This window comes from Bacillus sp. RC51 (assembly GCF_044908115.1).
GTDB classification, from domain to species: domain Bacteria; phylum Bacillota; class Bacilli; order Bacillales; family Bacillaceae_G; genus Bacillus_A; species Bacillus_A mycoides.
In genome coordinates this window covers 1-57671 of record NZ_JBIYCW010000009.1, presented here as the reverse complement: position 1 = coordinate 57671, position 57671 = coordinate 1, and the positions used below count along the sequence as shown (strand labels likewise).

The 57671-nt window shown below is 35.7% G+C and carries 58 protein-coding genes (1 of these 58 running past the window's edge); 39 read left to right on the top strand and 19 right to left on the bottom strand.

Annotated elements, in window-relative coordinates; genetic code table 11:
- Both cax and ABH959_RS18245 read left to right on the top strand, forming a co-directional pair.
- Positions 1-507 carry the 3' portion of a calcium/proton exchanger gene (gene cax, locus ABH959_RS18250; RefSeq protein WP_113937971.1) on the top strand. 549 nt of this gene lie to the left of the window's left edge, so only the last 507 of its 1056 coding nucleotides appear in the window; the start codon falls outside the window, past its left edge; it ends in the stop codon at positions 505-507.
- Between the two features lie 81 nt (positions 508-588).
- The gene (locus ABH959_RS18245; protein ID WP_002091172.1) at positions 589-1386 is read left to right on the top strand and encodes a YfkD famly protein; all 798 of its coding nucleotides are present in this window, start codon (positions 589-591) and stop codon (positions 1384-1386) included.
- A 37-nt stretch (positions 1387-1423) separates the two neighbouring features.
- Here the strand turns inward: ABH959_RS18245 and yfkAB are convergent, their stop codons facing one another.
- A complete protein-coding gene (gene yfkAB, locus ABH959_RS18240) occupies positions 1424-2551 on the bottom strand; it encodes a radical SAM/CxCxxxxC motif protein YfkAB (protein WP_002125019.1) in 1128 nt (375 codons plus the stop codon).
- Positions 2552-2764: 213 nt separating this feature from the next.
- On the opposite strand from yfkAB, the gene ABH959_RS18235 reads away from it, so the two are divergent.
- The 6 genes from ABH959_RS18235 to truA all read left to right on the top strand — a co-directional run bounded on the left by ABH959_RS18235 (position 2765) and on the right by truA (position 8870).
- Positions 2765-2947, top strand: coding sequence for an SE1561 family protein (locus ABH959_RS18235; RefSeq protein WP_002010264.1), 183 nt, complete (start codon positions 2765-2767; stop codon positions 2945-2947).
- Between the two features lie 356 nt (positions 2948-3303).
- Positions 3304-4827 (top strand): class I fumarate hydratase, encoded by a 1524-nt coding sequence (fumA, locus tag ABH959_RS18230; RefSeq protein ID WP_195743495.1) that lies wholly within the window; start codon positions 3304-3306, stop codon positions 4825-4827.
- A 126-nt stretch (positions 4828-4953) separates the two neighbouring features.
- The gene (gene pdaA, locus ABH959_RS18225; RefSeq protein ID WP_404493019.1) at positions 4954-5736 is read left to right on the top strand and encodes a delta-lactam-biosynthetic de-N-acetylase; all 783 of its coding nucleotides are present in this window, start codon (positions 4954-4956) and stop codon (positions 5734-5736) included.
- A gap of 59 nt (positions 5737-5795) precedes the next feature.
- Positions 5796-6659, top strand: coding sequence for a DNA-3-methyladenine glycosylase family protein (locus tag ABH959_RS18220; protein WP_085308942.1), 864 nt, complete (start codon positions 5796-5798; stop codon positions 6657-6659).
- Positions 6660-6669: 10 nt separating this feature from the next.
- Entirely contained in the window at positions 6670-8049 is a 1380-nt protein-coding gene (gene rlmD / locus ABH959_RS18215; protein ID WP_219300347.1) for a 23S rRNA (uracil(1939)-C(5))-methyltransferase RlmD, read from the top strand.
- An 83-nt stretch (positions 8050-8132) separates the two neighbouring features.
- On the top strand, positions 8133-8870 hold the full coding sequence (gene truA / locus ABH959_RS18210) for a tRNA pseudouridine(38-40) synthase TruA (protein ID WP_404449287.1): 738 nt from the start codon (positions 8133-8135) through the stop codon (positions 8868-8870).
- Positions 8871-8916: 46 nt separating this feature from the next.
- On the opposite strand, the gene ABH959_RS18205 is transcribed toward truA, so the two are convergent.
- The 3 genes from ABH959_RS18205 to ABH959_RS18195 form a co-directional block, all read right to left on the bottom strand.
- Positions 8917-9261: a DUF4064 domain-containing protein gene (locus tag ABH959_RS18205; protein ID WP_002091161.1), complete on the bottom strand. Its 345-nt coding sequence runs from the start codon at positions 9259-9261 to the stop codon at positions 8917-8919.
- A gap of 326 nt (positions 9262-9587) precedes the next feature.
- Positions 9588-9791 (bottom strand): hypothetical protein, encoded by a 204-nt coding sequence (locus tag ABH959_RS18200; RefSeq protein WP_002091158.1) that lies wholly within the window; start codon positions 9789-9791, stop codon positions 9588-9590.
- 84 nt (positions 9792-9875) lie between these two features.
- Positions 9876-11279, bottom strand: a complete 1404-nt coding sequence (locus ABH959_RS18195) for a sigma-54 interaction domain-containing protein (RefSeq protein ID WP_404493018.1) — start codon at positions 11277-11279, stop codon at positions 9876-9878.
- 301 nt (positions 11280-11580) lie between these two features.
- Here ABH959_RS18195 and ABH959_RS18190 point away from each other — a divergent pair, with 301 nt between their 5' ends.
- From ABH959_RS18190 to ABH959_RS18180, 3 genes are all read left to right on the top strand, one after another.
- Positions 11581-11835, top strand: coding sequence for a biotin/lipoyl attachment domain-containing protein (locus ABH959_RS18190; RefSeq protein ID WP_002010281.1), 255 nt, complete (start codon positions 11581-11583; stop codon positions 11833-11835).
- Between the two features lie 105 nt (positions 11836-11940).
- A complete protein-coding gene (locus ABH959_RS18185; protein ID WP_404457931.1) occupies positions 11941-13362 on the top strand; it encodes an amino acid permease in 1422 nt (473 codons plus the stop codon).
- A gap of 113 nt (positions 13363-13475) precedes the next feature.
- Positions 13476-14750, top strand: a complete 1275-nt coding sequence (locus ABH959_RS18180) for an acetylornithine deacetylase (protein ID WP_404493017.1) — start codon at positions 13476-13478, stop codon at positions 14748-14750.
- 97 nt (positions 14751-14847) lie between these two features.
- On the opposite strand, the gene ABH959_RS18175 is transcribed toward ABH959_RS18180, so the two are convergent.
- Complete coding sequence (locus tag ABH959_RS18175) at positions 14848-15501, bottom strand: helix-turn-helix domain-containing protein (protein ID WP_002091151.1); 654 nt, start codon at positions 15499-15501, stop codon at positions 14848-14850.
- Between the two features lie 137 nt (positions 15502-15638).
- Between ABH959_RS18175 and ytaF the strand changes: the two genes are divergently transcribed.
- Entirely contained in the window at positions 15639-16250 is a 612-nt protein-coding gene (gene ytaF / locus ABH959_RS18170; protein ID WP_002091150.1) for a sporulation membrane protein YtaF, read from the top strand.
- Positions 16251-16413: 163 nt separating this feature from the next.
- On the opposite strand, the gene ABH959_RS18165 is transcribed toward ytaF, so the two are convergent.
- Positions 16414-16758, bottom strand: coding sequence for a DUF3969 family protein (locus ABH959_RS18165; protein ID WP_002091149.1), 345 nt, complete (start codon positions 16756-16758; stop codon positions 16414-16416).
- Between the two features lie 172 nt (positions 16759-16930).
- Positions 16931-17860, bottom strand: coding sequence for a glutaminase A (gene glsA, locus ABH959_RS18160; RefSeq protein ID WP_002151698.1), 930 nt, complete (start codon positions 17858-17860; stop codon positions 16931-16933).
- A 324-nt stretch (positions 17861-18184) separates the two neighbouring features.
- Here glsA and nagE point away from each other — a divergent pair, with 324 nt between their 5' ends.
- The 13 genes from nagE (at position 18185) to ABH959_RS18095 (ending at position 33142) form a co-directional block, all read left to right on the top strand.
- Complete coding sequence (gene nagE / locus ABH959_RS18155) at positions 18185-19678, top strand: N-acetylglucosamine-specific PTS transporter subunit IIBC (RefSeq protein ID WP_061674657.1); 1494 nt, start codon at positions 18185-18187, stop codon at positions 19676-19678.
- Between the two features lie 264 nt (positions 19679-19942).
- Positions 19943-21193 carry a serine hydrolase domain-containing protein gene (locus ABH959_RS18150; protein ID WP_404493016.1) on the top strand — a complete coding sequence of 417 codons (1251 nt, stop codon included), beginning with the start codon at positions 19943-19945 and terminating at the stop codon, positions 21191-21193.
- Between the two features lie 86 nt (positions 21194-21279).
- Positions 21280-22095 carry a hypothetical protein gene (locus ABH959_RS18145; protein ID WP_002029609.1) on the top strand — a complete coding sequence of 272 codons (816 nt, stop codon included), beginning with the start codon at positions 21280-21282 and terminating at the stop codon, positions 22093-22095.
- Between the two features lie 169 nt (positions 22096-22264).
- On the top strand, positions 22265-22666 hold the full coding sequence (locus ABH959_RS18140; protein WP_002166989.1) for an LSm family protein: 402 nt from the start codon (positions 22265-22267) through the stop codon (positions 22664-22666).
- A gap of 16 nt (positions 22667-22682) precedes the next feature.
- Complete coding sequence (locus ABH959_RS18135; RefSeq protein ID WP_002139544.1) at positions 22683-22877, top strand: LSm family protein; 195 nt, start codon at positions 22683-22685, stop codon at positions 22875-22877.
- A 13-nt stretch (positions 22878-22890) separates the two neighbouring features.
- Positions 22891-24438, top strand: a complete 1548-nt coding sequence (locus ABH959_RS18130; RefSeq protein ID WP_404493015.1) for a glycosyltransferase family 2 protein — start codon at positions 22891-22893, stop codon at positions 24436-24438.
- The gene (locus ABH959_RS18125) at positions 24428-25672 is read left to right on the top strand and encodes a nucleotide sugar dehydrogenase (protein ID WP_113937961.1); all 1245 of its coding nucleotides are present in this window, start codon (positions 24428-24430) and stop codon (positions 25670-25672) included. The genes ABH959_RS18130 and ABH959_RS18125 overlap by 11 nt, the downstream gene beginning before the upstream one ends.
- Positions 25669-26634, top strand: coding sequence for an NAD-dependent epimerase/dehydratase family protein (locus tag ABH959_RS18120; RefSeq protein WP_113937960.1), 966 nt, complete (start codon positions 25669-25671; stop codon positions 26632-26634). Before ABH959_RS18125 ends, ABH959_RS18120 begins: the two co-directional genes overlap by 4 nt.
- Complete coding sequence (locus ABH959_RS18115) at positions 26627-28171, top strand: glycosyltransferase family 2 protein (protein ID WP_404493056.1); 1545 nt, start codon at positions 26627-26629, stop codon at positions 28169-28171. The genes ABH959_RS18120 and ABH959_RS18115 overlap by 8 nt, the downstream gene beginning before the upstream one ends.
- Positions 28143-28361 (top strand): hypothetical protein, encoded by a 219-nt coding sequence (locus tag ABH959_RS18110; protein ID WP_002125049.1) that lies wholly within the window; start codon positions 28143-28145, stop codon positions 28359-28361. The genes ABH959_RS18115 and ABH959_RS18110 overlap by 29 nt, the downstream gene beginning before the upstream one ends.
- A gap of 152 nt (positions 28362-28513) precedes the next feature.
- Positions 28514-30763 (top strand): formate C-acetyltransferase, encoded by a 2250-nt coding sequence (gene pflB, locus ABH959_RS18105; RefSeq protein ID WP_404449270.1) that lies wholly within the window; start codon positions 28514-28516, stop codon positions 30761-30763.
- 69 nt (positions 30764-30832) lie between these two features.
- Entirely contained in the window at positions 30833-31564 is a 732-nt protein-coding gene (gene pflA / locus ABH959_RS18100; protein ID WP_002010313.1) for a pyruvate formate-lyase-activating protein, read from the top strand.
- Positions 31565-31975: 411 nt separating this feature from the next.
- Complete coding sequence (locus ABH959_RS18095; protein ID WP_404457945.1) at positions 31976-33142, top strand: diglucosyl diacylglycerol synthase; 1167 nt, start codon at positions 31976-31978, stop codon at positions 33140-33142.
- Positions 33143-33667: 525 nt separating this feature from the next.
- Here ABH959_RS18095 and ABH959_RS18090 read toward each other — a convergent pair.
- From ABH959_RS18090 to ABH959_RS18075, 4 genes are all read right to left on the bottom strand, one after another.
- Positions 33668-33787 (bottom strand): YfhE family protein, encoded by a 120-nt coding sequence (locus ABH959_RS18090; RefSeq protein WP_078178179.1) that lies wholly within the window; start codon positions 33785-33787, stop codon positions 33668-33670.
- A 110-nt stretch (positions 33788-33897) separates the two neighbouring features.
- The gene (locus ABH959_RS18085) at positions 33898-34455 is read right to left on the bottom strand and encodes a GNAT family N-acetyltransferase (protein ID WP_002091129.1); all 558 of its coding nucleotides are present in this window, start codon (positions 34453-34455) and stop codon (positions 33898-33900) included.
- Positions 34456-34695: 240 nt separating this feature from the next.
- Positions 34696-35826 (bottom strand): amidohydrolase, encoded by a 1131-nt coding sequence (locus ABH959_RS18080; RefSeq protein WP_002010318.1) that lies wholly within the window; start codon positions 35824-35826, stop codon positions 34696-34698.
- A 147-nt stretch (positions 35827-35973) separates the two neighbouring features.
- Positions 35974-36879, bottom strand: a complete 906-nt coding sequence (locus tag ABH959_RS18075; RefSeq protein WP_002140287.1) for a TIGR01777 family oxidoreductase — start codon at positions 36877-36879, stop codon at positions 35974-35976.
- 81 nt (positions 36880-36960) lie between these two features.
- Here ABH959_RS18075 and recX point away from each other — a divergent pair, with 81 nt between their 5' ends.
- Together recX and ABH959_RS18065 are read left to right on the top strand one after the other, a co-directional pair.
- Positions 36961-37773, top strand: a complete 813-nt coding sequence (recX, locus tag ABH959_RS18070; RefSeq protein WP_002125056.1) for a recombination regulator RecX — start codon at positions 36961-36963, stop codon at positions 37771-37773.
- Between the two features lie 9 nt (positions 37774-37782).
- Entirely contained in the window at positions 37783-38100 is a 318-nt protein-coding gene (locus ABH959_RS18065) for a YfhH family protein (protein ID WP_002010323.1), read from the top strand.
- A 62-nt stretch (positions 38101-38162) separates the two neighbouring features.
- Here the strand turns inward: ABH959_RS18065 and ABH959_RS18060 are convergent, their stop codons facing one another.
- Together ABH959_RS18060 and ABH959_RS18055 are read right to left on the bottom strand one after the other, a co-directional pair.
- Positions 38163-38315 carry a YpzG family protein gene (locus ABH959_RS18060; protein WP_002010325.1) on the bottom strand — a complete coding sequence of 51 codons (153 nt, stop codon included), beginning with the start codon at positions 38313-38315 and terminating at the stop codon, positions 38163-38165.
- 32 nt (positions 38316-38347) lie between these two features.
- Positions 38348-38506 carry a small, acid-soluble spore protein K gene (locus tag ABH959_RS18055; RefSeq protein ID WP_002125059.1) on the bottom strand — a complete coding sequence of 53 codons (159 nt, stop codon included), beginning with the start codon at positions 38504-38506 and terminating at the stop codon, positions 38348-38350.
- A gap of 122 nt (positions 38507-38628) precedes the next feature.
- On the opposite strand from ABH959_RS18055, the gene ABH959_RS18050 reads away from it, so the two are divergent.
- Positions 38629-38895: a YfhJ family protein gene (locus tag ABH959_RS18050; RefSeq protein WP_002010328.1), complete on the top strand. Its 267-nt coding sequence runs from the start codon at positions 38629-38631 to the stop codon at positions 38893-38895.
- 24 nt (positions 38896-38919) lie between these two features.
- Here the strand turns inward: ABH959_RS18050 and ABH959_RS18045 are convergent, their stop codons facing one another.
- Positions 38920-39900 carry a metal-dependent hydrolase gene (locus tag ABH959_RS18045; RefSeq protein WP_002125060.1) on the bottom strand — a complete coding sequence of 327 codons (981 nt, stop codon included), beginning with the start codon at positions 39898-39900 and terminating at the stop codon, positions 38920-38922.
- 149 nt (positions 39901-40049) lie between these two features.
- On the opposite strand from ABH959_RS18045, the gene mutY reads away from it, so the two are divergent.
- Complete coding sequence (gene mutY / locus ABH959_RS18040) at positions 40050-41147, top strand: A/G-specific adenine glycosylase (RefSeq protein ID WP_002091125.1); 1098 nt, start codon at positions 40050-40052, stop codon at positions 41145-41147.
- 239 nt (positions 41148-41386) lie between these two features.
- Here the strand turns inward: mutY and ABH959_RS18035 are convergent, their stop codons facing one another.
- Positions 41387-41563: a hypothetical protein gene (locus ABH959_RS18035; protein ID WP_002091123.1), complete on the bottom strand. Its 177-nt coding sequence runs from the start codon at positions 41561-41563 to the stop codon at positions 41387-41389.
- Between the two features lie 125 nt (positions 41564-41688).
- Here ABH959_RS18035 and ABH959_RS18030 point away from each other — a divergent pair, with 125 nt between their 5' ends.
- From ABH959_RS18030 to ABH959_RS18015, 4 genes are all read left to right on the top strand, one after another.
- Positions 41689-41970 carry a gamma-type small acid-soluble spore protein gene (locus tag ABH959_RS18030; RefSeq protein WP_002125062.1) on the top strand — a complete coding sequence of 94 codons (282 nt, stop codon included), beginning with the start codon at positions 41689-41691 and terminating at the stop codon, positions 41968-41970.
- Between the two features lie 188 nt (positions 41971-42158).
- Positions 42159-42413, top strand: a complete 255-nt coding sequence (locus ABH959_RS18025) for a YgaB family protein (protein WP_002010338.1) — start codon at positions 42159-42161, stop codon at positions 42411-42413.
- Positions 42414-42732: 319 nt separating this feature from the next.
- The gene (gene ntdP / locus ABH959_RS18020; protein ID WP_000506630.1) at positions 42733-43263 is read left to right on the top strand and encodes a nucleoside tri-diphosphate phosphatase; all 531 of its coding nucleotides are present in this window, start codon (positions 42733-42735) and stop codon (positions 43261-43263) included.
- Positions 43264-43317: 54 nt separating this feature from the next.
- Complete coding sequence (locus ABH959_RS18015) at positions 43318-45078, top strand: ABC transporter ATP-binding protein (RefSeq protein WP_002169212.1); 1761 nt, start codon at positions 43318-43320, stop codon at positions 45076-45078.
- Positions 45079-45092: 14 nt separating this feature from the next.
- Here the strand turns inward: ABH959_RS18015 and ABH959_RS18010 are convergent, their stop codons facing one another.
- The 3 genes from ABH959_RS18010 to hemL form a co-directional block, all read right to left on the bottom strand.
- A complete protein-coding gene (locus tag ABH959_RS18010) occupies positions 45093-46181 on the bottom strand; it encodes an aromatic acid exporter family protein (protein ID WP_002063696.1) in 1089 nt (362 codons plus the stop codon).
- Between the two features lie 269 nt (positions 46182-46450).
- The gene (locus ABH959_RS18005; RefSeq protein ID WP_404493014.1) at positions 46451-50887 is read right to left on the bottom strand and encodes a glutamate synthase-related protein; all 4437 of its coding nucleotides are present in this window, start codon (positions 50885-50887) and stop codon (positions 46451-46453) included.
- Between the two features lie 203 nt (positions 50888-51090).
- Complete coding sequence (gene hemL / locus ABH959_RS18000; RefSeq protein WP_002010346.1) at positions 51091-52389, bottom strand: glutamate-1-semialdehyde-2,1-aminomutase; 1299 nt, start codon at positions 52387-52389, stop codon at positions 51091-51093.
- 127 nt (positions 52390-52516) lie between these two features.
- Here hemL and ABH959_RS17995 point away from each other — a divergent pair, with 127 nt between their 5' ends.
- From ABH959_RS17995 to perR, 6 genes are all read left to right on the top strand, one after another.
- Positions 52517-53530 (top strand): ABC transporter ATP-binding protein, encoded by a 1014-nt coding sequence (locus ABH959_RS17995; RefSeq protein ID WP_113937950.1) that lies wholly within the window; start codon positions 52517-52519, stop codon positions 53528-53530.
- Positions 53523-54314, top strand: a complete 792-nt coding sequence (locus tag ABH959_RS17990) for an ABC transporter permease (protein WP_113937949.1) — start codon at positions 53523-53525, stop codon at positions 54312-54314. Before ABH959_RS17995 ends, ABH959_RS17990 begins: the two co-directional genes overlap by 8 nt.
- Before the next feature lie 4 nt (positions 54315-54318).
- Complete coding sequence (locus ABH959_RS17985; protein ID WP_113937948.1) at positions 54319-55104, top strand: ABC transporter permease; 786 nt, start codon at positions 54319-54321, stop codon at positions 55102-55104.
- A gap of 72 nt (positions 55105-55176) precedes the next feature.
- Positions 55177-55581, top strand: a complete 405-nt coding sequence (locus ABH959_RS17980) for a potassium channel family protein (protein ID WP_002091112.1) — start codon at positions 55177-55179, stop codon at positions 55579-55581.
- A gap of 44 nt (positions 55582-55625) precedes the next feature.
- Positions 55626-56081: a thioredoxin-dependent thiol peroxidase gene (gene bcp, locus ABH959_RS17975; protein ID WP_113937947.1), complete on the top strand. Its 456-nt coding sequence runs from the start codon at positions 55626-55628 to the stop codon at positions 56079-56081.
- A gap of 300 nt (positions 56082-56381) precedes the next feature.
- On the top strand, positions 56382-56810 hold the full coding sequence (gene perR / locus ABH959_RS17970; protein WP_165762387.1) for a peroxide-responsive transcriptional repressor PerR: 429 nt from the start codon (positions 56382-56384) through the stop codon (positions 56808-56810).
- An 86-nt stretch (positions 56811-56896) separates the two neighbouring features.
- Here the strand turns inward: perR and ABH959_RS17965 are convergent, their stop codons facing one another.
- Positions 56897-57253, bottom strand: coding sequence for a YgzB family protein (locus tag ABH959_RS17965; protein WP_002063699.1), 357 nt, complete (start codon positions 57251-57253; stop codon positions 56897-56899).
- Between the last annotated feature and the right edge of the window lie 418 nt (positions 57254-57671).

Sequence of the window (57671 nt, the reverse complement as noted above, 5' to 3'; positions counted from 1 at the left end):
GGTGTATATCAACATAAGAGCGATGAAGAAGTACATGAGGAGGAGCCTGAGTGGTCGAAAGGTAAAGCGCTACTCGTTTTAGCGATAGCAACAATTGCGGTAGCTTATGTTTCAGAGGCACTCGTACATACTTTTGAAACGGTTGCAAAGTCATTTGGCTGGTCAGAGTTATTTATAGGGGTTATCATCGTTGCGATTGTTGGTAATGCAGCAGAACATGCATCTGCAATTATTATGGCGTATAAAAATAAAGTGAATATCGCCGTTGAAATTGCAGTAGGTTCTACATTACAAATCGCCATGTTTGTTGCTCCTGTGTTAGTACTTCTTTCGATGTTTTTTGCACAAAAGATGCCGTTAGTATTTACAATACCAGAGCTTGTTTCCATGATTACAGCTGTTTTCTTAACTATTGCTATTTCAAATGATGGGGATACAAACTGGTTTGAAGGAGGCACTTTATTAGCTGCGTATGTCATTATGGGAATTGGTTTTTATTTATTATGAAAAATAGGGATAACAATGTGTTTGAGGGAAAACAATAAATACAGTAATTTATATACCTTTACGTAGGAAGGAGCCTGACAGGTGAAACGAGTGTACAGCATATGTCTTTCAACTATGGTCTCGTTTATTTTATTATTTCCTAACAGTAGTTTTGCAAAGACGACAGTAGAAGTAAAAATGCCTTCATCTGTTTTAAATATTTCAAAAGATAATACATTTCCAAATGATGCACAAGATTTACCACGTTTACAGCCGAGTAAGTTTGCTCAAGAATTATTGAAAACAACAAATATTAAAATTGAAAACCCAGATTTAATTCGAATGTTTAATGAAACGACAATTTCGAATGCACCGCTTGCAGTAGGGTACCGAGCGAAAATTTATTTAGGGCAATGGGCATTAAATTATGAGTCAATAGACACATCGATTAATTGGGAATATAAGCAAGTAAATCGAAATGTATATGATAATCGCGGAGGGGATCGCTTATACCCACTTCGCTATAAGCAAGAAACCCAAAAGACAATCGAAGGTGATTTAACAGCAGATATGAAAGATACTACAGATGTGAAAAAAATGATGCTTCTAAAAGCGCTTGAAAAAGTACAATTGCCACTTTCATTTAAAACAACCATTGGTTATGGTACCGGACATGAGCGTGTTTATAATATTAGTCCAAGTCAACTTGGATATTTATATGCGTATACACCAGCAGTAAATGAAAAAGGAAAAGTAACATTTGGAGAAGTCTACCTTGTGTTAAAAGGGAATCAAAAAAAGCTTGTCGTGAAAAATATTACATCTCAAGGAATCGGAGCTGCAATTCCAATTCATGATCATTTATTTTTTAAATTTGTTTCTTCATCGCATGCACAATGAAATAAAAAACGTCAGCCTATAAGCTGACGTTTTTTATTTATAACATAATGTTTGATGTTTTTGATAAGAAATCTTCTTTTGGATAGTAGCTATTTTTTACAAGAACATTCGGTCCAAGGCATTTCACAGCAGGACAATGGCAACTTAATGATTTTGCTGTTTTTGAGTCACACCATTTGTCGTAAGCTTCTTGTAGTGTATTTGTTTGTACATTACCTAGAAGCGGGACATCACCGAAGTCGGTCACGATAATATTTCCATCGAAAATATTTACGTTCAAACGAGAACGACCATCTGGATCATTGCGGACAGTTACATTTTTACTTTCATGTAATTTCTTTAGTGTAGCTAAATCGTGTTCATTATCACTACATGCATAGAAAGGTAATGTTCCGAATAACATCCACACATTTTCATCACGGATCTCTAATAAATGTTCAACTGCATTTCGAATTTCTTCTTTTGTTAAAATTTCAAGTGTGCTAGCGAAGTCACTCGGATACATCGGGTGCACTTCATGACGTTTACAGCCCATTTCTTCAACGATTTGACGGTGAATATGTTCAATATGTGGTAGAGTTCGTTTGTTTAACATAGTTTCGGCTGATACGAGTACACCTGCCTCTGATAGAGCTTTACTATTTGTAATCATTCTTTCAAATAATTTAGCGCGCTGTTCATAAGTAGGCTTACGCTCCATCATTGCAAATCCGCCTTCAACGAAGTCATCGATTGTTCCCCAATTATGTGAAATGTGCAATACATCTAAGTAGGGAATAATTTGTTCGTAACGTGCTAAATCTATAGTTAAGTTTGAGTTGATTTGAGTGCGAACGCCTCGTTCATGGGCGTATTTTAAGAGTGGTGTTACATAGTTGTCGACGGATTTTTTTGAAAGCATAGGTTCTCCGCCTGTAATACTTAAAGAACGTAAATGAGGAATCTCATCTAATCGTTTTAATAAAAGCTCCATCGGAAGCGGGTTTGGATCTTTCGGCTGTAATGTGTAACCAACAGCGCAATGCTCGCAACGCATATTGCATAACGTCGTCGTTGTAAACTCAACGTTTGTTAATAGTAGTTTGCCGTACTCTTCAAGGTCCATATACGCTTCCCATGGATCGTAAGAAGGAGTAATCGGCTTCATTATTTGTGATATCGTCATATGAAATACTCCTTTGACTATTGAAATAACAATTTGTCCATTCTCTATAATAGAAGAATATGTGCTTTTTATAAAGTGAAACTTTTTTGTGAAAAAAGAGAGAGGGCTTACATTATAATGAATTACTGCGACAAAATTGATGAAATTACATGCCCATAGCAATCATTTTTGCGGTATAATAAAAGCAACTCGAATTAAAAGGAGAGTGCCTTCATGGGAAAAGCAATTCAAGGTAAAGATTCACAACTAGTATATTTGAAAGAACGTTTAAATATGTTCATTGAAGTAATTGATACGATTGAACCAGAAGAGGTAGAATTAGAAGATGTAGATCGTCTTCTTGCAATGTTAGATGAATTAGAACTGAAATGTGAGCAATTTAAAAAAGACGAATAATATATTAAAAAGGCTGCCACTACAAAATTGGCAGCCTTTTTCTGTACGGATAATAGAAGGAATATAGAAAAAAAGGTATAATCAAGTTGTGAAAAATTTCATTTAACCTTTAATGGCGTGAAATAAAGTGAAACTTTACTCAGTGGGGAGTTCATTCCCCACTGAGTATTAGCCTTCACCAATCGGGCGTTTACGGGCAGTTGATCTCCAACCTAACTTCTTTGCTCCACCTGAATTTTGAGGTGGGAGTCTTACTGCCCGCAAATAGCGGGATAAATAAACAGCTGAAGAGTATAACAATGGAATTTTCATTTCATAACGTTTTGGTAGCGTTCACAATTGAGGGGGAAGTAACAATGGAAAAGCTTCAAGAAAGCATGTATCAACTAATTGTTGAAACGTCAACGAACTTACCGAAAGATGTTCGTCGCGCAATTCAACAAGCGAAAGAACGAGAAAATGCAGGGACTCGTTCAGCGATGGCACTTGGCACAATTACAAATAACATTAAAATGGCAGATGATAATATCTCGCCAATTTGCCAAGATACAGGGATGCCAACGTTTAAAATTTATACACCAGTTGGTGTGAATCAATTAAAACTGAAGGAAGCTATCTATAGTGCGCTTGAGCGGGCGACAAAAGATGGTAAACTTCGTCCAAACTCTGTTGATTCTCTTTTTGGAGACAATAGCGGAAACAATTTAGGACCAGGTACACCTGTTATTAAGTTTGAACAATGGGAAAAAGATTACATTGATGCACGTTTAATTTTAAAGGGCGGCGGTTGTGAAAATAAAAATATTCAATATAGCCTGCCTTGTGAAATAGAAGGACTTGGACGAGCTGGGCGTGATTTAGAAGGAATTCGTAAATGCCTTCTTCATGCAGTATATCAAGCGCAAGGTCAAGGGTGTAGCGCAGGAGTAATCGGCGTCGGTATCGGGGGAGACCGCACATCAGGTTACGAATTAGCAAAAAATCAATTATTCCGTACATTAGATGATGTAAATCCAGTTCCAGAATTACACAAGCTTGAAGAGTATGTATTAGAGAATGCAAATAAGCTTGGCATTGGTACGATGGGATTTGGCGGAGAAACAACTTTATTAGGTTGCAAAGTTGGAGTATATAATCGTTTGCCAGCAAGCTTCTACGTATCTGTTGCGTATAATTGTTGGGCATATCGTCGTCTTGGCGTAACAATTCATCCTGAAACAGGTGAAATTATGGATTGGTTATACCAAGAAGGTGAAGATACACTTCAACAAGACGCTGCGCAAGAACAAACAGAGCAGCGTGAAATCGTATTACAAGCTCCAATTACAGAAGAGCAAATTCGTGAACTTCGTGTTGGTGATGTTGTTACAATTAACGGCATGATGTATACAGGACGTGATGCGATTCATAAACATTTAATGGATAACGATTGTCCAGTAGATTTAAAGGGACAAATTATTTATCATTGTGGTCCAGTTGTAGTGAAAGATGAAAATGATAATTGGCAAATTAAAGCGGCAGGTCCAACGACAAGTATTCGTGAAGAGCCATATCAAGGCGATATTATGAAAAAGTTCGGTATTCGTGCTGTAATTGGTAAAGGCGGTATGGGTGCTAAAACATTAGCAGCTTTAGAAGAACACGGTGGTGTGTACTTAAATGCAATTGGTGGTGCAGCGCAATATTATGCTGAATGTATTAAAGAAGTGAAAGATGTTGATTTCTTACAATTCGGTATCCCAGAAGCAATGTGGCATTTACGTATCGATGGTTTTAAAGCAGTTGTAACGATGGATTCTCATGGGAAAAGCCTACATGCTGATGTTGATAAAACATCACTTGAAAAATTGGCGAGCTTTAAAGAACCTGTATTTAAGTAAAGAGAAATACACCTCGAATCATTCGAGGTGTATTTTTTTGGTATATATAGAAAAACATGTTCAGCATGAAAGAAAGAGTGAAAACAGAAACTACAGGTACGATTATATATGGAAAGGAGACTATTTATGAAATATAAATGGTTATATATAGGTCTCATTTTTTCAATTATGATGGCACTTGTTCCAGTTTCAACATTTGCTTATACGAATACACCACATAACTGGGGGATCCCACGCCCTAAAAATGAAACGGTGCCAGATGCAGGGAAATTATATACAGAATTACTACAAAAAAATGGTGGATTTTACTTAGGTGATACGAAGAAAAAAGACATTTATTTAACATTCGATAATGGATACGAAAATGGATATACAGGAAAGATTTTAGATGTACTGAAGGAGAAAAAAGTACCTGCAACTTTCTTTGTGACGGGGCACTATATAAAAACACAAAAAGATTTATTATTAAGAATGAAAAATGAAGGACATATTATTGGTAATCATTCTTGGAGTCACCCTGATTTTACAGCAGTAAACGATGCAAAGCTTCGTGAAGAATTAACAAGTGTAACGGAAGAAATTAAAAAAGTGACAGGACAAAAAGAAGTGAAATATGTACGTCCTCCGCGAGGCGTGTTTAGTGAACGAACGCTAGCTCTTACGAAAGAAATGGGATACTATAATGTGTTTTGGTCGCTTGCATTTCTTGATTGGAAAGTAGATCAGCAAAGAGGATGGCAATACGCTCATAATAATGTAATGACTATGATTCATCCAGGATCTGTTTTGTTACTTCATGCAATATCAAAAGATAATGCAGAAGCACTTGCGAAAATCATTGATGATTTGCGCGAGAAAGGGTATCATTTTAAAAGCCTAGATGATTTAGTAAAAAGCAATCAACCGTAAGCATGTATGCTTGCGGTTTTCTCATGCTATAATGATGTGTAAAAAGGATGGGGAAACGTATGTGGAGCGAACATGTTACGTTAGAATATCCGTACCATTTTGAGGAAGTACTAAAGCGTTTATCTTTCGACCCGTTAAACGTCATTCAATTAGACGAGAAAGTAATTTATGTCCCGCTTTTTATAGACGAAGAACAGATTGTTGTTCGTTTGCAAGGGATTGGTACTGTTCAAAATCCACAGTTTTGGATCTCTAGTCAGGCAGGAGATCAAGAGAAAGTAATGAAACGAATGAGGTCCATTTTTCACTGGAATGAACCGTTTCAAAATATACAAAATCATTTTTTAAACACATCATTACGTCCACTATTTGAAACATATGCTTATACTCCAATTATTTTAGAATTCGATTATTTCGCTTGTCTTCTTCGCTGTATTATTCATCAACAAATAAATTTGAAATTTGCTACTGTGCTAACAGATCAATTTGTAAAGCGATATGGGACAGAGAAGAACGGCGTTTTCTTTTTCCCAACACCAGAAAGAGTAGCGAACATTTCAATAGAAGAATTGAGAGAGCAGAAGTTTAGTCAGCGAAAAGCCGAATATATAGTAGGATTAGCAAAACATATTGTAGGCGGTAAATTAGATTTAGCAAGGATAGAAAACGAAACAGAAGAAGAAGTATCGGCACAATTGTTACCAATAAGGGGTATTGGGGCATGGACAGTGCAAAACTTTTTAATGTTTGGGCTTGGTCGGAAAAATATGTTTCCAAAAGCAGACATTGGAATTCAGCGCGCAGTGCAAGGTGTATTTCAATTAGATGATAAGCCTGATGATGCATTTTTAGAAAAAGTGAAACAAGAGTGTGAACCATATTGCAGTTATGCAGCGTTATATTTATGGAAAAGTATAGAGTAGAGGTGTAATAATGATACAAAAGCAACAAGAGAGTAAGTTGGAAGTTGGTCAAACGTTTCCTGTGACAATTAAACGTCTTGGGATTAACGGAGAAGGCGTTGGTTATTTTAAGAGACAAGTTGTTTTCATTCCAGGGGCATTGCCAGGAGAAGAAGTTGTTGCTGAAGCAACGAAAATTCAGCGTGGCTTCGCTGAAGCGAAAGTGAAAAAAGTTCGTAAATCATCACCACATCGTGTGAAAGCACCATGTTCAGTATATGAGGAGTGTGGTGGCTGTCAATTACAGCATCTAGATTATAAAGAACAATTAAATCAAAAGCGTGATATCGTTGTACAAGCATTCGAGAAGTATATGAATGACAGTCTAGAAGAGAAAATTCGCCCGACGCTTGGTATGGAAAATCCATGGCATTATCGTAATAAAAGTCAATTGCAAGTGGGGCGTAAAGACGAAAAGGTTATTACAGGGTTATATAAGCAAAACTCACATCAGTTAATTGATATTTCTCATTGCATGATTCAACATAAAGCAACGAATGAAGCGACAAAAGTTGTAAGACGTATATTAGAAAAATTAAATGTTTCTATTTACAATGAGAAAAAACAAAAAGGTTTAGTACGCACAATTGTGACACGTACTGCAGTTCAAACAGGGGAAGTGCAAGTCACACTTATTACAACAAAAGAAGAATTACCAAATAAAGATCAATTTATCGCAGAAGTACAAAAACAAATGCCAAGTGTTAAATCAATTATGCAAAACGTAAACTGGCGTAAAACATCTGTTATTTTCGGTGATAAAACATTTAAATTAGCTGGAAAAGAAGTAATTCAAGAAACACTAGGTGATTTATCATTTGAATTATCAGCACGAGCATTCTTCCAATTAAATCCAGAACAAACTGTTGTTTTATACGATGAAGCGAAAAAAGCAGCTGCTTTAACAGGAAACGAGAAGATTGTGGATGCGTATTGCGGTGTCGGTACAATTGGACTTTGGCTTGCGAATGATGCAGCGGAAGTACGTGGTATGGATGTAATTCCAGAAGCGATTGAAGATGCAAAGAAAAATGCAAAACGCCACGGATTCACAAATGCAAAGTATGAAGCTGGTAAAGCGGAACAATGGTTACCAAAATGGGTGAAAGAAGGCTGGAGTCCAGATGTCATTGTTGTCGATCCACCGCGTACAGGTTGCGATGATAAATTACTTGAAACGATTTTAAAAGTGAAACCGAAACAAGTTGTTTACGTGTCTTGTAATCCATCCTCATTAGCACGTGATGTGCAAACATTAATGAAGAGTTATGAAGTGGAGTATGTGCAACCAGTTGATATGTTCCCGCATACCGCTCATGTAGAAAATGTAGTGAAACTTGTTAGAAAGTAACATTCAATAAGGATATGTCCCTCACAAAGCAGGAGCTATGTGAGGGTATATTTTATTTAGCGAATGGAAGTAAGGAGAATACGATGAACAATTATAAATTGACGATTCAATATGACGGTGCGCGTTATAAAGGGTGGCAACGTCTTGGGAATAATGACAATACGATTCAAGGGAAAATCGAAAGTATAATATCTGAAATGGTCGGAAAAGAAACTGAAATTATCGGCTGTAGTAGAACGGATGCTGGTGTACACGCTTTGAACCAAGTAGCTAACTTTCAAAGTGATGAGAAGTTAGTAGAAAATAAAGTGAAAAAGTATTTAAATCAATATTTACCAAATGATATTAGTATTACGAGTGTAGAAGAAGTACCAGATCGTTTCCATGCTCGTTACAATTCTAAAGCAAAAACATATCTTTATAAAATTTGGAATGAAGAGCATACGAACCCATTTATGCGTAAATACAGCATGCACGTGAATAAACAATTAAATGTGAAAAGCATGAAAGAAGCTGCGAAACATTTAATTGGTTCACATGACTTCACTGCTTTTTCAAATGCAAAGTCTAAGAAAAAATCTATGGTTCGAGAAGTGTATACACTTGATGTTTCCGAAGAATCAGGATTTGTACAAATTAGAGTAAGTGGTAACGGATTCCTTCATAACATGGTGCGGAAAATTGTTGGAGCATTAATTGAAGTTGGATTAGGACAATTAGAGGCGGACGCAATTCCAAACATTTTAGAGGAAAAACAACGTAATCAAATTAATTGTCTTGCTGAGGCGAGTGGATTGTACTTGGAGAAGATTGAGTTTTAGAAAAGATATGAATAAGAAAAAAGCACTCATTTGAGTGCTTCTTCTTTTATGCTGATGCAGTAGTCTTATCTTTTCGGAAAATCCCCATTAATCCGCCGATTAATAATAAAACACCTGGTAATAAGTAAACAATAGAAATACAAATAAATCCACCAATGGCAGCGATAGTCATCATAATGCCACCTACTTTAGCTTTGCTCTTAACCATAACACATCCAACAATCCCCAATATTGAAAGAGCTACAGCAGCCCAGCCTAATCCAATAATTTGATTAGCTCCGTCAGCTTCAACTGCTGCTCCTATGCCTCCGATAAATAAAGCAATGAATGCACATAAAATCCCGAATATACCACCAATTAATCCTAATACAAATTCTGCTGTTCTTTTCATAGTAACCACCTTTTAGAAAATATTTATTAGCTTTTTCATCCAACTCACAATTTGTTAGTTCAACAAAATGAACTACATGTTATTAACATAAGTGAAGTTTATATAAACAATCTTCAAAGATGTTGAAATGTCAGATTTAGAACTTACATGATAACAAATATAATGAAAACAAAATGTCGAAATTTGTCGATTTTACTAAAGTACATTTTTTCAGTATATAACTAATTTTGAGTTAAATTTCAAATCATTGAGATAAAGAGAGTAGAATGAAAAAACACGAGAGCGGTAACCGTCTCGTGTTTTTTATGATAATTAACTTTGTTCGTTTAAGAAGATTTTTCTCTTTTCATACGTAGCTTCAAATTCCAAAAAGCAGCAAGCATAATAGCTGCAAAGGAGCCGCTAATTGTGGCTAATAGCTTTGCATAAGGAAAGCTGTTCATATCAATATTAATGAATAACATCATACATAGAACGGCAGGAAGAAGGTATAAGTATTGTAATAACTTTAATTTTTTATCATTACTCATATATATCGCCCCTTTCTATCATGTCACATGTAAATTATAACATATTTTTCCAAATGGTTACTTGTACTTGGAGAAAGATTCATTTCATATGTGTAAGTGCAATTTTTTAATTCGATATTGTAAGTTTTGTCTACTCAATCCTAAAAATTTTGCGGCTTGTGAGATATTACCTTTATTTTCTTTAAGAATTTGATGGATATATTTCTTTTCCATTTCTTCGATTATACGTTTTAAAGTTTGTGGCGTATCAGTATTGTGACTAGTTAGCGGAGTCTGCATATTCAGTTCCTTTTTTGCTAGTTCGCGAAAGTGCGTTGGCATATGGAACGCTGTAATGATATCTTTATCTTCTATTAAGTTCATGGAGCCTTCAATTATATGTTCTAGTTCTCTCACATTACCAGGCCAATCGTATTTATAGAAGAAGTTATTTACGTTTAAATCTACATCTTTTACGCTAAGATCAAATTGGATATTGTATTTTTCAATAAAGTGTTGAACAAGATATGTAATATCTTCTTTTCGTTCCCGTAAAGGTGGAAGACATAAAGTAACAACGCTTAATCGGTAATATAAGTCTTGTCTTAATCGATTGTGTGCTATGGCTTCAAGAGGATCTTCATTAATAGTTGCTATAATACGAACATCAATTTCTTTTTCTTGCGCCCCCCCAATTCTTCGTATTGTTTTCTCTTGTATAGCACGCAATAATTTAGCTTGAAGTGCTGGGCTTAATGAGTTGATTTCATCTAATAACAAAGTTCCCCCATTTGCCTCTTCAAATAAACCAGGTTTATCTATTGCTCCTGTAAAAGCACCTCGATTTGTACCAAATAGTAAACTTTCCATTAAGGTTTCTGGTATAGCGGCACAGTTTTGCGAAATAAATGGTTTTGTTGAACGCTGGCTTTCATTATGGATGCTTTGCGCAAATAGCTCTTTACCGGTCCCTGTTTCCCCGATGATAAGTATGGAGGATGGCGTACGTATTACTCTCTTTGCTTCTGTAATGACCGATTGAATAGCTCTAGAATCACCAATTATGTGATCAAAGGTAAACTTAGTATTTTGTTTTCGAGAAAGGTTCGTTTTCATTGTTTGCTTTAAATGACTAATCTCTTTTGAAATTTCAATAGCGCCTTTAATTTTTCCATTTTCTATTATAGGAAAAGTATCGTTAATCGTCGTAATCTCTTGTCCTTTATTGTTAAAATACGTTTGTTTTATATTTTTGTTTGTTTTTCCAAGTTTTAAAGCCTCTATAAGAGTACTATTTTTATTTTCTTCAAATGCAAATACTTCTAAAGGATTTTTATCTAGCACATCTAAGCGATCCATTGATTCAATTTCCATCATTTTACGGTTATAGATAATCGTTTTACTTTCCTCATTAATAATATGGATCCCAATATCTAGTTCATTGAGTAAAGTTTCGTATAGCACATTCATTTCAATAATCTTTTTAAAATTGATTTCTTCTGTATGCATGTATTATCTTCTCCTCGTTATACCCTATGAAGACTGACTTTTTATAATTTTATTAAAATTCTTATAAAATCGCAAAATTTTTTTGCTATTTTCTCTTAAAAATTTTCAAATGATAGAAAAATTTTGCGGTTATGCAGATTTTTTTCGTAAGAAATCCTAATTTTACATAGGTATTAAGGTTGGTACGTATTTTGCATGAATAGTAGTTAAGATCTCTAAATTTAAAGAGTAGGGGGATTATGAATCTTTATAGTGTATGCAACGTTTCAGTTTCAATTAATAAGAGGGAGGAATTTATAAAGTGAAGACGGTTATAGAAGGCGTATATAGTCCTTGTTACGGGAAAGTAGAGAAATTATTTGTTACTGAAAGTTCTTACGTATATGAGTGGGAAAAATTAGCGTTAATTGAAACAATAGATAAGCAGCAGGTGGAAATTAAAGTGGGAATCAGTGGTTATATCGAATCATTAGAAGTGGTAGAAGGACAAGCTATCGCTGATCAAAAACTATTAATAACAGTGAGGGATGACCTTTTAATAACAGGTAGTGATTAATAGTAGTAATATGTATTTTGCTCTTTTAAATAATTATTTTTACTATGAAGAATTTTAAAAACGCTTACATTAAATGGGTTTGCAAAGTGAAAAGGGGGGATTTATATGATGGATCAAAACCAGGGATTAAAAAGAGAATTGAAAAGTCGGCACATATTTATGATTGCACTCGGAGGGGTTATTGGTACTGGGCTTTTTTTAGGATCCAGTTATACAATTCATGAAGCTGGACCTGGAGGAGCGATTGTAGCGTATCTTGTCGGTGGATTTGTTATGTATTTAACGATGCTCTGTCTTGGAGAGTTAGCGGTTGCGATGCCTGATGCAGGATCGTATCAAACATATGCTACAAAACATATTTCACCTGCAGCGGGTTATGTAGTGGGATGGATGTCGTGGCTAAACTGGACGGCTACGATAGGCATTGAATTAATTGCAGTTAGTATATTAATGAAACGTTGGTTTCCAGATGTACCATCATGGATTTGGTGCGTAGTGTTTGCCGTATTGCTCTTTGTTATTAATGCGTTATCTTCAAGAAGTTTTGCGGAGGTTGAATTCTGGTTTGCAAGTATTAAAGTAATTACAATTATTGCATTTATCATTTTGGGCGGGGCAGCAATGTTTGGTTTTCTAGATATGAAAGGAAATGAACCAGCGCCGATGTTTTCTAGCTTTACTGATTATGGTGGATTGTTCCCAAATGGGTTATCAGCCATTTTAATTACGATGATTGCAGTTAATTTTTCCTTCCAAGGAACAGAACTAGTTGGTATTGCAGCTGGTGAGAGTGAAAATCCAGAGAAAACTATCCCGAAGGCAATTAATAATACAGTTTGGCGCATACTTATTTTCTTTGTACTATCTATTTTTATTCTTGCGGGACTATTTCCTTGGCAGCAAGCAGGAGTGATAGAAAGTCCATTCGTAGTTGTATTTGATAAAATTGGTATTCCTTATGCGGCTGATATTATAAATTTTGTTATTATTACAGCTGTACTATCAGTTGCGAATTCAGGATTATATGCAACTTCCCGTATGCTATGGTCTATGTCTAATCAAGGAATGATTAGCCCGATTTTTGGTAAGTTATCTAAAAACGGTGTTCCTATTTATGCATTGATTGTAAGTACGTTTGTAGGGTGTCTCTCATTACTATCAGGTATTTATGCGGAAGATACAGTTTATTTATGGCTTCTTTCTATTGCTGGGTTTGGAGCGATATTAGTTTGGGCATCTATTGCTTTATCTAACCTATTAGCTAGAAGGACATACGTGAAGCAAGGGGGAGATATTAAGGATTTGAAATTTAAAACACCACTGTATCCATTTGTTCCAATTCTTGCTTTAGTATTAAATTTAACAGTAATTGTAGCTATGGCTTTTATTCCAGAACAAAGAATGGCATTATATTGTGGTATTCCATTTATGATCGTTTGTTTACTGTTTTACCGTGCTACAAGAAGTAAGAAAAGTAAAATAGAACATATCGAAAAGATGAATACAACAGAATTAGAAAGTTTATAGTTGAAATTGAATTTATAATAACAAGGAATTTAGAGACTGTAGAATTGTAAACAGTCTCTTTTTTTGTAAAAATAAAGCTGGAAACATACTACGTATGCAAAGGGGAATTAGCAATGAATCAAGAAGTTTCACAGCTATTAAAACAGATTGATTTACGAAAAGACGAGCTACTAGAACTTACAAAAGCTTTAATTCGCTTTGAAACACCAGCACCACCAGCAAGAAATACAAATGAGGCGCAAGAATTTGTGGCAGAGTTTCTAAAAAAACGAAATTTTAGTATTGATAAGTGGGATGTATATCCGAATGATCCGAATGTTGTTGGAGTGAAAAAAGGGACAGCAAGTGAGTCACATAAAAGTCTCATTATTAATGGACATATAGATGTTGCAGAAGTATCAAAGGACGAACCGTGGGAAACAAAGCCGTTTGAGCCGTTTATAAAAGATGGTTGGTTAGTTGGGAGAGGCGCGGCAGATATGAAAGGTGGACTAGCTGGAGCCTTATTTGCTATTCAGCTTTTAGAAGAAGTGGGGATTGAATTACCTGGAGATTTAATTTTTCAATCGGTAATTGGCGAAGAAGTAGGAGAAGCAGGGACACTTCAATGTTGTAAGCGTGGTTATGATGCTGATTTTGCAGTAGTAGTTGATACAAGTAATTTACATATGCAAGGGCAGGGCGGCGTAATTACTGGATGGATTACAGTGAAAAGCCCGCAAACGTTTCATGATGCAACACGTAGACAAATGATCCATGCTGGAGGACGTCTATTTGGAGCGAGTGCGATTGAGAAAATGATGAAGATTGTCCAAAGCTTACAAGAATTAGAGCGTCATTGGGCAGTCATGAAAACATATGAAGGCTATCCATCTGGAACAACAACAATTAATCCAGCTGTTATTGAAGGAGGACGTCATGCGGCATTTATTGCGGATGAGTGCCGATTGTGGATAACCGTACATTTTTATCCAAATGAAACGCATGAACAAATAATAGAAGAAATAGAAGAGTATTTAGGAAAAGTGGCAGCAGCAGATCCATGGTTAAGCGAGAACCCACCACAATTTAAGTGGGGCGGAGAATCAATGATTGTGGATCGTGGCGAAATTTTTCCTTCTTTAGAAGTAGATAGCGAACATGTTGCTGTAAAAACGCTAAGTTCAGTACATGAATCTATTTTATCTAAAAATGCAATTTTAAATATGTCAGCAACGGTAACTGATGGCGGATGGTTTAGTGAGTTTAACATTCCAGCTGTTATTTACGGACCAGGTACATTAGAAGAAGCTTATTCAATAAATGAGAAAGTTGAAGTTGAGCAGTTAATTGAATTTACAAAAGTAATAACAGCGTTCATATATGAATGGTGTCATACAAAAAAATAGATTAGTATATTGAAATTGTACAGGTATGTACTTGTACGCTTTTTTAGTGAACTATTTCAGAGTTGAACATAAACAACTGAAATAGTTCTTTATTTTTCTATGTTTTTCGTTTTATTTCAATTAATTTCTCTTTAGCTAATTCAACGGCAATCGCATCATCTAAATAGCCGATTGGAAAAAGATAATCGGGGATAATGTCTGTTGATAAAATGAAATATAGTAAGGCACCCCCAATAATTGCACGCTCTTCGGTTGAAATGGTTTCTGTACAAAATTGTTGGTACATATTTGTTAATTGCTCAATGAAAGGACCAGCACTATCAATTTGTTCTATTTTACTTTTGAAACTCTCGTGAATACGTTTTTCGCCTTCAGTAGTTTGAGCATAGCGCTCGTAATTTTCAAGTTCTTGTTTTACACGAGTTGTTGTGTATTCGAAGTCGAATAGGTTAGAGGATTGTAATGTTTGTTGAATTGTATCGAGAGATGTGTACATATCTGCTTTTTCCTTATTTATGTGTGGAGAGTCAGGGTACATTTCATCAAGTAATAATTGCGGTGGAACTTGTAGACAGTTTGCGAATTTTTGTAAATGGTTTTGCTTCGGTTGTTGTTTGCCATTAATTATTCTTGAAATTGTTGCAGGATCAATATTTGTAAGTGTTCCTAGTTGGCGCATAGATAGAGCCCGCTCCTTTAACAGTTTCTTTATTAATTTACCGAGCCGCTCATTTGGATTTTCATTGGGCATAATGTAGGCACTCCTTTTCTATTGTCTATCGTTGAAAAAATGTTGAGCATTTATTACAAGTATATGAAACAGACAGGCACAGTTGCTCAACATTTTCATAATATGCAATGAAAAGTGAGAAAAGGGGTGACTGTACGATGAGTACGGCAGGTTTATTTTCAATTTTTTTAATCGGGATTGCGTCTAATTTAGATAATGCAGGTGTTGGGATTGCATATGGCATTCGTAAAATTAGAATTTCGTGGCTTAATAATTTTATCATCGCATTTTTTGGATTTTTATTTACTTTACTAGCTGGATTTTTTGGGAATTGGATCGCATTATTTATTTCAGAGTTCACAGCAAACATTATTGGAGCAATAGTTTTAGGAATAATCGGGGTGTTTATTTTATGTCAGCCTTTCTTGAGTCAAAAAGATACCGTAGAATCTAAAGATAGTAGTGTACTTATGGGGGTTTTACGTGATCCAGAAAAAGCAGATTTTGATGGTTCTAAAACAATTAGTTTTTCTGAAGCAATTGTTTTAGGAGTTGCATTGTCCATAAACAATATTGCAGGTGGATTTGATGCTGGAGTAACAAATTTAAATCTTTGGCTTACGGCATGTATTTCTGGAGTTTTTAGTTTTATTTGTATTAGTGGTTTTACGTATGTTGGTAAAAGATTTTTAGCTGAATACTTAGGGAAATGGGCAACTATAATTGCAGGTGTGTTATTAATTCTTATTGGAATTGATCAATTGTTGTAAGAATGATAGGGAAAACAGTATTCGAGTATTTCCTTGGAAATACACTAAGAAATTGCATATATCGACGTGAAATCTTTTCACGGTAATGAAAGATTGTAAGTATTATACAAATCTTTGTGTGTAAAAAGGTTTAAAAAAGTAAAAGCACCTGCATAGGTGCTTTTTAGCGTATATCTTCAATTAGTTGTGCACATTCATCATCATGCATACTGTACTCACTTAAAACTTGAATACAAAGCCATTTCAGTTCTTCGATACTATGCTCAAGTTCTTCGGGAAGTACATGGTAAATGTCTTCAAGTCCCATTCCGAAATGAATAAGTTCTAGTACTTGATCATCGATGTTCCGATCCATTAATAGTTCAAGCACTTCTAAATTGAATATGTATCGGTGAGCTTCATCGAGTGAAACAACTTTTAGTTTCAAACTTTCTACAATACTCAATATGAAAAGAAGAATTGTTTTTTCGAGAACAGGTTGTTTCTCCATTTGAAATATGAGTTTCATCTTTTACACCTCCACATACAGCGCTAGGTTGTACTATATTATTCAGGAGGGGGGAGCAAATATGCATAATAAAGAGAACTTTTATTACTGTTTTTTGAAGTGTGTTGATGCCTAGTAGAACGGATTTTTGTGAAATAAAAAATCCTGCCAATATAGCAGGATAACTTCTAAATTAAAACATACTCCAACCTTCTTGGGCAGAAAGTAATTCAAGAATTTTAAAACCAGCGATACTATTTCCGTTTGCATCTAAAGCTGGTCCGAAAATACCGATTCCCATTTCGCCTTTTACGCAGCCGAAAATTCCGCCCGCTACACCACTTTTTGCAGGGATTCCAACACGAATTGCAAATTCACCAGATTCATTATACATCCCGCAAGTAACCATAAATGTTTTACAAATTTTCGTAATATGTTTAGGGATGATCTGTTTCTTTTTATAAGGATCATACCCATCCATTGCAAAGATTAAACCAATACGTGCTAGATCGATACAGTTAACCTCAATTGCACATTGACGCGTATATAAATCCATAAGTTCTTCAATATCGTTATCGATGATGCCATTTTGTTTCATATAGTAACAAAGTGAACGGTTTAAGTAAGCTGTTTCTAATTCAGAAGTGGCAACTTTAGAAGAATAACTAATAGTAGGATTGTCTGTTATATCACGCACAAATTGAAGAATGCGTTCCATCTTCTCCTCGTTATCATTACCAGCTAGCATACTTGTAATAGCTAATGCACCTGCATTAATCATTGGATTAAGAGGCTTGGAAGAACTTGTCGTTTCAAGCTTAATAATAGAATTAAATGGGTCACCAGTTGGTTCCATTCCAACTTTAGAAAATACATATTCTTCACCACGGTCTAAAAGGGCAAGGGCAAGTGTAATTACTTTAGAAATACTTTGAAGAGTAAATAGTGTTTGTGAGTTACCAGCATGGATATATTCTGTTTCTTTATGAAAAATAGCAATCCCTAGATCATCTGGATTTGCATTTCCTAGTTCGGGGATATAAGTAGCAAGTTTTCCTTTTTTCGTATATGGTTTTACTTGTTCTAACAACTGCTGTAAGTTGTTTGTTTCAATGCACTGCATAGTACCAACGCTCCTATTTCGAATTAACTAAGTTTACTTTTCCCGATATGCTCGGAAATAAATAATAACATGAAAAAGTGGAATGATAAAACGAAAGTTGAATGTTCTATAGTGAGTCTTCAGTTTCGATTATTCCGTGTTAAAAAAGGAGAATTTTCCTTTTATATAACAGTTTGGAAATAGGAGATTTATCCATAAAAAGTTCGGAAATAAAAACTACACATCTATACAACTATATGTTATTATGGTTATGTAAATAGAAAGCGTTTTCTAAGGCGTACTTATAATGATAACGATTTCATAAATTTGATAGGGGGAATTAAAATGTTGCAGTTTTTACAACGTATTGGTAAAGCGTTAATGCTTCCAATCGCAGTGCTACCAGCAGCAGGATTATTGCTTCGTTTAGGGCAAGAAGATGTATTTAATATTCCTGTTATGGCACAGGCCGGTGCAGCAATTTTTGATAATTTAGCACTTATTTTTGCAATTGGTGTTGCAATAGGTTTGTCTATTGATGGTAGTGGAGCAGCAGGACTTGCTGGGGCAATCGGATATCTTGTTTTACAAAATACAACGAACGCTCTAAGTAAGGCATATTCAGCAGCAGAGCTGAATGATAAATTGAAAAGTGTTCAGGATTTAGTCGGTTCAGCAGATCCAACTAAATTAGCAGATACAATGACAAAAGTTTCAAAAGCAGCGGCGTTAACGCCAAAAATAAATATGGCCATACTTGGTGGTATTATTGCTGGGGTTGTTGCTGGATTACTATATAACAAATTCCATAAGATTAAATTACCAGAATGGTTAGGTTTCTTTGCGGGGAAACGTTTCGTACCAATCATTACTTCAATTGTAATGCTTCTTTTAGGATTAGTATTCGGTCAAATTTGGCCAACAATTCAAAGTGGTATTGATTCAGTAGCACACGGTATCGTAAACTTAGGTTCAGTTGGTGCTGGTTTATTCGGATTATTAAACCGTTTATTAATTCCAATCGGTTTACACCACGTAATGAATACATACTTCTGGTTTGTACTTGGTGACTTTACAAACGCAGCTGGTGATATCGTTCATGGTGATATTGCACGCTTCTTCGCAAAAGATCCATCAGCAGGTATGTTTATGACTGGTTTCTTCCCAATCATGATGTTCGGTTTACCGGCAGCATGTTTCGCAATGATTGCGGCTGCGAAACCAGAAAAACGTAAAATGGTTACAGGTATGTTAGGTGGCCTAGCATTAACTTCATTCTTAACTGGTATTACAGAACCAATTGAATTCTCATTCATGTTCTTATCTCCAGTACTATATGGTATTCATGCAGTATTAACAGGTCTTTCTTTATTCATTACAACAACACTGGGCATTCATGATGGTTTCTCATTTAGTGCCGGTGCAATCGATTACGTTTTAAACTTCGGTATTGCAACAAAACCTGTATTATTAGCAGGAATCGGTTTAATTTATGCAGCAATTTATTTTGCAGTATTCTACTTCTTAATTAAGAAGTTCGACTTGAAAACTCCTGGTCGTGAAGATGACGATGAGTTAGCTGAAGAGGGTGATGCACCAGTTGCAGGTTCAATTGGTGAAACTTACGTAGCAGCTTTAGGCGGAAAAGAAAACTTAGCAGTTATTGATAACTGTGCAACGCGTTTACGCTTACAAGTGAAAGATGCAAGTTTAGTAAATGAACCAGCATTAAAACGCGCAGGTGCAAAAGGCGTTATGAAATTAAGTAACACAAGTGTACAAGTTATCGTAGGTACAAATGTTGAATCTGTTGCCGATGATATGAAAAAACACGTATAAATAGTTAGATAAGAGGATATCCAAAAAGATTGATAACACCAGTCTTTTACAGGATATCCTCTTTTATTATGTTGAAATTTTAAAGGGAATCTTACTTTTGTAAATTTTCTTTTTCTTTTTTATACATATAGGTTGGTAATATGTTCAGCGCGTGATAAAGTAGGGATGACATAGAATGGAATGTCTATAATCTACTGAAATGATTTGGAGAAAGTCTTGTGTAGATGAATTAAATTATCGGTAAATAAGGGGAAAAAGGTAATCATGGATCAGGAAAAAAATACTGTTAATGGGAAAGTACGTCGTCCGATTGTATACATAAAAAGAACAATCATTCTCGTCCTACTATTTTCACTTGTATATTTCATGTATACAAAAATTGTTGCGCATAATAAAAAAGAGGAAACTTTAAAAGCAGCAGCAGAAATGAAAAAACAAGAAGAGATAAAAAAGATAGAAGAAGTGAAAAGGCAAGAAGCTGAAAAACAAAGAAAACAAAAAGAACAGGAAGAACAGATAAAACAGGCGCAAGTTATAGAGAAACCTGCTGAAGGACCGCCTCAAGAAATTAATGAAAACGCTCAATTGGATCAATATTTACAGAGCATGGGATTTAGTGGGACAGCTGTTATTGTGAAGAATGGGAAAGTTCTTGTGAATAAAGGATACGGCATGGCTAATAAAGAGAAGCAAGTGCCGAATAATTCAGAGACGACCTTTTATATTGGTTCTATTTCAAAAGCATTTGTGGCGACTGCTATTATGCAACTCAAAGATCAAAATAAGTTACAAGTAGAGGATACAGTTGCAAAGTATATTCCAGACTTTCCTCAAGGTAATAGCATTCAGTTAAAACATCTATTAACACATACATCAGGCATTCCGGAATATGAGCAGGGAAAAGAGGATATTTCTCATGAAGAACTGATAAAGCGGATAGGAAATCAAAAGCGTATCGGGAGTCCAGGAGAGAAATGGAAGTATTCCGATTCGAACTACTCTATACTTGCTTACATTGCTGAGAAGGTAAGTGGACAGTCGCTCGAAGAATATATAAAACAACATATTTTTGCGACTGCGGGTATGAAACATTCTGGTTTCGGTACAGCGTTGGAACAAACAAGATTCCCATCAACGGGTTATAAAATAGTGAATAACAATATGACAACACCTAATATTCCGAGCATGTCACAACTATATGGTTGTGGTGATATATATACGAGCGCGCATGATTTATATTTATTTAATGAAGCACTCTTTTCTGGAAAATTAATTTCAAAAGAGAGTTATAATCAAATGTTTACAGCCGTGAAAAAGGATTATGGATTTGGCTGGTATGTAGATCCAGGAAGCTATTCAAATCACGGTGTAATGCCAGGTTGGAATTGCTTAAATGGTTTTAGTAAAAATGGTAGTGTATATGTGGTTTTATTATCTAACATTCAAAATAACATTAAATCATTTGGTAAAGTGAATAACGACATTTATACGATGTTACGAAATATAGAAGTGTAAAAGACTGTCCTTTTGGATAGTTTTTTTTGCATTGAGGAAATATATGTGCGGTGCGATAATGAAATAAATGGAAAAGGGGGAGGTTTATGAGTATACATAAGCATCATGCACGCAATGCGAAACGAACTTTGTTTATAGCTATCATTGTATGGATTATCGTTGTAATTGGATTAGTTATGGAATATAAAAAAGGAACAATATTCACTTCAGATAAAGAAATTCTGAAATTAATAGGTATTTTGCTACCAGCGTTTGGATTACTAATATATAGTTTTATAGAAAAACGAAGAGCAAAAATGCTTAGACAGGATAATTGTAATATAGGGAGCTCTAGATTATTTGAACAACAAAAGTTCGTTGTTCGTAGAGAGGTAGGGGTATTTCAAGTAATAACGTACTTTGGATTAGATGGCAGTGCAGTAGGGTTTTTAAAAGAAGAGTATAATTCCGTTATTCAAAGTATATGGAAAGGTGCACTTTCTTTTCTTTTTAAGGGACTACATAAGCAACAATTTTATTTATATAATCAATCGGGAGAAAGGTTGCTGCGTGTTCAAAAGAAGATGGGCGTGCGTAACTTCTATATATTTTATAGTGTAAATGGAAAGAAAATTGGAGAGTTGAAACAAGTACTAAGTTTAACAAAATGGGAATGGATATTTTTAGAGATGAATGGTAAGGAAATTGGTAAAGTGACTGGGGACTTTTCAGCAACAATGCAGAAAATAGACTGGCAAGATGGAACACATATTGATGTGAAAGAAGATGGTATTCCGTTAGAAGCTGCAAAATATTTTTCGGCAAGTGGTGGATCCCTTGTTACAGCTTCTATATCCGGACAAGCAGAATTATCAAGAGCGGTATATTACGGCGTAGCTGCCATTGTGACAATTAAAAATTAAAGATTAACAAAGAGATAGATGGGAAACCATCTATCTTTTTTTATGCTCTGAAACAATTATTTCTTTTAGAAAATGTATGTCTTACCTATCACAAAAAAAGCCTGTTTTGTATAGATTAAGATGTATGGATGTATTTTTTATAATTTAAAAATAATAGGAGGAGAAGTGTATGTGTCTGTTCGGTAAGTATTGGAAAAAGTTATCGAGATTGTTTAATAGACAATTAGATTATTTTTTAGATAATAAGTTATTGCCTGCTGTGGAACGACTTTTATTTTCACAAAACTTCGCGAAGTTTATTCAAAGAAATTCTAAGCAAGCTACGGAAGAATTTATAGAATCAAGTCAATTTCAATCTATTATTTGTAACATTTTGAAAGAATGTAATATATCACCTTTTAAAGAAATTGCAAAGCAGTATTTAGGTAAAAACGTAGAAATTACTGTGACAGTTGGACAGTTAACAGGTGTTATTGTAGCAGTTGGTGATGATTTCTTAACATTGCAAGAAGGAATTGGAACAGAAGTTTTATTACCATTTACAAGTATTATATCAATTAAAGAAGTGTAAGAAAGGAGACCTATATATGTTATTTACTGATGAATTGCGTAAGCATGTTGGTGAGTTAGTGCAAGTTGTGACAGCTGTAGAAATTGTTGCAGGCATTCTTTTATCTGTGACGGACGGGGCAGTAAGTGTTCGTACTTCTCCTTCTTATGGACCACCGGAAGATGTGGTTGTACGTATTCCTATTATTTCTTATGTTCGTTTGGAAGGGTAAGCGTGATACAAGCATGAGAGTATCAGTTGTTATTCCAGCGCATAATGAAGCAAGTACTTTATCACAAGTTTTAGTAGAAGTAGAGAAGCTCGAACCGTATGAAATTATTGTAGTAGATAATGGATCGACAGATGGAACGAGGGAAATCGCATTAGAGCATAATTGTCATGTGATTTACTATAGAAATCCCCTCGGTAATGATGTGGGACGGGCAGTTGGAGCTAAAGAAGCACAAGGTGAAATTATATTGTTTTTAGACGGTGATATTGTCATTGAGAGTAAAGAACTACAACGTTTCGTGAAAGGAATTCAGCAGGGTCATCAAATCGTTGTGAATAATTTAACATGGTCTGTGTATTTAAAGATGAGACCACATTATACAACAGTTGGAAAATGTATGTTGAATCGTTATTTGAATAAAAAAGAGCTTGTTGTTGGTTCTTTAATTGCAATTCCACATGCGATGAGTAGGGAAATTATTCAGAATCTTGGGTGGTGGAACTTAGCAGATCCAGCGCTATTTCAAGCGATGGCGATGTCTAGAGGAGTAGATATTGTCGATATGGCTTCGGTTGATGTAATTCATACAAATAAAGTTCGTCCTGTGCATACTGGTACATCACCTGGTTCTCCTTATCCGAAAGCGACTAGTCGCATTATGGGCGATCATTTACGTGCTTTGCAATACGTAATCGAAACATATGGTAAACGTGGCGGTTTTTCGGAGGGAAACAGGGATAGAGAGTTTATAGGGAAGTATAAACCAGTTTTATTACAAAAGGAAAAAGCGAAATACAGTGCTATTATACCCGTATCAGAAGAAAAAATGACTATAAGATCTGTCATACAGGAAGTGAAAAAAGCAGGTGTAGATGAAATTATAGTTGTTGCGAATGGAGCAGATGCCGAGACAATTAAACAAGCAAAGCTAGAGAATGTTATTGTAGTTGAATTCGCGAAGGCACTTGGACATAATGTAGCACGAGCGATAGGGGCTATGCATGCTACGGCAGATATTTGTTTATTTGTTGATGGCGATTTTGTTATTCCGGCAAAAAAGCTAATTCCATTTTTGCATGCTATTGAAGACGGAAATGATGTGGCGTTAAATGATTTGCAATGTTTGTTAGATATGTTTCACCCGGCAGATCCAATTAGTATGGGTAAATATTTCGTGAATTTGGTAGCGAAACGACCAGATTTATGGAACAACTCATTGACGGCAGTGCCACATGCTATGCATAAAAAGGTAATAGAGAAAATTGGATATGATTCTCTTATCATTCCACCACTAGCTCAAATGAAAGCTATTTTAGAAGAATGTTCTATTACAACAGTGGAATTCGTAGATGTTATAAAAACAAATCGAGTACGTCCAGAGCAGCATGGGTTTGTAAATGGACGAATTCCTGCATTCGATCGTATTTTCGGTGATCAGCTTGAGGCGATTGCTTATTTATTACAACATACGAATGGGCGCGGGAGTTTTACAGACGGAGAAAGGGATAGAGATATAATACTACAATTGAGAAGGGAAGAAGAGAATATAGATGAATGCTAGTAGTAAAGTAACCATTATTGGATTAGGATATGTTGGCCTTCCTTTAGCGGTCCTTTTTGCAGAAAGAGGACATGCTGTACTGGGATTAGATAAAGATACTAGGAAGATAGAATCAATAATTAAAGGAGAAAGTTATATTCCTGATGTTTCTTCTAAAGTATTACAAGGCTTAATAAACGAAAGAAGATTAATAGTGAATACACCAGATAAAGGTGTTGCGGATTTTAAGCGTAGCGATTATGTTATTGTGACCGTGCCAACCCCAATTAATGAGCAGAAAGAACCAGATTTAAGTGCCCTCATTTCAGCCTCCCATTATATACAACAAAACCTTCAAAAAGGACAAACCTTCATTTTTGAAAGCTCCACATATCCAGGTACACTGGAGGAAGTTATCATTCCGATTATTTCTCAAACAGGTAAAAAGGTAGGAGAAGATTATTATATTGGCTATTCACCAGAGCGAATTGACCCAGCGAATAGCCAGTATTCAGTCGAAACAATTCCAAAAGTTATTAGTGGACAAACCGAGCAGTGTAAACAAAAAGTACAGGATTTGTATAGCACTATATTTGATGTAATCGTTCCAGTTAGCTCCCCGAAAGTAGCCGAGATGTGTAAGCTATTTGAAAATATTCAGCGCTTAGTTAATATTTCATTAGTAAATGAGCTAAATATACTTTGTGAAAGTTTGAATATTAATTTTTATGAGGCACTTGAAGCAGCATCTACAAAACCATTTGGATTTACTCCGTATTGGCCAGGACCAGGAATAGGGGGACATTGTATACCGGTAGACCCTTTATATTTTCAATGGAGAATAAAAAAGAATGGAGCAATTAGCCGATTAATTGAGGCGGCACATGTAATTAATGAAGAAATGCCAGAGAAAATAGTCCGGAAAGTAAAAGACATGGTGCAATCACCCGCAACGGTTTTAATAGTAGGGATTGCATATAAGAAAGACGTAAATGATTTGAGAGAATCACCGGCGTTGCCAATTATTCAATTATTAATAAAAGAAGGATACAAGATAGAATATCATGATCCGTATATTTCTACAGCGAAAATTGGAGATACACTATATCAATCTGTTCCATTAGATGAACAAAGAATTAAACAAGCAGATTGTATTTTAATTGTAACGGATCACTCTAGTATCGATTGGAATCTTTTTAAAGGGATTGAGCGATTAATAGATACACGTGGAATCGTAAAGAAGGTGAGTGTATGAGTGAAAAATGTTTGATTACAGGTGGAGCAGGATTTATTGGTTCGCATTTAGCTGAAGAGTTGGTGAAAAGAGGTTATGAAGTTACTATTGTGGATAACTTCTATAAAGGAAAAAATAAATATCATAATGAGTTAATGAAAGAGCTCCGGGTTATTCCAATAAGCGTTTTAGATAAAAATTCAATTTATGAATTAGTGAATCAACATGATGTGGTGTTTCATTTAGCGGCAATTTTGGGAGTCAAAACTACAATGGAAAAAAGTGTAGAGCTTATTGAAACAAATTTCGATGGAACGAGAAATATTTTACAAGCAGCGTTAAAAGGGAAGAAGAAAGTAGTATTTGCATCTACTTCTGAAGTATATGGAAAGGGAGAGCCACCATTCTCTGAAGAAGGAGATCGTTTATACGGTGCAACTTCCAAAATACGTTGGAGTTATGCAATTTGTAAAACGTTAGAGGAAACATTATGTTTAGGGTACACATTAGAAGGTTTACCTGTAACGATTGTTCGGTATTTTAATATTTATGGTCCAAGAGCGAAAGATGGTCCGTACGCAGGAGTAATTCCACGATTTATTCGTGCGGCTTTGCAAGGTGACGATATTCTCGTGTATGGAGATGGAAAGCAGACACGCTGCTTTACGTATGTAAGTGATGCGGTCGAGGCAACAATTCGTGCAATGGATGAGAAGGTAAATGGTGAAATTATTAATATAGGTTCTGAGAATGAAAAAAATATAAGGGTAGTAGCGGAAGATATAAAAAAATTAACGAAGTCTATTTCCAAAATTGTGCACGTTCCATTTGAGGAAGTATATCCACATGGATTTGAAGAGATTCCAAATAGAAGACCAGACGTAACGAAATTAAGAGAACTTGTTCAGTTTCAAGCGAAAGTAACGTGGGAACAAGGATTGAAAGAAACTATTAAATGGTTTCGTGAAGAAAACAATGGCTAAGTCGTTATCAGTTATTATTCCCGTATGTAATGAAGTGGATACGATTTCAGATGTGGTTCAATCGGTAAAACCATTGAATCCAGTAGAGATTATTGTAGTAGCAAATGGTTGTAATGATGGTACAGAAGCGATTGCTGAGAGCTTAGGATGTACAGTAATCCAGCATAAAGAGTCACTTGGTAACGACGTTGGACGCGCAGTTGGTGCAAAACATGCGATAGGTGATGTATTACTGTTTGTAGATGGAGATTTTGCTATTCAAACTTCAAAATTACAATTATTCCTTAATCCGATTTTACATGATCAGGCGGACATCGTTTTAAATAATTTGGACGCATTATTTTTAAAGAAACAAAAACCGCACTCCGTGACAGTATGGCGCCAAATATTAAATGCAATGTTAGAGCGTGAAGAATTAAAAATTGATTCTTTATTATCTGTACCTCATGCGCTGACGAAGGAAGTTGTGCAAAGTATTGGAGACGAATGTTTTGTTAATCCTATTGTGGCTCATCTACGCCTAGCACAAAGTAAATGGAGAATTAGTCGTCATTGTGCAATTGACGTTATTACGCCAAATAAATTTCGTCCATTCGAGCATGCTGCATATGGCACGGATCTTTCTCAATCTGAAAAACGAATGATAGGTGATCATATAGAAGCTGTAGCAGAGCGGATATTAGGCAGCGATGGGCGCGGAGGATATTATGATGGAAATAGGAAAAGAGAGAGTGTCTATCATACTCTAAATTTTGAAGATTTTTATCAAGGATGGGGCGTTACATCTAATTTGTATAAAGGAGAGCAATTATCGGTAATTATTCCTGTGCAAAATGAAGAGAAAACAATTGGAAACGTTATAGAAGAGCTTCGCAAAATTGAACCTTTTGAAATCATCGTTGTTGTAAATGGTTCGTCCGATAAAACGGCAACAATTGCAAAAGACAAGGGAGCAACAACAATTGTGTATAAAGAAGCACTTGGAAACGATGTGGGGCGTTCGCTTGGAACTTATTTTGCAAAAGGAGAAATTGTTTTATTTATAGACGGTGACTTTGTTATTCCAGCTAGTGAGCTATATCCCTTTGCAAAAGCTATTGCAGATGGAACGGATGTCGCATTAAATGATTTAAATCATTATTTAGATTTGAGAGTACCAATTCATCTTGTAACAGCATTTAAATATGCATTAAATTTAGCTTGTGATAGAAAAGATTTAGGAGTAGGCTCTCTTATTGCTGTACCTAATGCGTTTAGTCGTACTTGTTTGAAGGAAATAGGGTATAAATCATTATTGTCACCTTGTGTAGCACAAGTGAAAGCTGTACTTTCAGGTTTTGAAATTGCTTGTGTAAGTCGTGTCGATGTTGATAAGATGAACCGTATTCGTCCCAGTGAACATTTCGCAAAAATAGGTCATCCTCCAGCTGTCCTTCGAATTATTGGTGATCATATAGAAGGATTAGAGCAATTAATTGCATTAACAAACAGTCGTGGTGGATTTTACGATGGAAATAGAAAAAGAGATGTTTTATAGTGGTAACAAAAAAAGTGTACAACGTATGTACACTTTTTTGCTCTGTTATAAAAACTATAACAGATTAGGAGATAAGAGTATTACAGCTCTACAATGGGTATCGTTCTTATATTACAAAATAGGACTCGTATATAAGAATACCAAAAAAATACAATTAAAGAAAGGGTTAATTCTAAAGAGTTTTATATGAGGTTAACACTATGTATGTAGTAGTTTGCTCAACATTTCACAAACATGTCACAACTATTTCGTCCACTTCCGAAAAAAAGTAGTATTCTAAGTGTGTAAGCTGTTATATAAAAAAACGTAGTCCTGTACTAATCAAAAATGGAGGAGATTAGGATGACTCAAGTATTAGAAAATGTAAAAAGCGCGTGGGAAAACTTTAAAGGTGAAAAATGGAAAGCAGAGATTGATGTTCGCGATTTCATTTTAAATAATGTAAACGTTTACGATGGAGAAGACTCTTTCTTAGCGGAAGCAACTGAAGCAACGAAACAACTTTGGGATCAAGTAATGGATTTAACAACAAAGGAACGTGAAAACGGTGGCGTTCTTGATATGGATACAAAAATTGTTTCTTCTATTACATCACATGAACCAGGATATTTAAATAAAGATATTGAAAAAGTGGTCGGTTTCCAAACTGATAAACCATTTAAACGTTCTTTACAACCATATGGTGGTATTCGTATGGCAGAACAAGCTTGTGAAGCGTATGGATATGAAATGGATAAAGAACTTAGCAAGATTTTCAGAGACTGGCGTAAAACTCATAATCAAGGTGTATTTGATGCATACACACCAGAAATGAAAGCGGCTCGTAAATCAGGTGTTATTACTGGTCTTCCAGATGCGTATGGACGTGGACGTATTATCGGTGACTATCGCCGCGTAGCGCTATATGGTATAGATCATTTAATTGAAGCGAAAAAAGCTGATTATAATTTAACTGGCGGTGTAATGAGCGAAGATACAATGCGTTTACGTGAAGAATTATCTGAGCAAATGCGTGCACTTCAAGAGTTAAAACAGATGGCTGCTTCTCATGGATTCGATATTTCTAAGCCAGCTACAAATGCACAAGAGGCCTTCCAATGGTTATACTTTGCTTATCTTGCAGCAATTAAAGAGCAAAATGGGGCAGCAATGAGCCTTGGACGTACCTCTACATTCTTAGATGTTTACATTGAAAGAGATTTAGCAAATGGTACTTTAACAGAAGAAAAAGCACAAGAAATTGTTGACCATTTCATTATGAAATTACGTCTTGTGAAATTTGCAAGAACACCTGATTATAATGAACTATTCTCTGGAGATCCAACTTGGGTAACTGAATCTATCGGTGGTATGGCGTTAGACGGTCGTCCGTTAGTAACAAAAAACTCATTCCGTTTCTTGCATACATTAGATAATTTAGGACCAGCACCAGAACCAAACTTAACAGTTCTTTGGTCTAAACAATTACCAGAGAACTTTAAAAACTACTGTGCAAAAATGTCTATTAAAACATCAGCAATTCAATACGAAAATGATGACATTATGCGTGCTGACTACGGTGATGACTACGGTATTGCTTGTTGTGTATCAGCAATGAGAATTGGTAAACAAATGCAGTTCTTCGGAGCACGTGCAAACTTAGCGAAAGCATTACTATATGCGGTTAACGGTGGTAAAGATGAAAAGTCAAAAGCACAAGTTGGTCCTGAATACGCACCAATTACTTCTGAAGTATTAGATTATGAAGAAGTTATGCGTAAATTCGATATGACAATGGAATGGTTAGCTGGTCTATACTTAAATACATTAAATGTAATTCACTATATGCACGATAAATATAGCTATGAACGTATTGAAATGGCACTTCACGATACAAATGTTCTTCGTACAATGGCAACAGGTATCGCTGGATTATCTGTAGTAGCAGACTCTTTAAGTGCAATTAAATATGCACAAGTAAAACCAATTCGTGATGAAAATGGTATTGCAGTTGATTTCGAAATTGAGGGAGATTTCCCTAAATACGGTAACAATGATGATCGTGTAGATGAAATCGCAGTAAATCTTGTGAAAACATTTATGAACAAGATTCGCAAACATAAAACATACCGTAATTCTGTTCATACAATGTCAATCTTAACAATCACATCTAACGTTGTATACGGTAAGAAAACTGGTAACACTCCAGATGGACGTCGTACTGGAGAACCATTTGCACCGGGCGCAAACCCAATGCATGGCCGTGATACAAAAGGTGCATTAGCATCATTATTATCTGTAGCTAAATTACCATATGAAGATGCACAAGATGGTATTTCAAATACATTCTCTATTATTCCAAAAGCACTTGGTAAAGAAGATGATGTACAAGTACGCAACTTAGTATCTATGCTTGATGGATATGCAATAAAAGAAGGACACCACTTAAATATTAACGTATTTAACCGTGAAACATTAATGGATGCAATGGAGCATCCTGAAAAATATCCACAATTAACAATTCGTGTATCTGGTTACGCTGTTAACTTTATTAAATTAACTCGTGAACAACAAATTGATGTAATAAACCGTACAATGCATGAAAGCATGTAAGTGAAAAAAGTGTCCCTCCGCTTTTAATATATAGCGGAGGGAGGCTGTTTCAATAAAGGAGGAAGTAACATGGTAAAAGGAAGAATACATTCTGTAGAGTCTTGTGGTACTGTTGATGGCCCAGGGATTCGTTATGTCATATTTACACAAGGGTGTTTATTACGTTGTCAATATTGTCATAATGCTGATACATGGGAAATCGGTAAAGGTAAAGAAATAACAGTTGAAGAAGTGATGCAGGATGTGACATGTTACCTTCCATTTATTGAAGCTTCTGGAGGCGGTATAACAGTTAGCGGTGGAGAGCCACTATTACAGCTAGACTTCTTAACCCAGTTGTTTAAAAAGTGCAAAGAAGCTGGTATCCATACAACAATCGATTCTTCTGGCGGTTGTTATTCTGAAGAACCAGAATTCCAAAATAAGCTAGATATTTTAATGGAGTATACAGATTTAGTTTTATTGGATTTGAAGCATATTGATTCAAAGAAACATCGTAAATTAACAGGGAAACCAAATGAACACATTTTACAATTTGCTCGTTATTTATCGGATAGAAAGAAACCAATTTGGGTAAGACATGTATTGGTTCCCGGCGTTACCGATGGTGAAGAGGATTTGCAAAAATTATCAAACTTTATTCAAAGTCTATCTAATGTTAAGAAAGTGGAAGTGCTGCCATATCATAAGCTCGGTGTTTATAAATGGGAGGCACTTGGACATAAGTATCCACTTGCGGATGTGAATCCACCGACAGAAGAAAATGTTGAACATGCAAAACATATTTTACAAGCAGTCTAACCTAAACATTTGGTTAGGCTTTTTGTTTCTTCATAATAAAATCTAGAGTATATATTTAGAAAAGAGTATACTGAAAAGGGAATATCCATATTTTTGTAAAGAATAAGCGGAGAAATTTACATAATTGTAAAGGGAAATCAAAATAGTAAAAAGAATTAAGAAGTAAAAGAGTGAGTATTATGGAATATAGAACATTTGTAAGTTATTGCGAAAGCTCTTATAGGAAAGTATAATGTAAAGATATGAGCACAGATAGGATTAAGGGGTCAATCTTATATGCTTTGCATATCCACGACAGATACATAGCTAACAGGAAAGTATTAGAATCCGAGTATGTAGTTTTTAAGGAAAATGTTTTTCCTATTGTCGTATATGCAATATGGAGAAACAAAAAGCTAGGAGTGGATTTGTTTGATAAAAAACCCCAAGGTTTTAATATTAACTGCACATTACGGTAACGGTCATGTGCAAGTGGCAAAAACATTAGAACAAACATTTCGTCAAAAAGGAATCGAAGATGTAATTGTATGCGACTTGTTTGGAGAATCACATCCAGTTATAACCGATATTACAAAATATTTATATTTAAAAAGCTATACGGTAGGAAAAGAATTATATCGTTTGTTTTATTATGGTGTAGAGAAAATTTATGATAAAAAAATAGCATCTTGGTATGCGAATTTTGGGAGAAAGCGTTTGAAGACGCTATTACAGGTGGAGAAACCGGATATTGTTATTAATACCTTTCCAATCATCGCTGTACCAGAATTGAAAAAGCAAATAGGTATTTCTATTCCTGTTTATAACGTATTAACGGATTTTTGCGTGCATAAAATATGGATCCATCGAGAAGTAGATCGTTATTTTGTAGCAACCGATCATGTGAAAAAAGTGATGGTTGATATCGGTGTACCTGCAGAACAAATTGTTGAAACAGGGATTCCGATTCGTAGCAGTTTTGAGCTAAAGATAAATCCAGCAATTATATATAATAAATATCAGTTATGTAAGGATAAAAAGATGTTACTAATTGTAGCAGGTGCTCATGGTGTGCTAGGGAGTGTAAAAGAGCTATGCCAGTCATTTATGTCAGTACCAAACTTACAAGTAGTTGTCGTTTGTGGGAAAAACGAAGCTTTAAAGCAGGATTTAATGGAACTACAGGAACAAGGTTCTGATGCTTTAAAAGTATTTGGTTATGTTGAAAACATTGATGAATTGTTCCGTGTTACTTCTTGTATGATTACGAAGCCAGGTGGTATTACATTAAGCGAAGCAGCTGCATTACAAGTACCTGTCATTTTATATAAACCTGTCCCAGGACAAGAGAATGAAAATGCGTTGTATTTTGAAAAAAAAGGGGCTGCAGTTGTAATTCGTGATGATAGTGAAGTTTTTGCAAAAACAGAGGCGTTATTACAAGATGATATGAAGCTTCTTCAGATGAAAGAAGCAATGAAAAATATTTATCGTCCTGAGCCAGCTGGTCATATTGTGGATACAATTTTGGCAGAAAATCATGCAGAGCCGAATCATATACCTATTAAATCACCAGTTCTTGCCGAATCTTTTACTTAATATGAAACCCTCTTTTAAGCATTTAAAGAGGGTTTTTTTTATTGTTGTAAAAAAAATAAACGTGAATTATTAACTTATCCCGCTATTTGTGGGCAGTAAGACCCCTACCTCAAAATTCAGCGAAAGCAAAGAAGTTAGGTGGGGATTAACTGCCCGCAAAAGCCCGATTGGTGAGGGCTAATAATCAGTGGGGATAAACAAAACTTCCACTGATTAAAGTTTCACTTTATCCACAAAGGATTACGCTTTCATTAGACAGTAAAATCGGAATATTAACAGCTATATCCACATAATCCACAATTTTTAGAAAATTATCCACAATTCTCACGTTTAGAATTCATTTAAATAAATGAATTCGTAAAATACTTTTGTAATTTATGCACAATTCTACGGTTTTTGTGGATAAGGTTGTCCACAAAAAAGGTTCCTTATAAATAAGGAACCTTTTTTGCTAATTCATTGGAAAATCTTATGTAATGAAACTGAATAATTAGGGGGGAAACCTTCTAATTATTCAGTTTCACTTTAAATACTTTTTGAGCGATAGCCCGCTGCACGATCTGCTTTTCGAAATTCTCGCTGATAGAGAACTTCTTGTGTACTAGATAATGTGTTTTTTGCTTTATCATGTTTCTTTTTATCCATTACAAATCACCTCGTGTCCTAAAGTCACTATCTATCGTTTCCAAAGACATGGGGTGATATACATATATGTCAAACTAGTAATGATTGATTATTATTTCTGAATTTTTAGATTACGCTTCTTTTAATTGGTGTGCTTCTTGGAATGTTGTATCTCGCATTGTTGCAAGTGTATACTGATCTTTTGGAATTTCATATAAATTATATACTTCTTCATGCGCGTTAATTTCATCATAAACGGCTTTTCTTGTTTCGTTTGCTAGATTTACATATTGTAGTTTTTCGGCAGCTTTAATAGACCGAATATTTATTTTACGAATACGCATAAAAATCGTTTCAATATCTAATTCATAGAAAAGTTCGCTAAAAAATGAATCTTTCGCCAATTTATTATATCCTTTACCATGATATGGTTTGCCAAGCCAAGTTCCGAGGAATCCAGCTTTTTCTTGCACATCAAATAAAGTAATTGTGCCGATGGGGTTACCCCATTCATCTAAAATTGTGCGTGAGATTAATTCTCCACGCTCTTCGGCTTCGATTGTTTGTTTCGTTAAAAATAAATATTCTTCATAAGAATAGGCCTTTTGACGCACAAAAGGGAAGACAGCAGGATCCACCATTAATTCGTATAGAACGTGGCTGTCGTGTAAGTCGCGTTTTTTCAACACACTAACTCCTCCTCACACGAGGGTAGCATGACGAAAAAGCACCCACCCTCGAAATTTTTATATCAATCTTTAAAAAATTTCGGGGTGGGAATCGAACCCACTAGAACCAGTTTCTAACGCTGGTGGCGCACCATTTGCCTTCCCCATTCATCAATTTGAAAATGATAATCACGACACAAATTGATTATGGTTTCATTCAGTTTATAATCGTATAATACTGTATCTAGTCAAAAAAATAAACTAGTTTTTTTTATTTTTTTTGTAAATTATTTTTCCGTCAATCATAGTGAGTACAGGCTTGGCTAAATAATGGAAAGGATGATGTGTCCATAACACGAGGTCAGCATCTTTTCCAACATCAATGCTTCCAATTCTATCCTCCAAACGTAAATTTCGAGCTGGGAAAATAGTGATTCCTTCCAACGCTGTTTTCTCATCTAATCCTTCTCTTACTGCAATGGCAGCGCAAACATTTAAATATTGAATTGGTGTATAAGGGTGGTCGGTTGTAATAGAAACTTCTACTCCATTTTTCGATAAAATATGATAAGTATCCCACGTTTTGTTTTTAAGTTCGATTTTCGAACGTCGCGTAAGAGTAGGTCCAACTGAAACTTTTAAATTGTGTTTCGAAAGCTCTTCAACAATAAAGTGTCCTTCTGTACAATGTTCAATACGTAAATCAAGATTGAATTCTGTCGCAAAGCGTAAAGCTGAAGTGATATCATCTGCGCGGTGAGCGTGGATACGTACCGGTATTTCTCGGCGGAGTGCTTTTAAAATAGGTAGCATTCGAAAATCAGCTTCATGCCCGTAGTGTTGTGCGTCATAGAATGATTCACGAAGTAACCCCATAATTCCCATACGTGTTATTGATTCTTTTGTACCGTTACTATGGAACTTTTTAGGGTTTTCTCCAAAGGCAATTTTTAAACCAGCAGGTTCCTGAATAATCATATGATCTATGCAAGTTCCAGCAGTTTTTATTACGCAAGTAGTACCGCCGATAATGTTTTGGCTTCCGGGCATCACGTGAACAGTCGTAACACCATTTTGTACAGCGTCTTGAAATGCAATATCAAAAGGATGAATCCCGTCTAAAGAACGGATATGTGGTGTTGAAACTTCGGATGTTTCATTTGCATCATTACCAGCCCAACCAGTACCTTCATCGTAGAGGCCAAGGTGAGTATGAACATCAATAAATCCAGGCAAGAGATGAAGAGCTCGTGCATCTATAACGGTCATATCCTGAGTAGTATCAATATGAGGTTTGACCGCGGCAATGCGTTCTCCTATAACGAGTACATCTCCTTGAAACTTTTGGGATGTAATAGGATATACAATGGCTTGTTTGAGCAATATTTTCATAGAGACCTCATTTCCGTCACCTTGTAATGTGTAGAATAGGTTTAGACAAAGTAACTGAAAGGTTTTTCGTGTAGTAATGCTCCGGTGTTTAAAAAGTAAGAAGTCTTGGAGGAGATAGACTACCCGTAAAACTGTATTTTAAAAGTACTACATTGTATGCAAGAGGATATTTTGTAATGCATGGTTAACTGTTGGAAATGTGTATTGATATCCATGTTTAATAGCTTTATTGGGTAATACATGTTGCCCTTCTAATACAAGTATACTCATCTCACCGAGTAAAGCGCGAAGTACAAATGAAGGAACAGGTAGCCAATGAGGTCGCCTAGTTATAGTGGCAATAATTTCACCGAACTCTTTCATCCGTATTGGCGTTGGCGCTGTAATATTAAAAGGTCCGTCAATTTCTTTTTTGTGAATGATGAAATCAATCATGCGAACGACATCGTCTATATGAATCCATGATAACCATTGGTTTCCAGATCCAAGTGTACCGCCGATATATAATTGATAGGGAAGTAGCATTTTTGGAAGAGCTCCTCCATCTGCGCCTAATACGACTCCAAATCTTGTGTAGACAGTTCTTATTCCAATGGAGCGGGCTTTAGATGCTTCTTGCTCCCACAAATATACTGTGTTTGCTAAAAAGTCATCTCCTGGAGTCTCTTGCTGTTCTGTAAAAGATTCGGTTTCAGATGTCCCATAGTATCCAATGGCACTTGCATTAATAAATGTGTGTGGCTTTGTTTCAAGTGTTTGTAATTGTTTAATGAGTCCTTTTGTTGTTTGAATTCTACTGTTTAAAATTGATTCTTTTTGTTTTTTTGTCCATCTACTATTAATAGATTCTCCGGCTAGATTAATAACTACATCGATAGAGGAGAGAGGGAAGGTCTGTAAATCCGGTGTCCACTGTACGTATTGAAGGTTAGTGTGTGAAGTTTCAGCAATTTTTTTTCGAGTAAGAATGTAAACAGTAAATCCCTTTTGAATAAAAAAACTAGAAAGGGATTTGCCTATAAAGCCAGAGCCACCAGAAATTGCGATTTTCACAATCATTTCCTCCTCATTATATATATTCTTGAAAAGAAAAAACGTTCCTTGACTATGTTAAAATAATAGAGAGGTGAGAGTATGACTGTCATTACAAAAATAGAAGTGCAAAAACGATCGAAAGAACGATTTAATATTTATATTGATAAAGGTCAAGGCGAAGAGTACGGGTTTAGTGTGAATCAATCAATCTTAATGAAACATGGGTTACAAAAAGGCTTAGAAATTGATGAAGTAGCGTTAGGGAATATTTTGTACAATGAAGAGGTACAAAAAGCATATTTACAAGCGATTTCCTATTTATCCTATCAAATGAGAACAAAACAAGAAATAGAAGATTTCTTACGAAAAAAAGAAGTGGGACAGGCCATCATCTCTGAAGTCGTTTCGAAATTATTACATGATCGATATATTAATGATAAAGAGTACGCTATTTCATACGTGCGAACGCAAAGTAATGTGAATCAAAAAGGTCCAACTGTTATTAGGAGAGGGCTATTAAGTAAAGGTGTTCAGGATTTAATCATTACACATAGTTTACAAGAGTATCCAAAGGAGAAGCAAATGGAGAATGCTTTGTTTCTTATAGAAAAGAAGAAAAAATCTTATCAAAAGCATTCATTTTTACAAATGAAGCTAAAGTTAGATGAAATGCTTGTTCGTAAAGGATATTCTAGAGATGTGATTCAAATTTGCTTGGAAGAATTGAAAGACGAAAAAGATGACGAACAGCAAGAAGAAGCGTTACACTATCATGGGAATAAATATTATGAGAAATATAAGAAGTATGATGGTTGGACATTCGAAAATAAGGTGAAGCAAGCGTTATATCGAAAAGGATTCTCTATTGATGAGATAGATATATTTTTACAAATGAAACGTGAAGAGGGATGAGGAAATAAGATGGGTACGCCAAAACGCTATAGTGAAATGACACCACATGAGCTAAGGGAAGAAATTGGGGTTTTGAAGGAGCAAGCAGTAAAGGCTGAGCAACTTGGAATTGTAAATGAATTCGATGTATTAATGAGAAAAATGGCTATGGCTCGTGCTTATATGATAGATATAAATAAATTCCATATTGGTGAGACATATGAATTAGTAGAAGAACCTGGTGTGGTATTTAAAATTACGTATTTCAATGGGGTATTTGCTTGGGGATATAAGCAACATGATAATGAAGAGATTGGAATACCAATTTCCTTGCTACAAGAAAAATAAAAACCAGAGAGCGAATCTCTCTGGTTTTCATCTTTGGTAGGCGTTAAAGGAGATAGGAGATTCTAAAATTGGCGTTTTTTACATTCGTTTGCCAGTATAATGAGAGACTGGGTTTGTTGCGTCTGTCCGTTAACTTGCGCCTTCGCATGTTTTGGACGAGTCCACGTATGGTTAAATAATTCAGAACGACGATCTAAATGGTCACGGTAGCTCATCTTTATCACCTCGTGTAGGAATTTAATTTGTACTACTCTTCCTGCTGATTTGCAGCACGCATACGCTCTTGTGGGTGCGTGTTAATTGTGCCGTTAGGTCGTTTCGAAGCGAAGCGTGATTTCGCTTTCGGTTGACTGTCGATTTTGCTGTTGTTTTTTGACTCAGACCAAAATTCGGCTTGTCTACCCATTAAGAACGCCCCCTCATTATCAGTTGATACCTCTTTAAGAAGTATCACTTATAGAATGTGCAAAATAGAAGAAACTATCCTTTAGAAATTAAGGGAATAAATAGGTAAAAGGAGAATAGAACATGAATGATATTTATGAAACATTAACGAAAGAATTATTAGATAAAAATGACAACCTTTCTTACGCACAAGCTCGTGCATGGGTTGAATTACTGTGGGAAGACTTCCGAACAACTTATGCTAAATCAGGTCGTTACCAAGGTGAGGAAATGACTGAACAAGTGGTACGAACATGGGTTAATAATCATGGAGGGCGCCTTCATGAAATGCGTACAAATAATCCGAAGTATAGCCATTTAATCAATCAAGAAGATCATTTGAAACATTAAAAAAAGCGACGTAGGTCGCTTTTTTTAATGTGGAAGCAATTCCAGTTTCTTTCGAAGTTTCTCTTCGCTGAAAATCCATCCTGTATATGAACTAATAATATTTAAATTTTGATCGAGCTGAACGATTGCGACGAATGGATAATAATCTTTACTTCGATACCGCAAATCAATAAATCGAACTTCATAATAGTTATCATAATCGAAAATATCCCAGCGATATACAGGCGAGAAAGATAAGAAAGCAGATATATTTTCATCTCGCACAGCGGCTTGCATAATGGCGGTATTCGGGAACGGTACGCGATTAAATTTATCGTATACAAGGATGTTACCGCGGTGCCATCTTGCTACGTAGTAATGTTCAGTTGTAACGACGGCTAAATGATAATGATAAAATTTGTAAGAAGGAGAAATAATTACTTTCTCTACATTTTTGAAACGTTTGTATACTACACTTTTAATATTTCGATGCATCATAATGCGGCCGATATAGTAAACAAACATTAATATATACGCTGCTAAAGCAGTATAGCCTTTATGTGCTCCGACAAGCATACAGGCGATAGCAAGTATATGGATAAAGAAAATGACAGTATCAAACGTATTAATTATGCCGAGCGCTACCCATTTTTTTGTGAAGGGCCTTAATGCCTGTGTACCATAGGCATTGAAAATATCCACAAAGACATGAAGAAAGACGGCAATAAATGACCAAAGTAGTAGATGCAGATAGGGAGCGTCTGAAAAGAAGGCGAAAGAGATGCCACTTATAAGGAGTGACCAAAGGATCACTGCAGGGATGGAATGAGTAATCCCGCGATGATTTCTTATATATTTAGCGTTATTACGCAATTTTAAAACTGTATCGATGTCAGGAATATTGGAACCGGCAATTGTTGCAAGCATCACTGCTTGTGGCCCAATATCACTTTGTGCTATAGCTGGATCTAATGTTGCCAAACTGCCTAGAGTAACGCCCATAACAAGGTGAGTGGCTGTGTCCATAGAAATCCACCTCCGTTTTTTATTAATGTAACTCTTTTTATTCGATACCTCAAGTCCTTTGCCTTCTATTTCCTATGTCATCTTACTTAAATTTTTTCCTAAAATCTTTATAATAGTACGTATATGCAAAAAAATGAGGGGGATCAAGTTTGACACTTGAAATATTAAATGAGTTTAACATAGAACAGTTTCAAAATGATTTAATTGGTTGGTTTGAAAAAGAACAACGTGATTTACCGTGGCGAAAAAATAAAGATCCATACCGTGTTTGGGTTTCAGAAATTATGTTACAGCAAACAAGGGTAGAGGCTGTAAAACCATATTACGCAAATTTTATGGGGAAGTTTCCTACGCTTGAAGCGCTAGCAACTGCCGATGATGAAGAAGTATTAAAAGCATGGGAAGGCTTAGGTTATTATTCTAGAGCACGAAATTTACATGCTGCAGTAAAAGAGGTAAAAGAAGTATACGGCGGGACAGTACCGAGCGATGTAAAGAAAATTGAAAAATTAAAAGGAGTGGGACCATATACAAAAGGTGCCATTTTAAGTATTGCATATGGCATACCAGAGCCAGCGGTTGATGGAAATGTTATGCGCGTATTATCTCGTATTTTATCAGTGTGGGATGATATTGCAAAACCGAAAACGAGAAAAGTTTTTGAAGAGATTGTGCGTGAAATTATTTCTATAGAAAATCCATCTTATTTTAACCAAGGTTTGATGGAATTAGGGGCATTAATTTGTATACCGAAAAATCCATCTTGTTTACTTTGTCCTGTACGTGAACATTGCAGAGGGTATGCTGAAGGTGTTCAAAAAGAACTACCAGTGAAGAGTAAAGCGAAAGCACCTACAATGGTACCGCTCGTTGCGGGAGTACTTCAAACTGAAGATGGCCGTTACGTAATTAATAAACGCCCAAGTACGGGATTACTGGCTAATATGTGGGAGTTCCCGAATATTGAACTAAGTGAAGGTATTCGTAATCAAAAACAACAGCTTACGGATTATATGAAGGAGAGCTTTGATCTCTCTGTTTCTATTGATGAATACGCGATGAATGTACAACATACTTTTACACATCGTACTTGGGATATCTTCATATTTTACGGAAAAGTAACAGGTAATATTGTCGAAACGGATACATTAAAGTTTGTATCGAAAGAAGCGTTTGAACAGTTACCTTTCTCGAAATCACATCGTACAATTTACGAAAAGTGTGTTGAGAAAATTACAATGCAGTAAAGTGAAACTTTAATCAGTGGGGGGTTTCTTCATCCCCCACTGATTATTAGCCCTCACCAATCGGGCTTTTATGGGCAGCAAGGCCCCAACCTAACTTCTTTGCTTTCGCTGCATTTTGAGGTGGGGTCTTACTGCCCGGCGAATAGCGGGATAAATAATAAAAACGTGTTCCAGAACTTTGGAACACGTTTTTTTATATTGAAAATAAATTTGTATTTTGAGGTTGAAAATCCACGCGTTTATAATCCGCCCCGTGACTCGATTTCTTTCACAACTTCTTTATAAATCGTTTGTCCCTCTACATTTAGATAAGGCATAATTTGCTGAAATGAATGATGAAAATAAGCTAATTCATCCTCTTTCCATTCATTTTTGGAAATCATAGTTAGCTCAGTCATATCACGTCCAGTATACATATTCCCACCTCCATCATATGTAGTTTGAATGAGTGATAAGAGATATATACGTGAATTTTTAAAAAGAAAATTAGGGATAACTTCTAAGTGAATTGGTTACATTATTGATTGTGGAGGTGAGAAAGATGAGTAAAAAACAACAAGGTTATAATAAGGCAACTTCTGGTGCTAGCATTCAAAGTACAAATGCTAGCTATGGTACAGAGTTTGCAACTGAAACGAATGTACAAGCAGTAAAACAAGCGAACGCACAATCAGAGGCACAGAAAGCACAAGCTTCTGCTGCTCAAAGTGCAAATGCTAGTTATGGTACAGAGTTTGCAACTGAAACAGATGTGCATGCAGTGAAAAAACAAAATGCACAATCAGCTGCAAAACAATCACAATCTTCTAGTTCAAACGAGTAATGAAAGAAAAACACTTCTCCAATTCGAGAGAAGTGTTTTCTTTGTGTGCGTGTCACTGTAATGAAAATAAAGGGAACGACATAACTTCTAATAAGTCAACAAATATAGTCAAAGGAGAAAGAAGTTCACGATTAGAAAATATGTAATAGGAATTATAACTGGCGAATGAATCAAAAAGGGGGTAAGTGATGAACGATTTTGATAAGTTGGTAGGAGAGCAGTTGGAAACGATGGATGAGCTTTTAAAGTTACAATCACATTTAGAGAAGTATCAGCAAATTGAAATGAGTGGAAGGGATACGTGCGATAAAAAAGAATTGCATTTTATCCGTCAAGAAATATATAGAACAGAAATAGCATTAAAACTTTTGCATGAAAAATTTGAACAGCAAACGAATAATGTGATTCAATCTTTTGAAACCGAAAAAATAATTTCAAATTAAGGGTGAGATATGTTGTTGATTTTAGGTGAAAAGTCCTTTCTTAAACAGAGGTGAGGGGGCTTTTCTTTTTGTTATATCTTCGTTTAATCTTCTAAAATACGTATTGCTAATTCATAGGAAATGTTCCTTCGTTAAAAGGGTTAGTGATGTAGTATTCAATAATACAAACTTCATTATATTCCTCATGAAAACAAGTGTCCTATCGCTTTAGTTTTAAAATTTTGACAAAAAAGTTATAATAGAAAAAAAGTGAATGCAGTTCAAGGGGTAGTTAAGACAACTTAAGAAAAGCATTTGCGGTTGAAAGAAGGGAGCATATATGGGATTTCCCAAAGAAGGAGAAAAGGTACAAATACATAGTTATAAACATAATGGCTCCATTCATAGAATGTGGGAAGAGACAACAATTTTAAAAGGGACGCAGAGCCTTGTGATCGGAGCAAATGATCGTACAGTAGTTACGGAATCAGATGGTCGAACATGGGTTACTCGCGAACCTGCGATTTGTTACTTCCATGCTAATTATTGGTTTAATGTAATTGGAATGCTGAGAGAAGAAGGAGTATATTATTATTGTAATTTAAGTTCTCCTTTTGCATATGACTCTGAAGCATTAAAGTATATTGATTACGACTTAGACATTAAAGTGTATCCAGATATGACATATACACTTTTGGATGAAGATGAGTATGAAAAGCATAGTCAAATCATGCAGTATCCACCTGTTATTGATACAATTTTAAAACGAAATGTAGCACATTTAACACAGTGGATTCATCAAAGAAAAGGTCCATTCGCACCGGATTTCGTAGATATGTGGTACGAAAGATATTTAATGTACAGAAATTAAAACAAACCTGCAGGGAATTTCCCGGCAGGTTTGTCCTATTAGAGGGGGGATTATGTGCAAGGTATAAAAAGATATTTACAATTTGTTAAACCATATCGATGGCTTATTGCTATTACAATTATTATTGGTCTTGTGAAGTTCGGTATCCCGCTTATTATGCCATGGTTATTAAAGTATATTATTGATGATGTTATTCAAGGCACGGGATCGCTTCAAGAAAAAACGTCTCAATTAATAACCGCAATTGGGATTGCTTTTTTTATTTTTGCAGTAGTAAGACCGCCGATAGAATATTATCGTCAATATTTCGCGCAGCGCATTGCCAATACAATACTATACGATTTACGAAAATACATTTTTGGGCACTTGCAAAAATTGAGCTTACGTTATTATTCGAACACAAAAACAGGGGAGCTTATTTCACGTGTAATCCATGATGTAGAACAAACGAAGGACTTTGTAATTACTGGTCTTATGAATGTCTGGTTAGATACTGCAACAATTGTTATTGCCATTATCGTTATGTTTTCTATGAATATAAAATTAACCTTTGTTGCTTTATTAATCTTACCTATTTATGTAGTTGCAGTGAAATATTTTTTCGGGCGCCTTCGAAAATTGACGAAAGAGCGCTCGCAAGCGTTAGCAACTATGCAAGGGTATTTACATGAACGTATTCAAGGGATGCAAGTGACACGTAGTTTTGCATTAGAAGAGTATGAAAGAGGACAGTTTGAAAAGAGAAACAATGAATTTTTAACGAAAGCACTAACTCATACGAGTTGGACGGCGAGAACGTTTTCGGTAGTGAATACGTTAACGGATTTAGGGCCGTTACTTGTTATTGGTTTTGCGGCATATGAGGTAATTCAAGGGTCGTTAACACTGGGTACGATGGTTGCTTTTGTTGGATATATGGATAGTTTATATAGTCCGCTTCGTCGCCTTGTTAATTCATCTACAACATTAACACAGTCTTTCGCTTCGATGGATCGAGTGTTTGAATTGTTGGATGAAAAATACGATATTGTTAATGTGCCAAATGCGGTGCAAGCGAAAAGGCTAGATGGGGAAGTTATATTTGATAATGTTTCTTTTCGTTATAATGCGGATGAAAAAGAAATATTGCATAATCTGTCATTAACTATGCGCCCGGGAGAGAAGGTTGCGCTTGTAGGGGCAAGTGGAGGAGGAAAGTCATCTCTTGCTAGTTTAATTCCGCGTTTTTACGATGTTTCTGAAGGTGCAGTTTATATAGACGGGATAGATGTAAGAAAGTATAATATGAGAAATTTACGTAGTCATATTGGAATTGTGCTACAAGATAATTTATTATTTAGCGATACAATCGGGGCTAATATTTTATATGGCAATCCGAAAGCTACAGAGGCGGAAGTGATTTCAGCTGCCAAAGCTGCACAAATTCATAATTTTATTACAGAGTTGCCAGAGGGCTATGATACTGTCGTTGGGGAACGTGGTGTGAAATTATCTGGTGGACAAAGACAGCGTGTAGCAATCGCACGGGTTTTTCTAAAGAATCCGTCTTTACTTATATTAGATGAAGCAACTTCCGCTTTAGATTTAGAAAATGAACGATATATTCAAGAGGCACTGCAAACGTTAGCTGCAGATCGGACAACAATTATTATTGCACATCGATTAGCGACGATTACGCATGTTGATACAATTATTTATGTTGAAGATGGTGAAATAAAAGAAAAGGGTTCTCATGAAGAGTTAATGAAAAAGAGGGGGTTTTATTACAATCTATATCAACTTCAGCATATAACAGAAACAGCTCCTTTAGCGTAAAAGGAGCTGTTTTTTTATTCGTCTTCTTTTTTATCTTCGATTTGGAGTTCGCTTTCTGGTTTATGGTATGTGTAGAAGCTATCCACAAGTAAATCTAAATGCTCTACTTCCTCACTGTAGTTAATAATTGAAGAAATAAGAGGGAAGAGGTGTAACCATATTTTATATGCTTCCTCATCGTCTTTATTTTGATAATCCATAAAGATATCAATCAATTCTTGTTTACCGGTTTCAACTTCATCAAGCATCTCAACGGATTGTTGTTTCTTTGCTTTACCAATAAATTTTAATAACACTTGTTCGTGATAATGCGTTAATGAATCAAGTTCGTTTTGAATAGATTCCTGAAACTCTTCTGGCATATAGCGCAGTTCATTTTCGGTGCGATGTAATGATTTTAACGTGCTTAAAGCGCGGCTTGTTGTCGCTAACATTTGTCTGAATAAAACGAGCTTACGAATTTTCGCGAATTGTATTTTTTTCGTATAGCTTCTTTCTTCTTTATACAGCAAATAGTAATGATTTAGTTTAATCATTTTTTCTTTCATGCGATCAATATCGGTTTTTAGCGTTGTAAAATCAGAAGCTTGCCTACTGTTCATACGAATCCATTTAACAATTTCCTCTGTATTATCAACGATGCGATGGTAAAGTTTTGTTTCATATTTTGGCGGCATAAATACTAAATTTACAAGCGAAGCCGCAATAATTCCAATCATAATCGTCGCGAATCGAAGTAAGGCAAAATTAAAGAAATCTTCGCCTTGATACTCCATAATGGCGATAACTGTTACTAAAGCGAGTGATATTGTTTTTTCTAAGCGTAATTGTAAAGTAAGAGCAATTACTAATATACACGTTAATCCAATAATAAAAGGATTATGTCCAAAAGCAGTAGCAAATACGATAGCGAATACAGCACCAATTACGTTTGCTTGAATTTGCTCAAGAGCAGTTAAATACGAGCGGTATACAGACGGTTGAACAGCAAAGATAGCTGAGATTCCCGCAAATACAGGACTCGGTAATTGAAGTAAAATACAAGCAAATAAAGCTAATGTAATGGCAATACCCGTTTTTAAAATGCGAGCACCAAGTTTCATACCCTTATTGATATCCTTTCTCTTGTCATAATGAATGTACAACATGATACTATACATTCATTACAATATGTTAGCAAGTGATATTTTAGTGACGTTAAAAAGTTTAATAAATAAATTACAATCAATTTATAATTTCTCCAAATTCACTTTAAACATCTATTCTTTAATAAAAAAACCTGCTGAATTTCAGCAGGTTTCAAATTGTTATTCTAGATTACTATGCGATGCTCGCTTCGTCAATTTTTTTATGAAAATAAATATTGTACATGTCATTCAGTTGAAATAGATGGATCCGCCTGTTCTTTTTTCGGGATAATTTCATAGAAGTGAAGCTGGATATCATCTAATAATGGTGTTAACAAAGCGACTTCTTCATATTGTTCGTGCTCATTTAATACACGAATGTAGTCTAATAATAATTCATTCACATCTTGCAAACCATTTTTACTAATTGGCTGTAATGTTACATTTGCACCTTTAGCAATTCTTCTTTTTAAAGCGTGTTCTGTTAAACCTAAGTTTGGATCATGATGTAAATAAACAACACCACCAGTCATGCCGGCACAAATCCATGGACCAGGATCTCCTAAAACAAGAGCGCGACCATTTGTCATATATTCAAAAGCAAATCCTTTTATATTAGAATATACTCCGATATTTCCTTGTTCTTTTTCGCGGAGTGGTTTTGTAATTCTGCCTCCAATTATCATATCTGCTCCAGAAAGGCGAATGCCAGCACGAGCATCGGCGTTACCTTGCACGTATAATGCACCTTTTTGAGCACCGTATCCAAATCCTTTTCCGACAGAACCGTTATAATATGTTCCATCTGTTCCTTTTGCTTTCGTTATATAAATGCCACCGCCAAATGAAGTTTTTCCAATTCCATCTTGCGCGCCACCATTTACGTGTATAAATAAGTTCTCGCTATTGTACGCGCCTAATCCGTTTCCGGGAACAGATCCGTTTGTATACTTTAATGTAAGTGGTTCAAGATGAGTGTTTTCATATAATTTGCTACGAATACGATAACAGGATTCTAGACCGCCCATTACGCGTTGCTCTACGCCGACGCTTACTAATTCTTTTGACTGGAGAGAATTTGTTGTTTCAAATTGTTTTTCTTGTACAGATGCCGTTATTTTCACAGATGAATCTTCTATCGTTTGTATTAAATTACGTAAGTCTAATAAGTCCTTGCCTCGAGTTTGTTCTAATAAATCCGATTGTCCGATAATATCTTGTAAGTTTGTGTAACCGAGCTGCCCTGTTAAACGTTTCAATTCTGTACCGAAAGTAGTGAATAGGCTTAATAGCCCTGTAACTGCGCTTTCTAATTCACGTGGAACGAAACGGCGCAGTCCATGTTCTTTCGCTTGAGCTTCAGATTCAATTTGTGTTGCAATTCCGACGTGGCACGTATCAAGATGACAACCACGGCAAGTTGTACAGCCGATTGCAATCATTGATAATGTGCCAAATCCGATCCGGTTTGCTCCGAGGAGCATGATTTTTAAGGCGTCATTTACACTTCGAATACCGCCATCTGCCCAAATCTCTACTTTATGTCTCATATTTGCTTCTAGTAACGCATTGTGAGCAGCTTTAACACCAATCTCTACAGGAAGACCAACATGTTGCAATGCGTGAATACGCGCAGCACCTGTTCCGCCATCAAATCCACTAATGTTAATAAAGTCAGCGCCAGCTTTTGCGATACCGACAGCAATTGTTCCGATGTTAGGAACGACAGGAACTTTTACAGCTACTTTTGCAAGATGATTAGCCGTTTTAATTTCTGTAATCATTTGAGCCAAGTCTTCAATTGAATAAATATCATGGTTGTTAGAAGGTGAAATTAAATCCGAACCAATTGTAGCATTACGTGCTTCCGCAATTTTGGCAGTCACTTTTGAACCAGGCAAATGTCCACCTTCACCAGGCTTCGCTCCTTGACCTATTTTAATTTCAATTAAATTTGATGAATTTAGTAGTTCAGCGTTTACTCCAAATCGGCCAGATGCAACTTGTTGTCCGCGTGTATGTGGGTACTTACCAATCATATCTTTAATTTCGCCGCCTTCACCGTTCAAACTAATCATATTTAGCTGATCGGCAGCTTCTGCATACGCGCGAAAGGCAATTTCATTTTGAGAACCAAATGACATAGAACTAATAATAAATGGTAAATCATGATTGTGAATGCCGATGGACACTTCTTCAGTCGGAACTACATGCTGTGCTTGTTTTGTTTGAACAAGGTGCCTGATTGCGATGGGAGTGTTTTCTTCTAATTCACTTAACTTGTCGCGGTAATCATCATAAGAGTTTCCTTTTGCAACATCACCAATTGCTTTCCAAATCCGCGGGAATATATGAAATGATTTTCGCATTCTAACTTTTGGATCGTTAAAATCCTCAGCTCGAATTTTTGCATCTTCAGCAAGTGATTCAAGTGAAAAAGCTAAATTATTTGAACCGCAGAAGTTTGTAATTTGTAATATATTTGCGATTTCCTCATGTAATCCAATAGAGGAGAAGAGGCGACCGTAACCGCGTAATTCATGAATTCCAATCGTTGAAATTACTTTCTCTAGTCCTTTATTAAGTGCGGTATACAAATTAGTAATTGGTACTTTTGTTTCATCATTTACCGTTGCGAACAATAAATATGGATTAATACCATCTGCCCCTAATCCGTATAGCGTGACGATATCGTGTAAGGAGCGAAGGGCACCGGAACGTATAACGAGAGAGCATTTCCGGCGTAATTTATTTTTAGTTAATGCTTGATGTACTTTGGCAGTAACTAAATGTGGGTCAATCCATAACAGTTCATTTTGATGAGATTTAGCATCATCTAATAATAGTAGGGAAGCACCATTTTTAACGGCTGCTATCGCTTCGGAACTAATTCGATTTAATGCGATTTGTAGAGTTTCTGATGGACTAAATGTAACAGAAATTGTAGAGACAGAGCTATGAGTAATGAATAGCTGTATAAGTTGTTCGTACGTAATCGTGTGTAAGTCTGCCGCGATAGATTGAGCTAAATTCCCTTCTAAAATAATGGGTGAAAGCATCTCGATTACAAATGGTTGTTTAGAGTTATCTAATAAACCCGGACGCTCTCCGAGTACAGTACGTGTGGAGAAGTGTTCAACTTCTCGATCGCGATCGATTGCTGGATTTGTAACAACGGCTACACTTTCCTTAATGAAATCAGCAATATTTCGTCTATCTGTATCAAGTGCGGCAAGTGGTGAGTCATGCCCAAGTGAACGAATTGGTTCGACGCCTTTTGTCGCCATTTGTTCAAGGAGCTGAATATGTTCTCGATCCCAGCCGAAAGCGACGTATTGATTCGTTTCAACTTGAACCGAATCACATAATCCCTCAGTTTCTTTCGTTTCAGGGATAGATAAGTTTACATGATAATTGGTAACATCGATTCGTTTCTTAAAACGGTTATATACTTCAATTTGATAATTGTCGTATTCATAGAGAACGAGCTCATCTTGTTGATTCCATTTTAATCCAACTTTTTCTCCAGGAGCGAGTGGTTTCGGCTCTGCTACATATTCAGTTGGTGATACAACTCCAGGTTCAGAAGAGAAAATATAGGAGCTCTCTGTCTCTACTTTCCAAACTGGGCGTAATCCAAGGGAATCGACACTGAAAACAGCTTCATCTTTATAACGTGAAATAATACCAGCTGGACCTTGTGCGAAATGCCCCCAAGCCTCACGTATATAAGTGTATAAGTTTTGTAAGTTTGTTTCGTAAAGCTTTATTTCATTAATAATTGGTGGAAATAATATATCCATTGCTTCAAATAAACTGTAGTTATACTGAACGAGAAGGGTTTCTAAGGTGCGGTTTAAATCTTGGGAATCACTGCCCCCGGCAGTAAGTGGTACATTAATCATTTCAGCTTGATCGCGTAATTTTGCAATCGTGTTAATTTCGCCATTATGTCCGAGAATGCTAAATGGTTGTACACGAAAAAAATTAGATAACGTATTAGTAGAATAGCGATTATGTCCTAGTGTCATAGTTGAAGCGATAAGTGGGTGTTGTAAATCATTGTAATAAGCAACGAGTGTATCGCCAGCACCGAGAACTTTATATACAACATGTTCATGACTTAATGAGGCAACATGAATTGCTTCATTTTCTTCGATTTTTATTGTTACAGAAAATAATGTTTGCTCAATATTTTTAACTTCACTTTCGGCGATAAGGGCAATTTGCCAAAATAAAGGTTCTTCTTGTTTACCAAGAGGACCGAGTGCATCTGAGTTTATTACATCATCATTTTCGAGAACAATTGTAAAGCTTTCATTGTTTAGTTGCGTACGAATGTAATCTTTTAACTCGGCAATGTTTTCTTTTTTATTTAGAAAAAAATGTCCAACGATAAAGTGGGGATGATCCACAATCGTTGGATTATATCCGCTACTTTTCAGTTTTTCATTCCAAAGTGCTTTTGGCATGTCGATATGAATTCCGATACCATCTCCTTCTCCGTTAATGAAACCAGCTCTATGATTCATTTTGACTAGAGATTGTATACAAAGATCGATGTTTTCTTTTGTAGGAATTCTTCGTTTTTCCATAACGGAAACGATTCCACACGCATCATGTTCTGCATTTTTATAATTCCGAAATAAAGACGGTGTCCATTTATTTTTTTTATTGAGCATCCGTCAATCCCCCCTCTGGAAAATGAATTTTGAATAATCTTACTATTCAAGGCGTGAACTGCCTTGTATACATGGATAGTAAAGATATAAAAGGATATAAAACAGATAATTATGAATAATTATACTATTAATGAGGGATTTATGAAATAGAAAAAAGGAAAAAAGAAAGATGGGCTTTCTTTTTTCCTTTTGTAATGAAGAGATTATTTATTGTTCGCTAGGGTAGAAAATGCTCTGCCAACAGCTTCAATTGTATATTCAATATCTTCTTTTGTATGTTCTGTCGTTAAGAACCATGCTTCATATTTAGAAGGTGCTAAATTAATACCTTCTTGAAGCATCAGCTTGAAGAATCTACCGAACATTTCACCATCTGTATTTTTGGCTGCATCGTAATCTTCAATTGTATTTGTCGTGAAGTATACAGTTAATGCACCCTTTAGACGGTTTACTGTAATATCAATGTTATGTTTTGTAGCTTGATCTAAAATTCCTTTTTCAAGCATTGCGCCAAGTGCATCTAATTTCTCGTATACGCCTTCTTGTTGAAGTACTTCTAGACAGGCAATCCCTGATGCCATAGAAGCAGGGTTCCCAGCCATTGTACCAGCTTGGTATGCAGGGCCGAGCGGTGCAACTTGTTCCATAATTTCTTTCTTACCACCGTAAGCACCAATTGGAAGTCCACCGCCGATAACTTTACCAAGTGCTGTTAAATCTGGGGTTACGCCAAGTAAGTCTTGAGCGCCGCCATACATAAAGCGGAAAGCAGTAATAACTTCATCATAAATTACTAGTGCACCAGCTTCGTGAACGAGTTCATTAACTTTTTCAAGGAAGCCAGGTTTTGGCTCAACAATACCGAAGTTTCCAACGATTGGCTCTACAAGGATAGCTGCTACTTCGTGTCCCCATTTATCTAACGCTTCTTTTAAAGTTTCTACATTATTAAATGGAACAGTAATAACTTCTTGAGCGATACTTTGTGGCACACCAGCTGAATCAGGAATTCCAAGAGTAGAAGGACCAGAGCCAGCTGCTACAAGTACTAAATCGGAATGACCGTGGTAACAACCAGCGAATTTCATAATTTTTGTGCGGCCAGTGTAAGCACGAGCAACACGAATGGTTGTCATAACGGATTCTGTACCAGAGTTCACGAAGCGAACTTTATCTAAAGCGGGCATTGCTTCTTTTAACATTTTTGCGAATTTTACTTCTAGTGCTGTTGGAGTACCGTATAGTACGCCGTTTTCAGCCGCTGTTTTAATTGCTTCTGTTACGTGTGGGTGAGCATGTCCAGTAATAATAGGGCCATACGCTGCTAAATAGTCGATATATTTATTTCCATCTACATCCCAGAAATAAGCACCTTTTCCGCGTTCCATTGCAACAGGAGAACCGCCTCCAACTGCTTTAAAAGAACGGGAAGGACTATTAACACCACCAACGATATGTTCTAAAGCTTCTTTATGTAACGCTTCTGATTTTGTGAAATTCACTACAATTCATCTCCTTACAAAAATCTATGTATTATTCTAACATGTTTTTTGAAAAGACGTATTGTTTGTGATAGAAGGAGCAGTTGGGTAAACTATTCGTTGTGACATTTAGGAAGGGGGTCCGATTATGAAATCGGTAATTGAGGTACAAGGGTTACGTAAAGAGTTTACAGCTTATTCAAGTCGTCCGGGCTTAAAGGGTGCATTTCGCGATTTATTAAATCGTAATTATAAAATAGTACCAGCAGTAAATGATGTTTCTTTTACTGTAAAGCAAGGTGAAATGGTTGGTTATATTGGTGAAAATGGTGCTGGTAAATCAACGACAATTAAAATGCTGACGGGGATTTTGACTCCGACATCAGGGCAAATTACAGTGAACGGAATGAACCCACACAAACAGAGAGAAGAATTTGTAAGAACAATCGGTGTTGTGTTTGGTCAGCGTTCTCAGCTTTGGTGGGATATCGCTGTACAAGAATCATTTCGTTTATTGAAGAAAGTGTACGGTGTATCGGATGCTCAGTATAAGGAACATATGGAACATGTTATTGAAACGTTAGATATTGGTCCTTTGTTAGATAAACCGGTACGGAAATTATCTCTTGGTCAAAGAATGCGTTGTGAATTAGCAGCGGCGTTAATTCATAATCCGCCGTTATTATTTTTAGATGAGCCAACAATTGGACTAGATGTTCTTGTGAAATTGAAAATACGAGAATTCTTAAAAGAGATGAATGAACGTTATAAAACAACAATTTTGTTAACAACACATGATATTACTGATATTGAAGCTTTATGTGAGCGCGTCATTATGCTTGATGAAGGAAGCATTATGTATGATGGATCTTTAGGTAACCTTCGCACGCAGTGGGGAGCGGAGAAGGAAATACATTTTCAGTTTGTTGCTCCGGTTTCATACCAGGCGTTATCAATGGTTATGCCTGATAGTCATGTCGTTTGGTCAAAAGCAAAAGAGGAAAATGCGTGGGTTGCAAAAATACCGAATGAAGAAGTTATCATTTCTATGCTGATTTCTAAAGTGGTACAAGCTTTTCAAATTAAAGATTTAAAAATTAACGAAGTGTCTACAGAGGAAATTATTCGTAACATTTATGAAGAAGGTATTATGCATGGGTAAGTATATTGAAATGATTCGGATTCGCTTTTTAATGATGCTTGCCTATCGTACAAATTATTACAGCGGGATTTTAATTTATACGATTAATATCGGTGCGTATTATTTTTTGTGGCAAGCGATTTATAGCGGGAAAGAGAACATTGAAGGTTTATCTATTTCACAAATGACTACTTATATTGCGATCGCATGGATGGCACGTGCTTTTTATTTTAATAATATAGATAGAGAAATTGCGATGGAAATTCAGGAAGGACGTGTGGCGGTAGAGCTAATTCGTCCGTATAACTATTTAGGTATGAAAGTTATGCAAGGTCTTGGAGAAGGGATATTTCGTTTTGCTTTCTTTTCAATTCCAGGTATGGTTATTGTTACGTTATTATTTTCATTACAAATTACAACGAATTTTCAAACATGGTTATATTTCTTCTTATCTTTAATATTTAGTTTTATCATTAATACACAAATAAATTTAATGACAGGGATGCTTACATTCTTCTTATTTAATAATAGTGGAATTATGTATGCGAAACGTGTCGTGATTGATTTATTTTCTGGTTTATTATTACCGATTAGTTTTTATCCGTTATGGGCCCAAAAAACAATGATGTTTTTACCGTTTCAAGCAATTAGTTATATTCCAAGTATGATTTTCTCTGAAGGTATACAAGGAAGTAAGTTATATGAAGCTTTATTATTTCAAGTGATGTGGGCAATTATACTTATTATTCCAATTGTACTCATGTGGAAAACGGCGAGAAAACGTCTAATTGTACAAGGGGGATGATGAGATGATATATATAAAATTGTTTTTGCAATATGCAAGTCAATATATAAAAACAAAATTGGAGTATCGTGGCGATTTTATCGTCGGATTACTTTCAGATTTATCACTACAAGCTGTTAATTTAATCTTCATTCTCGTTGTGTTTGGGCATACTCAAGTACTAAAAGGGTGGAGCCGAGAAGAAGTAATCTTTATCTATGGGTTCTTTTTAGTACCGTTTGCCATTTTTTCAGCTTTCTTTAATATATGGGACTTTAATGATCGTTACATTATTAAAGGAGAAATGGACCGTATATTAACGAGACCGATTCATAGTTTATTTCAAATTATATTAGAAAGAATGGAACTTGAATCTTTAATTGGAGCTATTACGGGGATTATTGTGATGGGTTATGCAGCAATGGAGCTGCAACTATCTTTTTACTGGTATGATTTCTTCTTATTCCTACTTATGGCAGGGGGAGGAGCACTTGTGTACGGCGGGATATTTGTTACGCTTGCAAGTCTTGGCTTTTGGTCGGATGCGAAAAGTTCCATTATGCCGCTTATGTATAACATAGGGAATTATGGACGCTACCCTGTTGATATTTATAACCGTGTTATTCGCTTTGTTTTAACGTTTGTTTTACCGTTTGCATTTGTTGGGGTATATCCAGCGGCATACTTTTTAAGAAAAACAGAGTGGAATAGCTATGCTTTCGCAACACCAATTGTTGGTGTTATCTGTTTTACTATTGCAATTACCCTCTGGAATCAAGGGGTTAAACGATATCGTGGTGCGGGAAATTAATTATAGAAGCTTGTTCGTTTCTAAGGGATAAATCCGCTATAGTCCTCATACATATAAAATGAGGTGGAGGACATGTTATGGGGATTTATTCTATTAATTGCGGCAATCGCTATTTTGAGAAGTGTCCAATTATTATGGAGTTCATATTCAAATTCCAATCGTTTCTTTTCGCTGTACAATTTAGCTACGTTGTTTTTAATTTATACAACGGTACTGATTGCGTTTGGATTAAGTTATGTTGTGCTAGAGGAAATGGGTTTTGCGGTTTTAAAAGAAGATGGGGATAGGCTAAGTGCTCATTCCTTTCAACTCGTTGAAATATGTTTATATTTTAGCGCGGTTACTTTATTGTCCGTTGGATATGGTGATATAGCTCCGATTGGAATCGGAAGATGGATTGCAATTGGAGAAGCATTAATTGGATATACATTACCGTTTGCTTTTGTGGTAAGGACTGTAATGGACAATGAAAAATAAGGTAGCATTTGTTATAGTAATAGAAAAGAAAAGGAGTGATAACAATGATCACAGTAGGAAAAATAGCACCGGAATTCACATTAGAGGGAAGTACCGGAGAACAAATTCGCTTAGCTGACTTCCGAGGTAAAAATGTAGTTTTATATTTTTACCCGAAAGATATGACTCCAGGGTGTACAACTGAAGCATGTGATTTTCGTGATGCATATGGATTATTCCAAGAGAAGGACACAGTCATCCTTGGTGTAAGTCCTGATTCGGTGAACAGACATATGAAATTCATCGAGAAGCATGAGCTTCCATTTGTACTTTTAGTAGATGAAGATCATAAAGTAGCAGAATTGTACGATGTTTGGAAGTTGAAAAAGAACTTTGGAAAAGAGTACATGGGAATCGAGCGTTCTACATTCCTTATCAATAAAGATGGCGAACTTGTAAAAGAATGGCGTAAAGTGAAAGTGAAAGGACATATTGAGGACGTTCTTTCTTATATAAAATAAATCTATATTAATGTGGAAAAAAATACATATGTAAGGCATGCGTCTATACATATTTTCTTGCGATACATAAAGTGAAAGTGTAGGGCATACCTCCTCAGATGATAGTATTCCAAGTGCGATTATGTCGCACTTTTTTCTATGTAAATGTATAGGAAATACGGGAAGTTACATAAGAATAAGGCTATATACAAAAATAAACCACATACTTATAGTAGAAATATTGACGATTTATAAGAAAAGGAGTACACTCTTTATAAGAATTATAAAATAATAATCCGTATAGAATCGGGGTGCATGACGGTGGTCAAAGAAGAATTAAAAGAAGCGCTAGAAATGCTGAAAAATACGGGTGTACGCATTACTCCACAGCGTCATGCTATTTTAGAGTACCTTGTGGAATCTATGACGCACCCAACAGCGGATGACATTTATAAAGCATTAGAAGGTAAGTTTCCAAATATGAGTGTTGCAACTGTCTATAATAACTTACGTGTGTTTAAAGAAGTTGGACTTGTAAAGGAATTAACTTATGGGGACGCTTCAAGTAGATTTGATTATGTTACAAGTCAACATTATCATGTGATTTGCGAAAAATGTGGTAAGATTGTTGATTTTCCTTATGGAGGTTTGGAACAGCTTGAAGAGGAAGCTGCGAAAACGACAGGATTCATTATTAATAGTCATCGCTTAGAAATTTATGGCGTTTGTCCAGAGTGTCATAAGGCGTAATATATAATAAAGAAAGAGGGTGACGATTAAGTCACCCTCTTTCTTTATTATATAGGGATGAAAAAATACTAAAGTGAAAGTACGTGTTATCCTTTATAGCTTTTTTTATTGTACTTCTCATTAAATTCTTTTCCTTCTAAACTCGGATCCAGTGTTAAAGGTTGGTTGCAATGCATGCATGCGTCGACACGACCAAGCATTTTTGTTGGCTTATCGCAGCTTGGACAAATAATTTGTACAGTCTTAGTAGATAACATACCAATCCAAAAATAAACGACAGTACTAGCGATAACAGCTAAAAAGCCAACCATCATAAATGTTGTCATAATAATAATGTTGTCACGGAAAAAGACTCCTAAGTATGCAATGAAGAGGCCGATAAATACTAAACTTAATGCAAAGGTCCGAATTTTATTGATTTTGTTCGAATATTTAATGCTCATTCTTAGCACCTCCTATAATAATAATATAACATAAAATTTAGAATTTTCACTCGTTCAGAAACGTGATAAAGCGATAAGATATGAAATGTGGAGTATGATGAAGAATGAAGGGAGGCTATAATGATTTTTGAAACGAGTTTTTTAACATTTAACGGGATGTGAAATTTTTTTATAAAAAGTATTGACCCTACATATACTGCATGATATATTAATAAACGTCGCTGATGCGGAAACGCAGTGAACGACAAAAAAAGAAACTTGAAAAACTTAGTTGACATCGGAATACGAAGATGTTAACATAAGAAAGTCGCAATTGAGCGGCGAAGTAGTTCTTTGAAAACTGAACGAAACAAACAACGTGAACGTCAATTTTTATTTTTAGATGCTAGACAAACTAACTTTATTGGAGAGTTTGATC

Bases quoted from the DNA above. Each gene is read 5' to 3' on its own strand.
- ABH959_RS18135 (WP_002139544.1), top strand. From the start codon at position 22,683: ATGTTATTTACTGATGAATTGCGTAAGCATGTTGGTGAGTTAGTGCAA.
- ABH959_RS18045 (WP_002125060.1), bottom strand. From the start codon at position 39,900: ATGGACACAGCCACTCACCTTGTTATGGGCGTTACTCTAGGCAGTTTG.
- ABH959_RS18200 (WP_002091158.1), bottom strand. From the start codon at position 9,791: ATGAGTAATGATAAAAAATTAAAGTTATTACAATACTTATACCTTCTT.
- ABH959_RS18065 (WP_002010323.1), top strand. From the start codon at position 37,783: ATGGGTACGCCAAAACGCTATAGTGAAATGACACCACATGAGCTAAGG.
- ABH959_RS18030 (WP_002125062.1), top strand. From the start codon at position 41,689: ATGAGTAAAAAACAACAAGGTTATAATAAGGCAACTTCTGGTGCTAGC.
- ABH959_RS18185 (WP_404457931.1), top strand. From the start codon at position 11,941: ATGATGGATCAAAACCAGGGATTAAAAAGAGAATTGAAAAGTCGGCAC.
- ABH959_RS18035 (WP_002091123.1), bottom strand. From the start codon at position 41,563: ATGTATACTGGACGTGATATGACTGAGCTAACTATGATTTCCAAAAAT.
- recX (WP_002125056.1), top strand. From the start codon at position 36,961: ATGACTGTCATTACAAAAATAGAAGTGCAAAAACGATCGAAAGAACGA.
- rlmD (WP_219300347.1), top strand. From the start codon at position 6,670: ATGATACAAAAGCAACAAGAGAGTAAGTTGGAAGTTGGTCAAACGTTT.
- ABH959_RS18180 (WP_404493017.1), top strand. From the start codon at position 13,476: ATGAATCAAGAAGTTTCACAGCTATTAAAACAGATTGATTTACGAAAA.
- ABH959_RS17985 (WP_113937948.1), top strand. From the start codon at position 54,319: ATGATATATATAAAATTGTTTTTGCAATATGCAAGTCAATATATAAAA.
- ntdP (WP_000506630.1), top strand. From the start codon at position 42,733: ATGGGATTTCCCAAAGAAGGAGAAAAGGTACAAATACATAGTTATAAA.
- ABH959_RS18110 (WP_002125049.1), top strand. From the start codon at position 28,143: ATGGAAATAGAAAAAGAGATGTTTTATAGTGGTAACAAAAAAAGTGTA.
- nagE (WP_061674657.1), top strand. From the start codon at position 18,185: ATGTTGCAGTTTTTACAACGTATTGGTAAAGCGTTAATGCTTCCAATC.
- ABH959_RS18195 (WP_404493018.1), bottom strand. From the start codon at position 11,279: ATGCATACAGAAGAAATCAATTTTAAAAAGATTATTGAAATGAATGTG.
- ABH959_RS18130 (WP_404493015.1), top strand. From the start codon at position 22,891: ATGAGAGTATCAGTTGTTATTCCAGCGCATAATGAAGCAAGTACTTTA.
- ABH959_RS18060 (WP_002010325.1), bottom strand. From the start codon at position 38,315: ATGAGCTACCGTGACCATTTAGATCGTCGTTCTGAATTATTTAACCAT.
- ABH959_RS17995 (WP_113937950.1), top strand. From the start codon at position 52,517: ATGAAATCGGTAATTGAGGTACAAGGGTTACGTAAAGAGTTTACAGCT.
- ABH959_RS18005 (WP_404493014.1), bottom strand. From the start codon at position 50,887: ATGCTCAATAAAAAAAATAAATGGACACCGTCTTTATTTCGGAATTAT.
- ABH959_RS18175 (WP_002091151.1), bottom strand. From the start codon at position 15,501: ATGCCCAATGAAAATCCAAATGAGCGGCTCGGTAAATTAATAAAGAAA.
- glsA (WP_002151698.1), bottom strand. From the start codon at position 17,860: ATGCAGTGCATTGAAACAAACAACTTACAGCAGTTGTTAGAACAAGTA.
- ABH959_RS18235 (WP_002010264.1), top strand. From the start codon at position 2,765: ATGGGAAAAGCAATTCAAGGTAAAGATTCACAACTAGTATATTTGAAA.
- pdaA (WP_404493019.1), top strand. From the start codon at position 4,954: ATGAAATATAAATGGTTATATATAGGTCTCATTTTTTCAATTATGATG.
- pflA (WP_002010313.1), top strand. From the start codon at position 30,833: ATGGTAAAAGGAAGAATACATTCTGTAGAGTCTTGTGGTACTGTTGAT.
- ABH959_RS18090 (WP_078178179.1), bottom strand. From the start codon at position 33,787: ATGGATAAAAAGAAACATGATAAAGCAAAAAACACATTATCTAGTACA.
- ABH959_RS18205 (WP_002091161.1), bottom strand. From the start codon at position 9,261: ATGAAAAGAACAGCAGAATTTGTATTAGGATTAATTGGTGGTATATTC.
- ABH959_RS18115 (WP_404493056.1), top strand. From the start codon at position 26,627: ATGGCTAAGTCGTTATCAGTTATTATTCCCGTATGTAATGAAGTGGAT.
- ABH959_RS18220 (WP_085308942.1), top strand. From the start codon at position 5,796: ATGTGGAGCGAACATGTTACGTTAGAATATCCGTACCATTTTGAGGAA.
- ABH959_RS17965 (WP_002063699.1), bottom strand. From the start codon at position 57,253: ATGAGCATTAAATATTCGAACAAAATCAATAAAATTCGGACCTTTGCA.
- ABH959_RS18165 (WP_002091149.1), bottom strand. From the start codon at position 16,758: ATGAAACTCATATTTCAAATGGAGAAACAACCTGTTCTCGAAAAAACA.
- ABH959_RS18080 (WP_002010318.1), bottom strand. From the start codon at position 35,826: ATGAAAATATTGCTCAAACAAGCCATTGTATATCCTATTACATCCCAA.
- ABH959_RS18150 (WP_404493016.1), top strand. From the start codon at position 19,943: ATGGATCAGGAAAAAAATACTGTTAATGGGAAAGTACGTCGTCCGATT.
- pflB (WP_404449270.1), top strand. From the start codon at position 28,514: ATGACTCAAGTATTAGAAAATGTAAAAAGCGCGTGGGAAAACTTTAAA.
- ABH959_RS18140 (WP_002166989.1), top strand. From the start codon at position 22,265: ATGTGTCTGTTCGGTAAGTATTGGAAAAAGTTATCGAGATTGTTTAAT.
- ABH959_RS18025 (WP_002010338.1), top strand. From the start codon at position 42,159: ATGAACGATTTTGATAAGTTGGTAGGAGAGCAGTTGGAAACGATGGAT.
- ABH959_RS17990 (WP_113937949.1), top strand. From the start codon at position 53,523: ATGGGTAAGTATATTGAAATGATTCGGATTCGCTTTTTAATGATGCTT.
- yfkAB (WP_002125019.1), bottom strand. From the start codon at position 2,551: ATGACGATATCACAAATAATGAAGCCGATTACTCCTTCTTACGATCCA.
- ABH959_RS18050 (WP_002010328.1), top strand. From the start codon at position 38,629: ATGAATGATATTTATGAAACATTAACGAAAGAATTATTAGATAAAAAT.
- ABH959_RS18125 (WP_113937961.1), top strand. From the start codon at position 24,428: ATGAATGCTAGTAGTAAAGTAACCATTATTGGATTAGGATATGTTGGC.
- fumA (WP_195743495.1), top strand. From the start codon at position 3,304: ATGGAAAAGCTTCAAGAAAGCATGTATCAACTAATTGTTGAAACGTCA.
- ABH959_RS18055 (WP_002125059.1), bottom strand. From the start codon at position 38,506: ATGGGTAGACAAGCCGAATTTTGGTCTGAGTCAAAAAACAACAGCAAA.
- ytaF (WP_002091150.1), top strand. From the start codon at position 15,639: ATGAGTACGGCAGGTTTATTTTCAATTTTTTTAATCGGGATTGCGTCT.
- ABH959_RS18145 (WP_002029609.1), top strand. From the start codon at position 21,280: ATGAGTATACATAAGCATCATGCACGCAATGCGAAACGAACTTTGTTT.
- ABH959_RS18120 (WP_113937960.1), top strand. From the start codon at position 25,669: ATGAGTGAAAAATGTTTGATTACAGGTGGAGCAGGATTTATTGGTTCG.
- ABH959_RS17980 (WP_002091112.1), top strand. From the start codon at position 55,177: ATGTTATGGGGATTTATTCTATTAATTGCGGCAATCGCTATTTTGAGA.
- bcp (WP_113937947.1), top strand. From the start codon at position 55,626: ATGATCACAGTAGGAAAAATAGCACCGGAATTCACATTAGAGGGAAGT.
- ABH959_RS18010 (WP_002063696.1), bottom strand. From the start codon at position 46,181: ATGAAACTTGGTGCTCGCATTTTAAAAACGGGTATTGCCATTACATTA.
- truA (WP_404449287.1), top strand. From the start codon at position 8,133: ATGAACAATTATAAATTGACGATTCAATATGACGGTGCGCGTTATAAA.